The sequence below is a fragment of the Halomarina oriensis genome, from assembly GCF_009791395.1.
Taxonomy (GTDB): Archaea; Halobacteriota; Halobacteria; order Halobacteriales; family Haloarculaceae; genus Halomarina; species Halomarina oriensis.
Genome location: NZ_WSZK01000038.1, coordinates 1 through 55281, shown reverse-complemented (window position 1 = coordinate 55281; position 55281 = coordinate 1). Strand labels below are relative to the sequence as shown.

At 65.9% G+C, this 55281-nt stretch carries 59 protein-coding genes and 1 pseudogene (1 of these 60 only partly in view); 28 read left to right on the top strand and 32 right to left on the bottom strand.

Translation table 11 applies throughout. The features are described 5' to 3' along the window. Nucleotides 1-987: the 3' portion of a hypothetical protein gene (locus GQS65_RS19680; RefSeq protein WP_233265211.1), read on the top strand. Its footprint begins 966 nt before the window's first position; 987 of the gene's 1953 nt are visible here — the last part of the coding sequence; its start codon lies off the left edge, out of view; it ends in the stop codon at nt 985-987. A gap of 366 nt (nt 988-1353) precedes the next feature. After that, nucleotides 1354-1980, top strand: a complete 627-nt coding sequence (locus GQS65_RS19675; protein WP_368280373.1) for a phospholipase D-like domain-containing protein — start codon at nt 1354-1356, stop codon at nt 1978-1980. Here GQS65_RS19675 and GQS65_RS19670 read toward each other — a convergent pair. Next, entirely contained in the window at nt 1977-2756 is a 780-nt protein-coding gene (locus tag GQS65_RS19670; protein WP_158206327.1) for a hypothetical protein, read from the bottom strand. The genes GQS65_RS19675 and GQS65_RS19670 overlap by 4 nt on opposite strands. 249 nt (nt 2757-3005) lie before the next feature. On the opposite strand from GQS65_RS19670, the gene GQS65_RS19665 reads away from it, so the two are divergent. Beyond that, nucleotides 3006-5177: a DNA cytosine methyltransferase gene (locus GQS65_RS19665; RefSeq protein WP_158206326.1), complete on the top strand. Its 2172-nt coding sequence runs from the start codon at nt 3006-3008 to the stop codon at nt 5175-5177. A gap of 545 nt (nt 5178-5722) precedes the next feature. After that, nucleotides 5723-6244, top strand: coding sequence for a hypothetical protein (locus tag GQS65_RS19660; protein ID WP_158206325.1), 522 nt, complete (start codon nt 5723-5725; stop codon nt 6242-6244). Between the two features lie 41 nt (nt 6245-6285). Here the strand turns inward: GQS65_RS19660 and GQS65_RS19655 are convergent, their stop codons facing one another. The 6 genes from GQS65_RS19655 to GQS65_RS19630 all read right to left on the bottom strand — a co-directional run bounded on the left by GQS65_RS19655 (nt 6286) and on the right by GQS65_RS19630 (nt 12483). Continuing rightward, nucleotides 6286-6966, bottom strand: coding sequence for a hypothetical protein (locus GQS65_RS19655; RefSeq protein WP_158206324.1), 681 nt, complete (start codon nt 6964-6966; stop codon nt 6286-6288). Continuing rightward, nucleotides 6963-8030, bottom strand: a complete 1068-nt coding sequence (locus GQS65_RS19650; protein WP_158206323.1) for a hypothetical protein — start codon at nt 8028-8030, stop codon at nt 6963-6965. Before GQS65_RS19650 ends, GQS65_RS19655 begins: the two co-directional genes overlap by 4 nt. Before the next feature lie 83 nt (nt 8031-8113). Beyond that, on the bottom strand, nt 8114-9136 hold the full coding sequence (locus tag GQS65_RS19645; protein WP_158206322.1) for a tyrosine-type recombinase/integrase: 1023 nt from the start codon (nt 9134-9136) through the stop codon (nt 8114-8116). A 230-nt stretch (nt 9137-9366) separates the two neighbouring features. Continuing rightward, complete coding sequence (locus GQS65_RS19640) at nt 9367-9924, bottom strand: metal-dependent hydrolase (RefSeq protein ID WP_158206321.1); 558 nt, start codon at nt 9922-9924, stop codon at nt 9367-9369. Nucleotides 9925-10066: 142 nt separating this feature from the next. Then, nucleotides 10067-10543 carry a hypothetical protein gene (locus GQS65_RS19635; RefSeq protein WP_158206320.1) on the bottom strand — a complete coding sequence of 159 codons (477 nt, stop codon included), beginning with the start codon at nt 10541-10543 and terminating at the stop codon, nt 10067-10069. A gap of 119 nt (nt 10544-10662) precedes the next feature. Further along, nucleotides 10663-12483: an SLC13 family permease gene (locus GQS65_RS19630; protein ID WP_158206351.1), complete on the bottom strand. Its 1821-nt coding sequence runs from the start codon at nt 12481-12483 to the stop codon at nt 10663-10665. A 333-nt stretch (nt 12484-12816) separates the two neighbouring features. Here GQS65_RS19630 and GQS65_RS19625 point away from each other — a divergent pair, with 333 nt between their 5' ends. Then, nucleotides 12817-13575: a hypothetical protein gene (locus GQS65_RS19625; protein WP_158206319.1), complete on the top strand. Its 759-nt coding sequence runs from the start codon at nt 12817-12819 to the stop codon at nt 13573-13575. A gap of 21 nt (nt 13576-13596) precedes the next feature. Here GQS65_RS19625 and GQS65_RS19620 read toward each other — a convergent pair whose 3' ends face one another. Further along, the gene (locus GQS65_RS19620; protein WP_158206318.1) at nt 13597-14334 is read right to left on the bottom strand and encodes a ferredoxin--NADP reductase; all 738 of its coding nucleotides are present in this window, start codon (nt 14332-14334) and stop codon (nt 13597-13599) included. 137 nt (nt 14335-14471) lie between these two features. Here GQS65_RS19620 and GQS65_RS19615 point away from each other — a divergent pair, with 137 nt between their 5' ends. After that, nucleotides 14472-15677, top strand: coding sequence for a metal-dependent hydrolase family protein (locus GQS65_RS19615; protein ID WP_368280372.1), 1206 nt, complete (start codon nt 14472-14474; stop codon nt 15675-15677). 4 nt (nt 15678-15681) lie between these two features. On the opposite strand, the gene GQS65_RS19610 is transcribed toward GQS65_RS19615, so the two are convergent. Then, nucleotides 15682-16077, bottom strand: a complete 396-nt coding sequence (locus GQS65_RS19610) for a hypothetical protein (RefSeq protein WP_158206317.1) — start codon at nt 16075-16077, stop codon at nt 15682-15684. Then, nucleotides 16064-16237: a hypothetical protein gene (locus GQS65_RS19605; RefSeq protein ID WP_158206316.1), complete on the bottom strand. Its 174-nt coding sequence runs from the start codon at nt 16235-16237 to the stop codon at nt 16064-16066. The genes GQS65_RS19610 and GQS65_RS19605 overlap by 14 nt, the downstream gene beginning before the upstream one ends. A 107-nt stretch (nt 16238-16344) precedes the next feature. Between GQS65_RS19605 and GQS65_RS19600 the strand changes: the two genes are divergently transcribed. Beyond that, nucleotides 16345-16782, top strand: coding sequence for a hypothetical protein (locus GQS65_RS19600; RefSeq protein ID WP_158206315.1), 438 nt, complete (start codon nt 16345-16347; stop codon nt 16780-16782). Between the two features lie 26 nt (nt 16783-16808). Here the strand turns inward: GQS65_RS19600 and GQS65_RS19595 are convergent, their stop codons facing one another. Next, on the bottom strand, nt 16809-17513 hold the full coding sequence (locus GQS65_RS19595) for an SDR family NAD(P)-dependent oxidoreductase (RefSeq protein WP_158206314.1): 705 nt from the start codon (nt 17511-17513) through the stop codon (nt 16809-16811). A gap of 76 nt (nt 17514-17589) precedes the next feature. On the opposite strand from GQS65_RS19595, the gene GQS65_RS19590 reads away from it, so the two are divergent. Continuing rightward, nucleotides 17590-18201, top strand: a complete 612-nt coding sequence (locus GQS65_RS19590; protein ID WP_158206313.1) for a hypothetical protein — start codon at nt 17590-17592, stop codon at nt 18199-18201. An 82-nt stretch (nt 18202-18283) separates the two neighbouring features. Here GQS65_RS19590 and GQS65_RS19585 read toward each other — a convergent pair whose 3' ends face one another. Then, entirely contained in the window at nt 18284-18808 is a 525-nt protein-coding gene (locus GQS65_RS19585; RefSeq protein WP_158206312.1) for a deoxyuridine 5'-triphosphate nucleotidohydrolase, read from the bottom strand. Nucleotides 18809-19055: 247 nt separating this feature from the next. Here GQS65_RS19585 and GQS65_RS19580 point away from each other — a divergent pair, with 247 nt between their 5' ends. From GQS65_RS19580 to rimI, 3 genes are all read left to right on the top strand, one after another. Then, nucleotides 19056-21032, top strand: coding sequence for an aconitate hydratase (locus GQS65_RS19580; protein ID WP_158206311.1), 1977 nt, complete (start codon nt 19056-19058; stop codon nt 21030-21032). Nucleotides 21033-21222: 190 nt separating this feature from the next. After that, complete coding sequence (locus tag GQS65_RS19575; RefSeq protein ID WP_158206310.1) at nt 21223-21642, top strand: hypothetical protein; 420 nt, start codon at nt 21223-21225, stop codon at nt 21640-21642. A gap of 42 nt (nt 21643-21684) precedes the next feature. Then, entirely contained in the window at nt 21685-22173 is a 489-nt protein-coding gene (gene rimI, locus GQS65_RS19570) for a ribosomal protein S18-alanine N-acetyltransferase (RefSeq protein WP_368280371.1), read from the top strand. Between the two features lie 24 nt (nt 22174-22197). Here rimI and GQS65_RS19565 read toward each other — a convergent pair whose 3' ends face one another. The 3 genes from GQS65_RS19565 to gdhB form a co-directional block, all read right to left on the bottom strand. Beyond that, complete coding sequence (locus GQS65_RS19565; RefSeq protein WP_158206309.1) at nt 22198-22965, bottom strand: class I SAM-dependent methyltransferase; 768 nt, start codon at nt 22963-22965, stop codon at nt 22198-22200. A gap of 198 nt (nt 22966-23163) precedes the next feature. Further along, the gene (locus GQS65_RS19560; RefSeq protein WP_158206308.1) at nt 23164-23340 is read right to left on the bottom strand and encodes a hypothetical protein; all 177 of its coding nucleotides are present in this window, start codon (nt 23338-23340) and stop codon (nt 23164-23166) included. A 164-nt stretch (nt 23341-23504) separates the two neighbouring features. Continuing rightward, nucleotides 23505-24791 (bottom strand): glutamate dehydrogenase GdhB, encoded by a 1287-nt coding sequence (gene gdhB, locus GQS65_RS19555; RefSeq protein ID WP_158206307.1) that lies wholly within the window; start codon nt 24789-24791, stop codon nt 23505-23507. A 252-nt stretch (nt 24792-25043) separates the two neighbouring features. On the opposite strand from gdhB, the gene GQS65_RS19550 reads away from it, so the two are divergent. The 7 genes from GQS65_RS19550 to GQS65_RS19520 are packed head-to-tail and all read left to right on the top strand — an operon-like array spanning nt 25044 to nt 29263. After that, on the top strand, nt 25044-25544 hold the full coding sequence (locus GQS65_RS19550) for a DUF5810 domain-containing protein (RefSeq protein WP_158206306.1): 501 nt from the start codon (nt 25044-25046) through the stop codon (nt 25542-25544). 58 nt (nt 25545-25602) lie between these two features. After that, nucleotides 25603-26043, top strand: a complete 441-nt coding sequence (locus GQS65_RS19545) for a DUF5809 family protein (RefSeq protein WP_158206305.1) — start codon at nt 25603-25605, stop codon at nt 26041-26043. Further along, a complete protein-coding gene (locus tag GQS65_RS19540; RefSeq protein WP_199268513.1) occupies nt 26040-26504 on the top strand; it encodes a hypothetical protein in 465 nt (154 codons plus the stop codon). Before GQS65_RS19545 ends, GQS65_RS19540 begins: the two co-directional genes overlap by 4 nt. Continuing rightward, complete coding sequence (locus GQS65_RS19535) at nt 26495-27079, top strand: NUDIX hydrolase (protein WP_394351466.1); 585 nt, start codon at nt 26495-26497, stop codon at nt 27077-27079. Before GQS65_RS19540 ends, GQS65_RS19535 begins: the two co-directional genes overlap by 10 nt. A 1-nt stretch (nt 27080) precedes the next feature. Continuing rightward, nucleotides 27081-28250 (top strand): MFS transporter, encoded by a 1170-nt coding sequence (locus tag GQS65_RS19530; RefSeq protein WP_158206303.1) that lies wholly within the window; start codon nt 27081-27083, stop codon nt 28248-28250. 40 nt (nt 28251-28290) lie between these two features. Next, nucleotides 28291-28842 carry an NUDIX hydrolase gene (locus tag GQS65_RS19525; RefSeq protein ID WP_158206302.1) on the top strand — a complete coding sequence of 184 codons (552 nt, stop codon included), beginning with the start codon at nt 28291-28293 and terminating at the stop codon, nt 28840-28842. Between the two features lie 43 nt (nt 28843-28885). Beyond that, entirely contained in the window at nt 28886-29263 is a 378-nt protein-coding gene (locus GQS65_RS19520) for a rhodanese-like domain-containing protein (protein ID WP_158206301.1), read from the top strand. An 85-nt stretch (nt 29264-29348) separates the two neighbouring features. Here the strand turns inward: GQS65_RS19520 and yciH are convergent, their stop codons facing one another. From yciH to GQS65_RS19495, 5 genes are all read right to left on the bottom strand, one after another. After that, nucleotides 29349-29642: a stress response translation initiation inhibitor YciH gene (gene yciH, locus GQS65_RS19515; RefSeq protein ID WP_158206300.1), complete on the bottom strand. Its 294-nt coding sequence runs from the start codon at nt 29640-29642 to the stop codon at nt 29349-29351. Nucleotides 29643-29798: 156 nt separating this feature from the next. Then, nucleotides 29799-31994 (bottom strand): DUF3488 and transglutaminase-like domain-containing protein, encoded by a 2196-nt coding sequence (locus GQS65_RS19510; RefSeq protein WP_158206299.1) that lies wholly within the window; start codon nt 31992-31994, stop codon nt 29799-29801. Beyond that, nucleotides 31991-32965, bottom strand: a complete 975-nt coding sequence (locus tag GQS65_RS19505; protein ID WP_158206298.1) for a DUF58 domain-containing protein — start codon at nt 32963-32965, stop codon at nt 31991-31993. Before GQS65_RS19505 ends, GQS65_RS19510 begins: the two co-directional genes overlap by 4 nt. Further along, complete coding sequence (locus GQS65_RS19500; protein WP_158206297.1) at nt 32962-33918, bottom strand: AAA family ATPase; 957 nt, start codon at nt 33916-33918, stop codon at nt 32962-32964. The genes GQS65_RS19505 and GQS65_RS19500 overlap by 4 nt, the downstream gene beginning before the upstream one ends. Nucleotides 33919-34066: 148 nt before the next feature. Continuing rightward, nucleotides 34067-34378, bottom strand: coding sequence for a DUF7573 domain-containing protein (locus tag GQS65_RS19495; protein ID WP_158206296.1), 312 nt, complete (start codon nt 34376-34378; stop codon nt 34067-34069). Between the two features lie 75 nt (nt 34379-34453). Between GQS65_RS19495 and GQS65_RS19490 the strand changes: the two genes are divergently transcribed. Further along, nucleotides 34454-34708 carry a hypothetical protein gene (locus tag GQS65_RS19490; RefSeq protein WP_158206295.1) on the top strand — a complete coding sequence of 85 codons (255 nt, stop codon included), beginning with the start codon at nt 34454-34456 and terminating at the stop codon, nt 34706-34708. A 116-nt stretch (nt 34709-34824) separates the two neighbouring features. On the opposite strand, the gene GQS65_RS19485 is transcribed toward GQS65_RS19490, so the two are convergent. From GQS65_RS19485 to GQS65_RS19475, 3 genes are all read right to left on the bottom strand, one after another. After that, nucleotides 34825-36216, bottom strand: a complete 1392-nt coding sequence (locus GQS65_RS19485; protein WP_158206294.1) for an FAD-binding oxidoreductase — start codon at nt 36214-36216, stop codon at nt 34825-34827. Nucleotides 36217-36380: 164 nt separating this feature from the next. Continuing rightward, a complete protein-coding gene (locus tag GQS65_RS19480; protein ID WP_158206293.1) occupies nt 36381-37373 on the bottom strand; it encodes a 5,10-methylenetetrahydromethanopterin reductase in 993 nt (330 codons plus the stop codon). After that, the gene (locus GQS65_RS19475) at nt 37370-38122 is read right to left on the bottom strand and encodes a coenzyme F420-0:L-glutamate ligase (protein ID WP_158206292.1); all 753 of its coding nucleotides are present in this window, start codon (nt 38120-38122) and stop codon (nt 37370-37372) included. Before GQS65_RS19475 ends, GQS65_RS19480 begins: the two co-directional genes overlap by 4 nt. 148 nt (nt 38123-38270) lie before the next feature. On the opposite strand from GQS65_RS19475, the gene GQS65_RS19470 reads away from it, so the two are divergent. Next, a complete protein-coding gene (locus GQS65_RS19470; RefSeq protein ID WP_158206291.1) occupies nt 38271-38909 on the top strand; it encodes a rhomboid family intramembrane serine protease in 639 nt (212 codons plus the stop codon). A 27-nt stretch (nt 38910-38936) separates the two neighbouring features. On the opposite strand, the gene GQS65_RS19465 is transcribed toward GQS65_RS19470, so the two are convergent. Then, nucleotides 38937-39482 (bottom strand): metallophosphoesterase family protein, encoded by a 546-nt coding sequence (locus tag GQS65_RS19465; protein WP_158206290.1) that lies wholly within the window; start codon nt 39480-39482, stop codon nt 38937-38939. A gap of 29 nt (nt 39483-39511) precedes the next feature. On the opposite strand from GQS65_RS19465, the gene GQS65_RS19460 reads away from it, so the two are divergent. Next, nucleotides 39512-39703 (top strand): hypothetical protein, encoded by a 192-nt coding sequence (locus GQS65_RS19460; protein WP_158206289.1) that lies wholly within the window; start codon nt 39512-39514, stop codon nt 39701-39703. Between the two features lie 154 nt (nt 39704-39857). On the opposite strand, the gene GQS65_RS19455 is transcribed toward GQS65_RS19460, so the two are convergent. Beyond that, on the bottom strand, nt 39858-40247 hold the full coding sequence (locus GQS65_RS19455) for a CopG family ribbon-helix-helix protein (RefSeq protein ID WP_158206288.1): 390 nt from the start codon (nt 40245-40247) through the stop codon (nt 39858-39860). Nucleotides 40248-40352: 105 nt separating this feature from the next. Between GQS65_RS19455 and GQS65_RS19450 the strand changes: the two genes are divergently transcribed. Both GQS65_RS19450 and ddh read left to right on the top strand, forming a co-directional pair. Further along, on the top strand, nt 40353-41243 hold the full coding sequence (locus GQS65_RS19450) for a hypothetical protein (RefSeq protein ID WP_158206287.1): 891 nt from the start codon (nt 40353-40355) through the stop codon (nt 41241-41243). 458 nt (nt 41244-41701) lie between these two features. Then, on the top strand, nt 41702-42610 hold the full coding sequence (gene ddh, locus GQS65_RS19440; protein ID WP_158206286.1) for a D-2-hydroxyacid dehydrogenase: 909 nt from the start codon (nt 41702-41704) through the stop codon (nt 42608-42610). Nucleotides 42611-42622: 12 nt separating this feature from the next. On the opposite strand, the gene GQS65_RS19435 is transcribed toward ddh, so the two are convergent. Further along, nucleotides 42623-42811: a hypothetical protein gene (locus tag GQS65_RS19435; protein ID WP_158206285.1), complete on the bottom strand. Its 189-nt coding sequence runs from the start codon at nt 42809-42811 to the stop codon at nt 42623-42625. A 59-nt stretch (nt 42812-42870) separates the two neighbouring features. Beyond that, on the bottom strand, nt 42871-44058 hold the full coding sequence (locus GQS65_RS19430; RefSeq protein ID WP_158206350.1) for a threonine synthase: 1188 nt from the start codon (nt 44056-44058) through the stop codon (nt 42871-42873). Between the two features lie 99 nt (nt 44059-44157). On the opposite strand from GQS65_RS19430, the gene GQS65_RS19425 reads away from it, so the two are divergent. Then, nucleotides 44158-44556, top strand: a complete 399-nt coding sequence (locus tag GQS65_RS19425; protein WP_158206284.1) for a RidA family protein — start codon at nt 44158-44160, stop codon at nt 44554-44556. Nucleotides 44557-44574: 18 nt separating this feature from the next. Here GQS65_RS19425 and GQS65_RS19420 read toward each other — a convergent pair whose 3' ends face one another. After that, nucleotides 44575-45438: a winged helix-turn-helix domain-containing protein gene (locus GQS65_RS19420; protein ID WP_158206283.1), complete on the bottom strand. Its 864-nt coding sequence runs from the start codon at nt 45436-45438 to the stop codon at nt 44575-44577. A 113-nt stretch (nt 45439-45551) separates the two neighbouring features. Here GQS65_RS19420 and GQS65_RS19415 point away from each other — a divergent pair, with 113 nt between their 5' ends. The 3 genes from GQS65_RS19415 (at nt 45552) to GQS65_RS19405 (ending at nt 49144) form a co-directional block, all read left to right on the top strand. Beyond that, complete coding sequence (locus GQS65_RS19415; RefSeq protein WP_158206282.1) at nt 45552-46199, top strand: HAD family hydrolase; 648 nt, start codon at nt 45552-45554, stop codon at nt 46197-46199. A 190-nt stretch (nt 46200-46389) separates the two neighbouring features. Next, nucleotides 46390-48537, top strand: a complete 2148-nt coding sequence (katG, locus tag GQS65_RS19410) for a catalase/peroxidase HPI (RefSeq protein ID WP_158206281.1) — start codon at nt 46390-46392, stop codon at nt 48535-48537. Between the two features lie 184 nt (nt 48538-48721). Beyond that, nucleotides 48722-49144 carry a hypothetical protein gene (locus tag GQS65_RS19405; RefSeq protein WP_158206280.1) on the top strand — a complete coding sequence of 141 codons (423 nt, stop codon included), beginning with the start codon at nt 48722-48724 and terminating at the stop codon, nt 49142-49144. Nucleotides 49145-49384: 240 nt separating this feature from the next. Here the strand turns inward: GQS65_RS19405 and GQS65_RS19400 are convergent, their stop codons facing one another. The 4 genes from GQS65_RS19400 to GQS65_RS19385 all read right to left on the bottom strand — a co-directional run bounded on the left by GQS65_RS19400 (nt 49385) and on the right by GQS65_RS19385 (nt 54088). Further along, nucleotides 49385-50893 (bottom strand): carboxypeptidase M32, encoded by a 1509-nt coding sequence (locus GQS65_RS19400; RefSeq protein ID WP_158206279.1) that lies wholly within the window; start codon nt 50891-50893, stop codon nt 49385-49387. An 86-nt stretch (nt 50894-50979) separates the two neighbouring features. Next, nucleotides 50980-51936 (bottom strand): hypothetical protein, encoded by a 957-nt coding sequence (locus tag GQS65_RS19395; protein ID WP_158206278.1) that lies wholly within the window; start codon nt 51934-51936, stop codon nt 50980-50982. A 160-nt stretch (nt 51937-52096) separates the two neighbouring features. After that, nucleotides 52097-53593 carry a carboxypeptidase M32 gene (locus GQS65_RS19390; RefSeq protein ID WP_158206277.1) on the bottom strand — a complete coding sequence of 499 codons (1497 nt, stop codon included), beginning with the start codon at nt 53591-53593 and terminating at the stop codon, nt 52097-52099. A 51-nt stretch (nt 53594-53644) separates the two neighbouring features. Continuing rightward, a complete protein-coding gene (locus tag GQS65_RS19385; RefSeq protein WP_158206276.1) occupies nt 53645-54088 on the bottom strand; it encodes a putative quinol monooxygenase in 444 nt (147 codons plus the stop codon). Between the two features lie 110 nt (nt 54089-54198). On the opposite strand from GQS65_RS19385, the pseudogene GQS65_RS19380 reads away from it, so the two are divergent. After that, nucleotides 54199-55281, top strand: a pseudogene (locus GQS65_RS19380) (class I tRNA ligase family protein); the annotation flags it as partial.

Genomic DNA, 55281 nt, shown 5'->3' with positions numbered 1-55281 from the left:
GAGCTTACAGAGGCCGGTGACGAGATTCTTCAGTACGTCCTCAGCCGGGAGTCCCTGACCACCGAGACGCTTCCCGAACTCGAATCGGCAGCGCGTGGGCGTGGCTTCAGCGACAAGGCCGACCGGATTAGCAGCTACCGCGACGACCTCGACCATCTCGGTTTCGACGATGTCCGGGTCATCGAGGATTTCCCCGTTCAGACGTTCGTGTATGGGTACACGCGTGGTGGGCGGGAGGAGGACGAGGCTCAGATCACTGCGTTCTCACAGAGCGCCAGCGATGGGGACGGGACACCCATCTTCGTCGATACCTCCGAGACCGAGGCTGTGCAGTTCGATCTCGACCCGGCGCGTGTGCTCCTCTGGCTGGCACTCAACATTCCGGAGACCAGCGATCTAGGCGCGGTCAACGGTGACATCACGTTGCCCGAGATTACGGGTCGTGACGATGCAGCAATCGACTATGCACGCTCCGAGATCGACGCACTCACCACCGAGGAACAGTGGGCATTCCTGCTCAACCACCTCGCGCCCGTCGAACGGTACGGGCGCTTCCAGACGGACCTCGACGACTCCGTCGAAGAACTGGTGACCGAGTACGTATTCAAACTCGTCCACACTCTGAGTCACATCCTGCTGAAGCAGGCCAGCACAATCAGCGGGTTCGACCGGACGAACCTCAGTGAGTTCCTCTTTCCGCGAGCGCTCTCGGTCGTCATCTACGCGAACAACCGCGAGGAGTTCAACATCGGCGGGATGCACACGATGGTCGAACAGCAACTCGACAACCTCCTCGGGCAGGCCGAGTCGCACGGGAACGAGTGTGTCTACGACCCGGTGTGCTCACAGCGGGGTGGTGCCTGCCTCTCGTGCCTCCACGTGAGCGAGATCAGTTGCTCGTTCTTCAACCAGGTCCTGTCCCGGGACTACCTCTTCGGAAGTCGTCCGAACACCGACAAGGATATCGACGGATACTGGACGCTATAGTGCGTCAGTACCTTCCGTTCCCAAAATCCCCATAACGCTCTCCGAACCATGTCTCACGACGAATCTAACCCATCCTGGCCGCCTCTCGCAATCGCCGAATACGTTGACCGTGACGAGCAGCTGCTATCGCAACTCGAGGGACGGCTCGTACTGGCAGGGGGTCGTAACGACCTCGTGACACCAGCGGGGGTGGCTCGTGACACCGATTTATCTGTAGAGACCGCGAGCGACCTGTTTCGTCAGCTTACGGAGGCGGGGGCAATCGAACGAGACACGTTCAATACTGGCATCAATGACAGCACCTTTCGAGTCGATGTCTCTCGCTGTCGCCAGACACTCGAGCAGGCGCGGTACGCGGCCCAGAGTGTGAGAGCGTTCCAGGACCGCCAGCCCCCTGCAACGACGGCTACACCGCTCGTGACGTTTCCTGCCGATCCCGCTTTCAGTGATGTTGACCCTACATCGTTCGGGATGTCGTGGCTGATGCCCGCGCTCACACGGGAGATCAAACAGGCTGAGAACTCCATCACGCTCCTTGTCCCGTTCTTCGAGGCGGATGGGTTCTCCCATCTCGAAGACGTCCTCCTCGCTGCACTGGAGCGTGGTGTCGAGGTGACGTTCGTGTCTCGGTATCTGATGGATTCTGACTCCTACAATCGTACCGTGCTGAAGTCGTTCGCCGAACGAGCGGAGGATCGAGATGTCGAGCCAGCCCTCCTCAGGTTTGTAGATTACACGCAATGGGACGCTGACGTCCCTCAGCAACAACGTCGTCAGAGTGGTGCAACTCCCGCGTTCACCCTCCATTCGAAAGTAATCGTCTTCGATAACTCGAAGGCATACGTCGGGAGTGCCAATGTCACCGACTACGGGTTCGAACACTACCTCGAGACAGGGATTTTGCTGGAAGGGCCACCTGTCGATAGCTTCCGTGACCTAGTGTGGTTCCTGTTCGAATCGGACGCAGCGTCCTCTGTCTCGTTGCTGGATTAGACGTCTCCCGTTTGTGCGTACTCACATCCCTCTGCAAGCGGACACGCCGGGCAGTTCGGATTCTCACTGGTACAGACCAGTGCTCCCAGATCGAGCAGCGCTAGATTGAAAGCCCGCGCCAGCGCAGGGTTGTCAGGTGCGAGCGCATCGAGCAGTCGCTGGACACGTGTACTCTTGTGCGGTTGTTCGGGTAGCGGGTAATCGAATACTCTGCCCACGATTCGAGCCGTGTTCGTGTCCACAAGGGCCATCGGCTGGTCGAACGCGAACAGCAGACAGGCTCGGGCCGTATACGGACCCACTCGCCAGGGTTGCTGAAGGGCTTCGAGATCAGCAGGTACCTCGTCCTGAACTTCTGCGCAGAGTTCTGCCGCTTCTCGTAGTGTCCGAACCCGGTGATTGACGAATCCAAGTGGGTGAACGATGCTGCGGAGGTCTTCCTCATCGGCCTCGAGGAGACACCGGGCGGAGGGGAACTGTGCGAAGAACTCCGGGTAGATGTCTGCGACGGCATCACTCCGTGTCCGCTGGAGAAGGATCTCGCTGGCGTAGATCTGCCATGGATCGCTCGCTCGTCGCCACGGGTAGTCCCGGCCGTGCTCATCGAGCCACGCGAGCAGTGTGGGCATCTGATCGAGAAATCCTTCTACGGCCTTGTCTGGTTTCGCCACGCCAATGGAATTGAGCACTCGCTTTGCATCAGTGACATCGACACACCCGTGAAGTTCGTCGAGCGTTGTGGTAGTTCGGCCAAATGGGTGATCCGTCGAAGTCATACATTCAAGTCACAACCTGCTCATCCTTGCGAGTCCGGTCGGCGGAAGCGATTGCCCTGTTTCTAACTCGAATAGCGACCTTAGAAACACCGGCAGGCAGCCGTAGTCTAGCAATCGATGACTCTCATTGGCTGAGTGACCAGGGAGTTTAAATTACTAGCCGCTAAAGGGGGGACCATGCCTGAATCGGTCACGTCGTGCGGTTCTCTTCTGGCGCGGGTTGAACCCGTGCCCCCCGCCGAGCGTGAGATGCACGAGCAACTCCTCCTCGACAACACGGAATTTCTCATCGATACCCTGACTGCGGAACACCTTCGTCGCCAGCGCTTGCCACCAGGGGGCTGCCCCCTGGCAACTCCTGCGCAACTTGCACGGAACCGGTCGGGTGACTGTGATGCCTGCCGATACGACACGGTGCACGGGCGTACCGGGAAGTCGTCGGGAGAGGCGTGCCACTGTGGTGACCCGCTGATTGGAAGCGACGACCCCCTCGATACAGTCGCTGCTGTCGTACTGGGCAGCGATGGGCTGACGCCTGCCGAGCGGTTCTTCGATCGTCCCCCGCGCAAGACAGTTGCCTCACTCCGTGACCAGGTCGGCACCTGGAAGGAGATTGCCGTGATGGAGCACGACGCGCTGCGAACCGCACTGGAAGCGGCAACCCCCCGAAAGGGGGTGAGTGACGAGCGAATCTCCCGAATCACCAAATTACTCGAACGGGTCGAAGAGACACACTACACGGATGGGGTCACTCTCTGCGGGTTCTCCAACGTACAGTATGGGACGTACGTCAAGTTCCTTCTCACTATCCCGGGTATCGATACGGATGACGCCTGGTGGCTCGTTCAGACTGCATTCGACAAACCAGTCTGGCCTACGGACCCCGATGTCGATAGACTGCTTTGCGAACTTGGCCTGCTCACTCCAGACGCTCTGGAGGACGAGAGCGGTCGCCGAACTGACCTAGAAGACAAGCTCATCGACCGTCAGGTACCAGCACTGTTTCGGGCTCTTTCCACACACACTGTCTCCTCAGAGGACGTTCTCTGTAGCGATACCTGCGATCTGCGAAAGTTCCTCCTGAGCTATCGTCTGCGCCAGCAAGAGACTGAACACACTGGACCGACTGTCGTCGATCTGTTTGCGGGTGCAGGAGGTCTATCAACCGGTCTCTCCCGTGCTGGGTACGACATCCGCTGGGCGATTGATATCGATCCTGATGCAGTCGCCACGTACCGACTGAACCACCCGGAAATTCCTCATAGCAACATCGTCCAGGGAGATGTCCGCGAGATTGACCTCGTCAACCAGATTCGAGATACAGTCACCGACCCGGATCTGGTTGTAGGAGGGCCACCCTGCCAATCTTTGTCGAAGGCTGGATATCGATCCAGGCGAGCCAAAGACGACGACTACTCGGTGCTCGATGACGAGCGGACGACGCTCTACACGCAGTACGTCGAGGTGGTCGATGCGCTTCGACCGAAGGCGATCGTGATGGAGAACGTCGAGGGGATGATCAACGAGGTAGGCGACACGGGCGAGCGTGTCATCGACTGGGTCATGAACGACCTCGAGGCTCTCGGTGCGAACGGCTCAGGCTACCAAGTTGACTTCCGGCTCAAGGACATGACCGAATTCGGTGTTCCCCAAGAGCGCAGTCGCGTCCTGCTCGTTGGTATTCGAGATGATCTGGTAGACACGCCGGATGACGTCAGTACGCTCCTAGATGGACTGCCACAGGCGGACTCGGTGCGTTCGCTCCAGCAGGGCCTTGCTGGACTCCCTCGTCTGCGACGGGGCGAGGGCGGGAGGGTGCTGGCAGAACGAGGTCTCGGCTCGAAAAGTCAGTTTGTGACGGAAAACGGACTCCACGAGGGAACGGACCTCTGCTACAACCATCAGGCCCGGGAACATCCCATGGCGAAGGATCAGATTCTCTTCGACGAGGCACTCGAGCCAGGTGAGACGAGCTGGGACGTCGTGTTTGGCTCGGATGGAGAGTACGCGGAGTACGTCGAGTACGATGTTGGTACCGAGGACAACCCCCGGTTCGGAGACAAGTACCGCAAACTCGTCTGGTCAGAGCCCTCGCCGACGATTGTGGCCCACCTTGCCAAGGACGCGAACGGGTACATCCTGCCAGACTTCTACGAACATGCCCGTCCGTCCCCTGAACAAGCCGACCCTGAGCGAAACCGGGGAATTACCCCACGGGAGGCGGCACGGTTGCAATCCTTCCCTGATGACTACATCTTCCTCGGACCATTCACCAGCTGGTTCCGCCAGATTGGGAACGCCGTCCCACCGCTCGCCGGAACGGTTCTAGGGAAGGCGCTTCTTCCTGTGATGGGCATCGCAGCAACACAGGAGTTAGCGCCTAGGGACCGGACTGCTACTGGCATCGTATCAGATGACTGATATGAGTGATTGTCTGTGACTTGATGGGTGATTCTTGCATTGATTGCTCACATCTACAATGGGGTGAGATCATAGTAGCTGAGTACTCTATACTGATGGGCCACAGTAGCCAGTTGATTGAAGCCCGAGCAGGTTTCGCCAATCTGGGAATTCAAAAGTTGTAGTCCACCTCTCGCGGTTACAATAGGCTAGGTCGCTAAAGTGATGTGATACCCACCACAACCTGAACATACATGGGTCCTCATTAACGAACCCGTTTAAGCGACTGGTAGACTGAATCAGTTACTTTCTGTAGCGAGGAGGAATCGATATTTGCCACTCGCCACCGACTGTGTGTTGGCCTTCCATAGAACAGGCGTCATTCCCTGATTGCATCACCCCATGGTTCATCTGTTCAACGATTTCCCCTCGGTGGTGACTTCGCTCGTGAAGCATCTGCTTTTCCGGTCGCGTTGCCACGATTGAAGACTGATTGGTCTATTGTGAACCGAAAGAAAATTGGCTATGATGTGATGTTATTACGCAGACCGCACAACCATGACGAAATGGCAGGGCCTGACCTAGTCACGGTTCTTGTATCAGCAGGCGTCTCAGCCATACTCTCGTTCGGGATTGCACTCTGGAAAACAAATAGGGCCCGGTCCCAAGAACGAGAAGACATTCTGGAAGATTGGTACGGGCAAACACTTGCCCTTTGTACCCTGATAGGGTGGGAGTTGATGCGGGTTGACAATGAGATTGAGATAAGTTCTAGACGGGGTAACACATCGTTCACAGATCTCAATATAGACGATGATGATACATCTCATGAACTCCAACTGGTTGATCAGCTTGTATTTGAACTCTTCCGGCATGCAGGCAGTGCTCCCCACGAAATTCAACCAGCTTACATAGGCCAGCAGGAGAACACTCCTGTTGACGACATCAGAGATTTCGTTTCGAAATATTTACAAATAGAGGTTGATGCTGCTGTTCTTGACCCCACTGTCGGAGATGTCGTAAATGAATGGTGTGAAGAACTAGAAGATCTCCGATCGATCTGCCTCACACAATTGGAAAGAGACTAACTCAACGCCCCGCTAATTATCAAATTCTACCCTGATGGAGGTCACACGGTCTGTAGTTCCAAGCTCCGGGGGGATTCAGTCCGTCCATTCAAATAATCATCTATCGATGTTTCGTTTTCTCTTATCGGTGACCGAGCACCAACAACTACCGGCACAGCGTGCGGGCGGGGGCTCCACCAACCAGCAGCATCCGCGCAGACTGCACCAATTATCTCCGAGCCAGTTCTGTCAAGAAGCTCCTCGTAGATCTGTTCGACACGCTCGGTGTTCGGATTGTCGACTCGATCTCTGAGGTAATCCATGACGGTCGTGTTTCGGGCCTGAATCATGTCCCTGAGATTCGCTACGACCCGAAATGGGTCCTTATCCGTATGATTTTCCATGAGTTCCGCTTGGAGAGTTTCAACACCATGCTCGAGTCCCGCCGGAACCTCCCCGCTTAACCCTGCCTCTATCACATCGATTGTTATTGTTGATTCAATGACTCTTGAAACATCTTCCGGGTCGCTAGAATCATATTCTGCCTCAGATAGTGCTTCGCATAGTGAACGGTATGCTGCATCACGTTTGGTGAGGAGATCCTCAGCGATTTGCTTGACTGAATCGGAAGTTACTTTTTGATTTTCACGGTCACGTAGGTACTCAAGTGCAGCTTCTTGCAAACTCGTACCCTCTACTTTAGCCGCGTCTGTGGCTAGCGAGGCACAGAGAAATGCAGTCATTCAGTCGAGATTTGTCCAGTGGTATCCAAAATCGCCGCATCAATTTGGGTGACTGCATCGCCGTTGAGATCTACCGTATTATTGGTGGCTTCAGCCCCTATGATCTCTTGTTGCCGAAGCTGGTCCCGAAAGTTTCGGAGTTCTTCCTCCCAAGTGTTTTTCTTCACATCAATCGAGTCTCTCGTATAGGTTCGGAAGGCTTCTCCAGCAGGCTTCTCCCCATCGTTTGTTTCATATGACATCCAATGGGCAGGCCAAGTCCACACATTTGCTTGATACGTAGACCAGAGTCGGTTAATTGGAGCAACGCTACTGGGATCAAGGAAGTCTTGGCCCTTCAGCCACTCCAGTACCATCTTGACAAGATGCATGAAGCTGAGAACATGGTCAGCAGCCGCCTCAGAGATACGTTCTGCTCTGTACAATGCTGACCTGAACCGGTTGTGTACCTCCTCAAAATTTTCCCAGTATTGATTCACCCGCTCGTCTGTCATCGGGGTCGCCTCTGTTATCGACTTCAAATCTGCCAATAACTGCTGAGTTTTTACGTTCAATTCGTACAACGATCGGAACGCAGTAGGCGCATCACTATGATATAAGTCCAGCAAAAACTCAGTCAGAGAGATCTCGCTGCTGAAATATGAATCCTGCCTGATTAAATTTCTAAAGAAATGCATGAACTCGTATGGGCTGAACATGGAATGCTCACGGCTCTCATACTCATCTCTAGCGTACCGTCCGAGTGTTTTTGGAGTAATATTACTCGTCAGGAATGCTGGAATGGGTACTGATGGCCCGTAACGAAACCAGGTATACAATACCGGGAGTTCGCTGTTGTTGGGCATTTCCCTAGTTGCTCGGTAAACTGCCTTGTTCACCCAGAGCAGCCCCGGGTCCACGCCAATGACCCTATCATCATCCTGGACCGTGTCTTCGAATGAAACTTCCTCCTCACCCAATGCAAGCTCAAGCCCGTCGTGCATGTCTCTCACCGTGTTTATTCCAGGCTCGCTCGCACATTCGAAATAGGAGAAGGACATCTTACTTGTGGTGTGGTAGTTCAATGTCGTCTCATAATAAAACTGTGGTACGCTAAAAATACCGATAATTCGTTACATTCTTATTTGTCGAAGTCATGCCTCTGCCCCTACATTCGAGTCCTGTCAAGGTAGTCTCTCCGTTGTTCCATTTTCGTGCGCTCGTCTCGTCGATCATAGTGCTTGTCGAGGATGCCCTGACTCACGTTGGCCCGGTCACTGATGACCTTATCTGGGGTACCCTCTTCCAGCGAGTGGGTAATCGACCCTCGCCGCATGGCGTGGGGAGAGACACTGCTGGGACATTTCGATGCCAGATCAACATCTGTACCGTCACAGGACTCGATGTCGCGGTCATGTGGGCAGCCGTCAGTGTAGATGCAAGGACGAGTGGCTCGATACGCGTATGTAGTGATTGTACTCGCGCCAAGACGACCACGCAGTGTCGCCAACAACGGTTGACGTCCGTGCTCGTCTTCAACACTGGGACGCTGGTCGGCGACCCAGTCGTCCAGTAGCGTACACATCTGCTCAGAGAGTGCGACCAGACGCTCGCCATCAGCCTTGTTCTTCAGGGGCGTGCCTGTGTCGGGCCGGTGAACAACCTCGAGATACCTCTCATCGGTGTGGTAGTCCTCGACGTCGAGCGCGCGAGCAGACCCCCGGCGCATCATGGTGTGCCACAGGAGTGCGAGGGTAACGTGTTCGAGTGACGCGTAGTGGTACTTCTCGTGGTATGAGAGTACCGCGGTCGCTCGGTCGGCGCTGAGCATCACATCACGAGAGTCGTCAGATGTAGCGAGGCTGGGTGACTGGACCTTCGTCGAGAGGTCGGCATCAACGGCCTCGATCGACTCACACCACCGGATGAAGACGCGAAGGGTCTGCATCTGCGTCTTCTCACTGACGCGATTGAGATCGCCATCGTTCCGCCGCCAGATGCGGAACTCGTGGAGCTTGCGCCCCGTCAGATCGTTCATATTGCCGATTTCCTCCAGTTCGCACCAGCGCAGGAACGCGCGCAGGCGGGAGCGATGGGTCTGGAGTGTACTGGCGGCGACCTCGGTCTCACGTTGTCCGAGGTACAGTTCGACGGCGCGGTACGGTTCGATCGGTTCGAGTGTCGTGGTCATGGCTGGTCCACGAACCGACGACGGCACGAGGAGTTCGTCATGGAGCCGGACGGGGTGCGTCGGCTTCGCCATCGACGCGAACCAGTCCCCTCCGTGCTCGTTGTTCGCTCCTCACGTCCGTTCCTCGCTGTTCTGCTCCGAGCGTTCACGCGAGGAGCGAAGCGGCTACGACGGAACCGAACGGGTGAGTGAGCGCGGTTCGAACCCCTTCGGAGGGGTCTCCGTGGCGTTCAGGCGGTGTCGGTCATCGCCCGCCGACTCGGCCGGCCGTGTGCGAGATACCAGAAGGCGAGGTTCCCGACGATACCGGCGACGAACAGGCCGATGGTCGCCCAGAACGACTTGTAGTAGAGGACGTCCATGTAGACGATCGGTCCCTCGACGAGCGGCCAGAGCGGTTCGATACGGGTCGAGGTGTCCGGTGCCGAGAGCATGTCGGCGAAGACGTGGGCGACGCTCGCCACGAAGACGCCGACGACGCCGAGTCCGATGGCGTGGTCGGTCGCCTGCTGTGAGAACCAGTCGGTGCCGCCGAACAGTCGGCGCATCGCCAGTCCCAGCAGTGGGCCGACCAGCGCCGCGCCGGCGGCGGCGAACAGGAGGGTGTGGAAGACGCCGTGGTGGTGGATGCCGTCGAACCCCTGTAACACCAGGTCGACGTCGGGGAGCATCCCGAACCAGAACGCCGACCCGAGGAACGCCAGGCCGGTTCGCTGGTCGTCGATGAACAGCCAAGCAGGTGAGAGCCAGAGTAACGCCATCCCGAGGTGACCGAGTACGTCGACCATGGCATCGCCAACGACGGCCCGACGGATAGTCTCTCGCCCCGCGAACGGTGTCTGTCGGGCGTGACCGCTCGTGGAGCGAGGTCGTCTCGGACGGTGGTGTCGAAAGAAGCGGTGATCGTGGTCGGTGTTCGCGGTTCGCAGTCTACCGCTCGTCGAGGTCGCTGGCTTCGGTGTCGGTGATCTCGAGACCGTCGTCGTCCCGACGCGAGCGACGGACGGCCGAGATGGCGACGGCGGCGATGCCGACGAGGAGCGCGACGGTGCCGACGCGGCGACCGGTACGCCGGGCGTCGGCGAGACGGGCCGACAGCGCCGTTCGGCGGCGGTGTTCGACGGTTGCGACCAACTGCTGGCCGTCCTCCGTCTCGACCGTCGAGAGGTCGGTGATGGTCTCGCCTTTGTGTGCGTCGATGTCGAACGACTCGGCGAGCGTGCCCGTCGCGTCGCCGAACGAGATGGCGCGCTCGCCCTCGAACGGTTCGTCGTTCTCGTCCTCGCTGGCGACGTCCTCCTCGACGTCCGCGGTGACGCCGGGGTCGACCGATTCGGCGTCGACGTCGTCGTCCAGTTCCTGTTCGTCGCCTTCGCTTTCGATTTCGATGTCTACCGTGTCGGACATACCCGCAGGGAGTACCGACGTACGCAAAAGCCTGATGGCAGCCTGTGCCGTCCGTTCACGGCGGGGTGACAGTCTCTGACGACGAACGTGGGGTCGACTCCACCACCCTCCGGACCCGGTCAGACGGTGAGGCCGCGGAACACGACGATACCGACGACGGTGACCACCGAGAGAACGAGTTGGAGCAGGCCGCCGACGCGTGCGTAGTCGGTGAACCGGTAGCCCCCCGGCCCGTAGATGAACAGGTTCGTCTGGTAGCCGACGGGGCTGAGGAAGGCCGTCGAGGCGGCGAACGTCACCGCGAGGACGAACGCGAACGGACTCGCGCCGACGCGGACCGCGGCGTCGACGGCGACCGGTATCATCAACACGACGCTGGCGTTGTTCGAGATGACGTTCGTGATGAGGCTCGTCGCCACGTAGAACACCCACAGCACGCCGATGGCGGGGAGGTAGTTCCCGGTCAGCGCGACGAGCGCGCCGAGCAGTTGTGCGCCGCCGGTGTTCTGGAGGGCGATACCGAGGGGGATGACGCCCGCGAGGAGGAAGACGACGTTCCACTCGACGGACTCGTAGACCTCGTTGGGGCGGATGACGCCCGTGACGAGCATGGCGACGACGCCCGCGAGCGCGCTGACGACGATGTCGAGGAGTCCGAGGGCGGCGACGCCGACGACGGCGAGGACGATGCCGACGGCGAGCGGAATCTTCTCGGTCCGGTAGCTGGGCTGTTCGGGTTCGCGGGCGACGATGAAGTCGCGGTTCTCCGCGAGGCGGTCGAGGCTGTCGGGGGTGGTCTGGACGAGGAGCGTGTCGCCGACCTGGATGGTGATGTCCTCCAGTCGGTTGCGGATGAGTTCCCCCCGCGAGCGGAAGGCGAGGACGTTCGCGTCGTAGCGCTGGCGGAACGTCGAACTGGCGAGTGTCTCGCCGACGAGGAACGAGCCACGGGGGACGACCACCTCGACGAGCGCCGGGTCGATTCCCTCGTCGGTCTCGGTCAACTCGGCGTCGGTGCGGGGTCCACCGAGCAGACTGAGGCCGTCGGCGAGCATGAACCGCCGGAGGGTGTTCCGGTCGGCCCGGATCCGGAGGGTGTCGCCGGGTTGGATCTCCTTTTTCCCGAGTGGTTCGGAGAAGCGTTCGCCCCCGCGTTCGAGTTGCAGGATGTCGGCGTCGAACAGACGTTCGTCGACGGCCCGCGAGACGGGCATCCCCGTCAGCGGCGAGTCGGCGTCGACGACCACGTCGGTCAGGAACCCCTCTATCTCGTACTCCTCGACGTAGCCCTCCTCGGGCGGGACGCGTTCGGGTGTCAGGCGGTAGCCGATGGTCATCAGGTAGACCGACCCGACGGCGAGGACGAGCAGGCCGATGTCGGTGAACTCGAACACCGTGAACGCTCGGAGGCCGAGGCCGGCGTACTCCTCCTGCTGGCCGAGCGAGGCGACGGTCGAACTGGCGAGGATGTTCGTCGAGGTGCCGATGAGCGTCAGCATCCCGCCGAGCATGGAGGCGAACGACAGCGGCATCAGCAGTTTCGACGGGGAGGTCTTCCCCTTGTGCGCGATGTCGGAGACGACGGGGACGAGGATGGCGACGACGGGCGTGTTGTTGATGAACCCCGAGGAGATGCTCGTCACGCCGATGGTCGCCGCCAACTGGCGACGGCGGTCGGTCCCCGCGAACCGTGCCATCCGGCGGCCGAGTATCTGGACCGCGCCCGTCTTCGAGACGCCCGCCGAGAGGATGAGCATCGCCAAGACGGTGATGGTCGCGGGGTTCGAGAACCCCGACAGCCCCTCCTGGACGGTGATGTCCGTCAGCGGCCCGAGGACCATCAGCACCACCGCGACGAGCAGCGCCGTCACGTCGATGGGGAGCAGTTCCGTGGCGAAGAGGACGAGTGCGAGCACCACGACGCCGAACACGACGAGCATGCCCGTCGTGACCGGCGGTATCGCTACGGACGACTGTGTGAGTGGTGCCGCGTTCACGACCCGTATCTCGCGCGGGTCTCACGTTAAAACTCCCCTCTCCGGACTGGACTGTCGCCGTGACATCTCTCGCCGGCGACCTATCGTCGCCGAGCACTGTCCTCGGTAATATACATAGCCCGACTCACAGTTCTGAGTTCCGCTATGTAGCGGTGACGCCGATGGAGGCGTGGTCGTGAGTCTGTGATACGTCCGGAAACGGACCAGCCCGGAAACGGGCGTTGGCACACACATCATGGCACACGAACTGGCACGCGAACCGGGTGAGAGACGGCGATGGGGCTGACCCGTCGCTCGTTTTTCCTCTCCGTCGCAGCGCTGGGTTCCGCGAGCGTGACCGGCACGACGCGCCGCGAACCCGAGACGGAGGTGAACGTCAAGATCTGGTTCACCGAGCAGGCAGCGAACTACGACGTCTGGGAGACGCTCCGCGGACACGTCGAGCGAGCGTTCGACCCGGCCCGTGAGGGCGTCGTCGTCGAACACGGCGGCACCGTCGACGCGTCGAGCGAGAACGCATACGAACTGGTCACGGGCGGCGAGTGGCCCACGATGCTCGCCCAGGGTTCGGTCGGCGGCCCGACGGCCCCGGCCGACGACGTCAACCTCCTCGTCACCGCGCGGTCGATGCACGAGTTCCCGACCGGGGCGGGAATTCCCCACGTCGCCGCGGTCGGCGGGGCCGAGGCGCTGGCGGACCTCCCGCCCGTCGAGGACTGTCCCGAGGTGACCGGCTGGTCGAACTCCGCGTACGCCCTGCAGGTCCTCCTCCACGAGTGCGGGCACGCGCTCGGTCTCGACCACGAGGACGGCTACATGGAACCGGTGGGCGAGCATCTCGTCGTCAGTCCGATGGTCAGCGGCTACCCCTGGGAGTCCAAGGACGTCCGCGAGGAGCAGTTCGACACCGACCGGGGCACCTGTGGCTGTCAGTTCGTCCGCCCCGACGGCCGCGACCCGCGGTTGATGCTCACGTTCGCGGAGTGCGAACGCGAACGGATAGCGGCGTACGACGGCGGTTACGCACCCTGGTGAGGGGGTCCGACTCGGACCTCGCTACTCCTCGACGACGCCGTCCTCCCAGCCCTCGGTGAACACCCGGTCGTCGGGTGCGCCGAGGTCCGCGAGTTCCTCTTTGGTCTCGACGACCATCTCCGGGACGCCACAGACGTAGACGTCACGCCCGTCGACCGACTCGAACACGTCGTCGAGGTGGTCCTGGACGTGACCGATACGGCCGTCCCAGTCGTAGTCCGAGTCGGAGAGCACGAGCGTGTAGTCGAGGTTCGCGTGCTCGCTCGCCAACTGTTCGAGCGTCTCGCGGTAGATGACGTGCTCCTCGTCTTTCTCACCGTAGAGGAACTGAACGTGCCCCTCGCCGACGTCGAGGTACCGCTTGAGCATCGCCATCATGGGGGTGATGCCCGTCCCCGTCGAGACGAACGCGACGTCCTCGTCGGGGTCCTCGACGGAGAGGTTCCCCTCGAACTCGCCGACGGTGACCGTGTCGCCGACCCGGCGCTGGTGCATGTACGCCGAGGCGAGGCCGTCGTCGTAGCGCTTGACGGCGAGCGTCACCTGGTCGCCGCCGGGCGTGTTGGTCGCGGTGTAGGGCCGGACGACGGTGTCGCCCGGGTCGGCCGCCCCCTCGGTGCCCTCGCCGTCGAACTCGAACTGGACGGTGGTGTGCTGGCCGGGGTCGAACTCGAACTCGTGGTCCGGTACCCGCAGGCGGAACTGCTTGACTGTCGGCGTCAGGTGGTGCGCCGCGACGATTTCGGCCTCGTGAGACATGGAGGAGAAGCTACACGCGGCCGCCGTGTAAGACTGTGGCCGGACGCTGCGGATTGCCGGCGACGGGCCAGCGAACCGACTCGGGAACGGACGACTCCGGTAGGTTCATGCGCTCTCCGGTCGGCCCGTGACAACACGTGACAACTATCGACTGCGGGACGCTCGTCGACGGGATCGCCGACGAGCCACGACACGACGTTCGCCTCCGACTCGCCGACGGGCGCATCGACGCCGTCGGTTCGCCCGACGACGTCGACGCCGACGACGAGCACTACGACCACGACGTGGTGATTCCGGGACTCATCGACGCCCACGTCCACCTCGCGGGCCTGCGCTCGCTAGCTCCGATGGCGTGGGTCACCGAGGACGTGGCGACACTGACCGCCCGCGCGACGGCCGACTGCCGGAAACTCCTCGCGGCGGGGTTCACGAGCGTCCGCGACGTGGGGAGCGCCACCGGTCTCGGTCTCAAGCAGGCCATCGCCGAGGGGGAGATTCCCGGCCCACGAGTCTACACCAGCGGCAAGAGCATCTCCCAGACCGCCGGTCACGGCGACACCCACTCCCTCCCGCTGGAGTGGGTCGCCGACAACTCCGGGCTGGCGACGCTCGCCGACGGCGAGGACGAGTGCCGGAAGGTCGCTCGCCAGCGCATCCGCCAGGGTGTCGACTGCCTGAAGATCATGACCACGGGCGGCGTCCTCTCGGAACTGGACGCCCCGGACCACAGCCAGTTCACGGACGCCGAGATTCGTGCGTTCACCGAGGAGGCGGGTCGCGTCGGCATCCCCGTCGCCTCCCACGCCCAGGGGACGCCGGGTGTCGTCAGCGCCCTGGAGAACGGCGTCGACACCATCGAACACGGCTTCTACCTCGACGACAACGCGCTGACCCTCTTTCACGACCACGACGCGACGTTCGTCCCGACGCTCGCCATCATGCACCGCATCGTCGAACACGGTGCGGACCACGAGATGCCCGAGTGGGGCCTCCGGAAGGCCCGCGAGGCCTACGAGGCGCACGTCGACTCGGTCCGGCGTGCCTACGAGGCCGACGTCCCCATCGCCCTCGGGACGGACTTCATCGGCCCCGCGCTCGTCCCTCACGGCGAGAACGCGCTGGAAGCGGAGTTGCTCGTGGACGAAATCGGCCTGAGCGAGATGGAGGCCATCGAGGCGGGGACGAGCGTCGCCGCTCGGACCGTCCCGGACGACGATATCGGGCGAATCGAGGCGGGCGCGAGGGCGGATCTCGTCGCACTCGGCGGGAATCCGCTCGACGACATCGCCGCGCTCCGGGACGTCGAGACGGTCTACACCGACGGCGAGCGGGCGGCGCTGTAGTTCGCTATCGGTCGGGGAGCGTCTTCGTCCACGTGTTCGCCGGACCGTCGAACGGGCGCTCGGTGAGGCGCACCGCCTCGATGGGCACCTCGTCGAGTCCCACGACGAGTTCGTACTCCCTGTCGTCGATGTCGTCCGTACACGTCGGCCCGGCCGACGCCTTCGACGTCGCGCCGACGACCACCCGAAGCTCGTTCTCGGCGGTCAGTTCGACCGTTTCGAGCGCGATGCGGTCGCAGGTGCTCGACCCGTACCGTATCCTGCTCGTGACGCTGAGGTACTCCGACTCCCCGCGAGAGCGAGCGAACGTCGGTGCCTCTCGCGGGGGTCGTCTCCCCCACCCGCTCGGGTCCCGCGTGAGAACGCAGTACGGGACCGCGTGGTCGTCACCCGTGTTCACGGTCGGCGGACAGTTCGGTGCGCCGGGTGGGTAGCGACGTCTCGTCGGTGGTGGTCGACGGTGGCGTCTCGTCGGTCCCCAGGGAGTCGGGCATCCCGAGACAGCCAGCGAGACCACACCCGCCGACGGCGAGCGCGGAGAGGAGGGCACGGCGGTTCATACCGAGCGGATCCTGCTGTTTGGTAAGTACTTTCGGGTGTGTAAACCGCCAGCCAGTGAACGTCCGGAACACGAACAACTACGTCGGTCACCCACGTGACGTGCCGTATGAGACGCCGTCTCGGACGCTGGGGCAAGAACAATCCGCGAATCGGAGCATCGGTCGGGTTACTCCTGGGTGTCGCACTCCTCGTCGCCGAGACACCGGTCGTACTCTGGTGGTTCCCGCTCGGATTCGGTCTCTCTGTGACGGCAGGTCTCGTGGCTCGACGGGCGCTGGGGTGGGGCGGTTCTGGCGACGACCCGCTCACCGGTCGTGGCGGTGGGATCACCATCGTACTGTTCACGCTGGCGATGGTCGTCGAGATGCTACTGCTGGACGTCCCGCTGGACCCGCTCGCGACCGTCGAGTCCGGAACCGACACGATGCCGGTCGGGTTCCTCTGGCTGTGTCTGCTCGTCATGTTCGTCGTCGGTCTGCTCCGGTTCGTCGACACGGAGGTCCCGTTCCTCACGACGAACCCGCTCCGAGACGACTCCCGGTGACGCGCCGGCCGAGCGCGCGCTTCGGGTCAGAACTCCTCGACGTGTGGTCGCACGTCGAGTTCGAGCGTCCACGCCGAACGGTCCTGTTCGACGAGATGCCAGTAGCTCTCGGCGATGGCGTCCGGGTCGAGATACCCCTCCTCGTCGGTGTCCTCGCCCCCGACGCTCGGGGTGCCGATTCCCCCGTCGATGACCACGTGCGCGACGTGGACTCCCTGCGGTCCCAGCTCCCGCGCCATCGACTCGGCCATCCCGCGACAGGCGAACTTCGCGGCCGAGAAGCCGACTGCGCCCTTCCGACCGCGCGTCGAGGTGGTCGCGCCGGTGAAGACGACGGTGCCTCCCACTCCCCCTTCGTCGTCGAGCATGTCCGCGACGGCCTCCTGTGAACAGTAGAGCGCCGCCTTCGGTCCGGTGTCGAGCGCTCGCTCGAACGACTCGTGTGTGACGTCGAGGGTGCCGTCCCAGCTCGCCGCGCTGGCGTGGTTGACGAGCACGTCGACGGGGCCGAACGCCTCCCGGACGCGCTCGAACCCCTCCCGAACCTGCTCGGGGTCGGTGATGTCGGCCGGCACCGCGAGCGCGTCCGAGCCCAGTTCGTCGGCGAGGTCGGTCAGGAACCCCTCGGAGCGAGCGAACAGGCCGACCTGACAGCCTTCCGTGACGAACCGACGAGCGAGCGCCGCACCGAGGCCGGGGCCGACGCCGGCGACGACTGCTGTGCGTGACATGCCGTCTTCTGTGTGCGCCAGGATGATGAGTTTCACCGACGACTATTTGTACACGAAAATGTGACAGTCTCACGAGATGGAAACGACCACAGTCGCCCTGCTCGGTGGTGCGGTGGTACTCGTCGCGGTCGTCGCCGGCCTCCTCTGGCGTCGGCGGTCGAGCGGCGCGTCCGCGCCGGCACGCAGACCACGAACTGACACGGCGGTATCGACGCGCGAGTCGAACGTGACGCCCGAACCGACGACGGCGTCGGCCGACGAGGACGCACCCCCGACGACCCGGCCGTCCGACCGGGACGAGCGTCCCACCGGCCTCGCGGCCGACGTGGAGAAACAGCTCTCGGAACCGGTCGGCCGGTCGGCGACCACGTCGACGGCCGACGACCCGGGTGAGTCGGGGAGTCTCGACGACCTCTGGGCCGAGTCGACCACGCTCGGAGAGGAGGGCGACGGCCTCGACGTCTCCGAAGCGCTCCTCTCGGAGGGGACCGACCTCGACGACTGGGAGGACGACGGTACCGAGGGAACCGCGGTAGGCAGCCAGAACGCGCCGCGTTCTGGCGACGACGGGACGACCGCCGGCGCGGACGGCCTGTTCGAGTCCTCCGGCGAGGCCGACAGCTACCGGGTCTCGACGCCCGACGACGACGCCGCGCCCGACGACGACCTGGACTCCCTCTTCTCGTAGAGGGGTCGGCCACGCCGACGGAACCGACGCGACTGTGTCGGCCTGCTCCTCGCAGTGCTCGCTCCCGTCGTCCCCCCGACACTCACTCGACGTTCTCGCCCTGGTAGTCGCCGTCGTAGGTTCCCTCGTGGTCCGCACGTGCGAACACCAGTTGTGCGATACGTACGCCGGCCTCCAGTTCGAGTTCGTGTCCGACCTGGAGCAGTCCCTCCCCGCGGCCCTCGTAGCCGGCGTCCCAGACGGCGGTGTTGAGCATCGCCGAGTTGCGCAGGAGCGACGACCGGGGGTAGACGAACCCGACGTGCTCTTCCGGGACACGGATGGTCTGCTCGTAGCGGACGACGTACGTGCCCGGCGAGAGTCGGTAGAGGCTCTCGTCGGGGCCGTGGTCGCCGTCGCTCCTCGGTTCCGACTCGCTTTCCTCGTCGAGACCGTCCAGCGCCGCCACGCGCCGTCTGTCGCCGATTCGCTTGCCGCCACGTTCGATTCGGCCCGGTTCGGTCTGCTCGAACACGGCGTCGAGGGTCAGGTCGAGGCCGTTCGGCTGAATCTGGGAGGGACGAACGGGGTCACACTGCTCGGCGACGAACGCGCCGCTTCGGAACATGCGCCACCTGACGAGGGCGCTCACAAGACGGTGCTGGTTCGCCCGCCGAGACGACCTCCGGACACGGCCCTCCCTATCGCGCCTCCGTCCGTCGATGGCGTTCACGGGTCAACCTCCGGAACGTTCGTGGAGAATCGCCGTTCTCGGCGGAGCGCAACCGACGAATTCGGTGGTTTTAGGCCGTCCTAACGCAAGCGTGGCCGGACACGGGTGATTTATATTCGTGGCCGGGCGACGTTCGGGTGATATGGGACAGACGCTTACCGAGAAAATCCTCGACGACCACCTCGTCGAGGGCGAACTCGAGACCGGTGAGGAGATCGGTATCGAGATCGACCAGGTGCTCACACAGGACACGACCGGGACGCTCGTCTGGCTCCAGTTCGAGGCGCTCGGACTGGACGAGGTCCAGACGGAACTGGCCGCCCAGTACTGTGACCACCAGACCTACCAGTTCGACTTCAAGAACACGGACGACCACCGCTTCCTCCGTTCGGCCGCGGGCACCTTCGGCGCTCACTTCTCTCGCCCCGGCAACGGTATCTGCCACAACGTCCACAAGGAGAACTTCGCCGCGCCCGGCAAGACGCTCCTCGGTTCGGACTCCCACACCCCGACGCCCGGCGGCCTCGGCGAACTCGCCATCGGGTCGGGCGGTCTGGACGTCGCCGTCGCCATGGGTGGCGGCCCGTACTACATCGAGATGCCCGAGGTCGTCAACGTGCGACTCGAAGGCGAACTCCCCGAGTGGTCCACCGCGAAGGACGTCATCCTCGAGATGCTCCGACGCCTCTCCGTGAAGGGCGGTGTCGGCAAGATCTTCGAGTACACCGGTCCCGGTGCGGACTCGCTGTCGGTGCCCGAGCGCACCACCATCACGAACATGGGGACGGAACTCGGCGCGACCTCCTCGCTGTTCGGGACGGACGAGAAGACCAAGGACTACCTCTCCCGACAGGGCCGTGAGGACGAGTACGTCGAACTCACGCCCGACGACGACGCGGCGTACGACGACGAGATCGTCATCGACCTCTCGGACCTCGAACCGCTCATCGCGTGTCCGTCGATGCCCGACAACGTCGTGCCCGTCGGCGAGGTCGCTGGCGAGACCGTCGAACAGGTCATCGTCGGCTCCTGTACGAACGGCGGCTACGAGGACATCCTCCCGGCCGCGAAGATGCTCGAAGGCCGCGAGATCAACAAGAAGACCGAGATGATCGTCGCGCCCGGTTCGAAGCAGGCCTCGGAGATTCTCGCGCGCGAAGGCTGGACGGCCGAGATGATGGCCGCCGGCGTCAACTTCTCCGAGGCGACGTGTGGGGCCTGCATCGGTATCGGCCACGTCCCCGCCTCCGACTCCGTCTCGCTGCGTACCTTCAACCGCAACTTCGAGGGTCGCTCCGGTATCGAGGACGACAACGTCTACCTCTGTTCGCCCGAGGTCGCCGCCGCTGCGGCGCTCAAAGGCGAAATCGTCGACCCGCGTGACCTCGCGGACGAACTCGGTGACCTGGAGGACCCCGGCTTCGAGATGCCCGACCAGTACGACGGCTCGAAGGCCGACCTCATCGCGCCCGACGAGGCCGTCGACGACGGGCTCATCAAGGGGCCGAACATCGGCGACGTCCCACTGAAGGACCCGCTCGACGCCCACCTCGAGGGCGAGGTCCACCTCAAGATGGACGACAACATCACGACCGACCACATCATCCCGGCGACCCAGGACATCCTGATGTACCGGTCGAACATCCCGAAGCTCTCGGAGTTCACGCTCTCGCGCGTCGACGACACGTTCGCCGAGCGCGCACTGGAGGGCGACGGCGGCTTCCTCGTCGCCGGCGAGAACTACGGCCAGGGCTCCTCGCGTGAGCACGCCGCGCTCTGTCCGATGTACCTCGGTATCGAGGGCGTCCTCGCACAGAGCTTCGCCCGCATCCACAAGGCGAACCTGTTCAACTTCGGTCTGCTCCCGCTGACCATCGACGAGGAGACCTACGGGAAGATCGAGCAGGGCGACGACATCGAGATCGTCGACGACGTGAGCGAGGCCGTCGACTCCGGTCAGGAGGAGTTCACCATCCGCGTGAACGACGACTGGGAGGCGACGGGCCACCTCGACGCCTCCGAGCGCGAACGCCGCATCCTCTCGGCAGGCGGCAAGCTGTCGCTGACCCGTCAGCAGTACAAGGACGAGGGAACCGGCGCGACGCCCGCCGACGACTAACCACGTTTTTCTTCGTCGGGTGCGCGGAGCGCACCCCTCCTCGAAAAACCTGGACGAGAAAGCCCGGACGCTCGCTTCACTCGCGTCCGGCGAATCGCGGCACACGGCGCCGCGAACTCTCTTTCATCTTTCTCCCCTCGGCGAGCCACGCGACCGAACCACCCAACTACCGACCGTCCAAACACCGAGCGTGAACGAGCAGCGACTCCGGAGATTCGCCGTCGGCGTCGGCGTCCTCCTCCTGCTGGAGGGGCTGGCGCTCGCCGTCGGGGTTCGACTGACCGACCCGTCGAACCCGTGGGTCTCGCCGAAGAACGACCTGCTGCTGTCGCTGGACCTGCTCGTCGGCGCCGTGCTGTGCTGGTTCGGGCGGCGAAGCGAGGTGGGCGAGTGGCCGAGCACCCTCGGGAGCATCCTGCTCGTCGCCGTCGTCGTCCACGGGTTCCGCGTCTGGGAGGTCGTCGCCGGTCGGTCCGACGCGTTCGTCACGAGCACGCCGCTGGTCGCCGTGACGCTCGTGAAACTGGTCGGTGTGGGCGTGGTGTTCGTCGCGTTCGCCCGGTATCGCGCCGACCGGAGGACCGCCGAGCGACTGGCTCGCGGCGAGTGAGGCGTCCCGACAACTCAAGCCCGTCCGGTCCGTGTGTCGGGTGTGACCACCACGCCGCCCGACGAGAGGGAGGCGGACCCGACCGTTCGGCAGGTCGAGCGGGCGGACCTCCTCGACGTCTACCGCATCGAGCAGTCGGTGTTCCCCCAGCCCTGGCCGTTCGAGGCGTTCGAGCGGTTCTGCGACGAACCGGGGTTCTTGGTCGCGGAACTCCGGACGGCGGACGGCCCGACCATCGCGGGCTACGTCGTGGCGGACCTCACGCCGAACTTCGGCCGGGACATCGGCCACGTGAAGGACCTCGCCGTCCGCGAGGAGTGTCGCGGCCGTGGACTGGGGCGACTCCTCCTCCGACACGCGCTCGCCTCGCTGGAGGCACGAGGTGCGACGGTGACTCGACTCGAAGTCCGAGCGAGCAACGACGGTGCCATCGCGCTCTACCGCGACCACGGGTTCCAGCACCGCCGGACGGTGCCCCGGTACTACGCCGACGGGGAGAACGCGCTCGTGATGGTCCGTGAACGGGGTTGAGACCGGCGGACCCGGACTCGCGTCTCACGTCTTGCCGAGCAGTGCCTTGTAGTAGCCGTCGCGGTGAGTGATCTCGGCGACGTGCCACGGGGTGCCGACGCAGGCGTCACGGAGTCGGTCCGGGGAGAACAGGACGAACGAGAGCGTCGGTCCGACGAGTCGTTCGTACCCGTCGTCCACTCCCCGGTCGTACTCGACGTGGAACGTCCGGCCGCAGACGCCCGCACGAGGGTCCGGCCGGTAGCCGCCGAACTCGTCGGCGGTCTCCTCGTCGATTCGGCTCGGGTCGTAGCTGTCGAGGAGCGCGACGGCGTCGTCGGTCGTGACCCGCCCGAAGTCGGCGAGGAGCGAGGAGACGCCGGCGAGCGACCCCGCGAGTCCGAGCTGCGTCCCGTTGCAGAGCACCGACGCGAACCGACTCGTCTCGAACGCCTCGGTCAGGTCGAACATGTCCTGCACGCGGGCGTCCTCGACGCCACGCTCGCGGGCCGCACGTACCGCGTTCGGCGAGACGTCGAACGCGACGGTCTCGAACCGTCGCTGGAACCCCAGCGCGTGGTGGCCAGCACCACAGCCGACGTCGAGCAGCGGCCCCTCGAACGAGTCGTACAGCGACCGCCAGCGCTCGTCGACGGTGTCGAGGTCGAGACCGGCACCCTCGTTCCCGAAGTAGTTCTCCTCGACGAACGCGGGCCACGTCTCCGCGCCGTCGCGGTGGATGGCCCCGCCCCGCAACCCACCACGCTGGAAGTCGAGCATCGCCGTCCCGAGTGCGTCCTCCGCGGACTCCATACCGTGAGTGCGTGTACCAACTGTAATAACTCTGTAACGAAACACGGTACCGACCCACGAACCGTGACCGTCCGCGGCGACCGGACGTCCGGTCTCGACGGAGCGGTACGACGTGGGGGGCCGGTGAGGGAAGTTACGCGGCTCACCACGAGAGCGGCCTCGACCGGGCAGTATCTCACCGCCGGCTGTCGGTTTCCCTCACTCGTTGGCTTCGGGGACCGCCGACTCGGCCTCGGGTCCGTCAGTCTCGCCGTCGGCCCAGTCGGCGTGGTCGGACAGGTCGTTCAGGTCGTCGGCGTCGACCTCCTCGAACTCGGTGCTGCTACACTCCTGACACGACTCGTGGGGCGTGACCAGTCCCCCCTCGGACCTCATCGCCGCCACTTCGTTGCCGCAGTCGACACACCGTGCGAACGTTCTCTCCGTTGTTCCGGTGAGCTCGTCGCTCATAGCTCGTCGAACGGTCGTGAGTACTCTCCAGAAGTAAGTGTTTCCGTCCCTTTCTCGCCGATAACCGACGAGTGTGGCGAAACGTCGACCTACGGCCAGAGGCCGCGGGCGTTGTGCGCGTCGACGACGCGCTGGAGGCCGACGACGTAGGCGGCGTCGCGCCACGAGAGGTCCTCGTCCGTGTCGAACGTCGAGCGGACGTCGTGCCACGCGTCGAGCATCTCCGTCTCCAGTTCCTCGTTGACGCGTTCGAGCGACCACGCACGGCGGTTGATGTCCTGCAACCACTCGAAGTACGAGACGGTGACGCCGCCCGCGTTGGCGAGGATGTCGGGGATGACCTGCACGCCGCGGCGCTCGAAGATGGCGTCGGCCCCGGTGGTCGTCGGGCCGTTCGCGCCCTCGACGACGATATCGGCTTTCACGTCGTTGGCGTTGTCCGCGGTGAGGACGTTCCCGATGGCAGCGGGGATGAGGACGTCCACGTCGAGTTCGAGCAGGTCCTCGTTCGTTCGGGTCTCGGGGGCGTCGTAGCCCGCGACCATGCCGGGCCGTTCGTCGTGGCCCATCACGTCACGCGTGTCGAGGCCGTCGGGGTCGTAGATGGCTCCGTTGACGTCGCTGACGGCCACCACGTCCGCGCCCCAGTCGTCGAGCAGTCGGGCGGCGTTCGCCCCGACGCTGCCGAACCCCTGGACGGCGACGGTGGTGTCGTCCATCTCCATGTCGTAGTACTCACACGCCTCGCGGGTGATGATGGCCACCGAGCGACCGGGGGCCTCCTCGCGGCCGTAGCTCCCGCCGATGACGGGGGGCTTGCCGGTGACGACGCCGGGGACCGTCTCGCCCTCCTGCATCGAGTAGGCGTCCATGAACCAGCCCATCGTCTCGGGGTCGGTGCCCATGTCGGGCGCGGGGATGTCTTTCGTCGGCCCGACGACGTCGCGCAGTTCCTGTGCGAACCGCCGGGTGAGGCGTTCCTTCTCGCCCTTCGAGAGGGTGCGTTCGTCGACGACGACGCCGCCTTTCGCGCCGCCGAAGGGGATGTCCATCACGGCGCACTTCCAGGTCATCCACATGGCGAGGCCGATGCACTCCTCCTCGCTGACGTGGGGGTTGTAGCGCAGGCCGCCCTTGTAGGGGCCACGGACGCAGTCGTGTTGCGCGCGGTAGCCGGTGAACACCTCGATGTCGCCCGAGTCGCGTTCGACGGGGACGGCGACACGCTCGACCTTTCGGGGGTGTTTCAGGCGCTCGACGACGTTCGCGTCGATGTCGAGGTGGGCCGCCGCCGCCTCCAACTGGCGGCGTGCGGTCGTCAGCGGCGATTCGGACTCCGATTCGACCTCCTCGGGGACCTCTTCGGTCGTCGCCATCTCAGCGCCCCTCCGGTCGTGGCGTGGTGCGTGCAGGTCGACTCCCGTGCGTCCGGATGGCAACCGCCGCGTTGGCGGTGTTTCCATCGTTCATGCACTCCGCTATCTCGTTGATACATATAATATTAATCCATATATGCTATATTAACACAGTTCCGTGGTCACCGTTGCCGTGTCACGGACGAACGTGATGGATTCGGGTCGGCGCTCGCCGGACGCCACGGCTTTCCCGTTCGGCCCGCAAACGGTGGTATGGGATACGCCTGTCCGGTCTGCGAGACGCCACAGGCCGACGCACGCCACCTCGCCAACCACCTCGCGTTCACCGCGATGGTCCGCGGCGGCGACCACGGGGAGTGGCTGGACGAGCACCTGCCGGGGTGGGGGGAGGCGGGCGAGGCCGAACTCGCCGAGCGGGTGGTCGAGTTCGCCGAGGAGGAAGACTACCCGCAGCTGTTCGAGGATACGGTCCACCCCGACGGCGAACACCAGCACGACGACGAGCGGTCGGGGAGACTGTTCGAGGAGGGCGCGAGCCACGGCCGCGAAGGCGCGGGCCACGACCACGCACACGGTAGTGCGCACGACGACGCCATCCCTTACGAGACGAACCGGCCGCCACAGCGCCCCCGCGACGAGGAGACGAAGGCCATCTACGAGGAGGCCCGCGAGTTGACCGAGGCGATGCTGGCCGACGACGGTGACGACAGCGAAACGGACGACACCGAGACCGACGCCGGCGACGAGGAGTGACCTCGACCGGTGTCTCGCTTTCACGACACCTAACTATCGCGCTCTCGTAGTCCCGGCCATGGATACGGAGGGGTTGTTGGCCCCCGAGACGGCCGACGCGGCCCACGACCGGTACGCCGACCTCGCGAGGACGGCGTCGACGGTCGTCAAGGAGGCGGCAAAACGGATGGAGTTCGACCGCGCGGAGTTCGACGAGCGCCTGACGCCGGACGTCTACGCGACGGCTCACGACGCGCTGTTCGCCTCGCTGTTGGCCGTCCACGTCGGTACGGTCGAGGAGTTCGAGCAGTGGTGTGACGACCACCCCGACTACGAGCGCCACGTCGAGGGGAGCGACTCGGTCGACCACGTCGTCTGGCACCCCGTCCCGTTCGCGGAGACGGTCGTCGCGGCGACCTACCAGCACGAACGGGACGCCGCGGTCGGGACGCTCCGGCGGATCGCGTTCGGCCGCGTCTACCGCGAGGAACTGACCCGGACCGGCGCGAGGGTCGAATGAGGACGATAACGCGGAACTTCGTCCTCGGTCTGCTCGTTGTCCTCGTCCTCCTGCTCGCACTGGGTGCGCTCCCGAGCCTCCTCGGCTCCGGGGACCCCTACTACCTCGTCGCCGAACCGGTCACGAACGACAGCGTCGACCCCGACGCGACGGTCAACGCGACGGGGCTCTCCGAGCAACGGTTCCCGTACACCACCGCCGCGCTCGACTCGGGCCGCAGCGAGGCGTACTACGACGGGGCGTTCGGGTTCAAGGAGGCGTTCACCCACTCGCCGTTCGACGAGATAGACGAGTTCGAGGCGCGCAACCGCGACGCCGTCGAGAACCGCACGGCGTTCGTCACACGCGGGAACCAGACCTACCGGCTGGACCTGGTTCGCGGCCCCGGTGGAGCGGACGGTCCGCCGGTGCCGACACCGAACGCGACGGGGACGCCCGCCGCCACGGAGGTGTGGCGATGATTCCCGACGACTGGACGTTCGTCGAGTCCGTCCCGGAGTACGAGACCGGCTGGTACACGGGCGGCTACGACCGGTATCGCCAGCCGGACGGCACCGAGAAGGACTACTACTGGGCGGAGTTGCCCCCGGCCGTCGTCGTCGTCGCCCGCGAGGGAGCGGAGGTAGTGATGGTCGAGCAGTTCCGACCGGCCATCGAACGCTACTGTCTGGAGCTACCGGCGGGAATCGTCGAGGACGTCGATTCGCCGAGCGGGTCGCTCGCGGGCGGTGAAGACATCGCGCCCGAGGCCTACGAGTCCGCGGCGGCCCGTGAACTCGCCGAGGAGACCGGCTACCACCCCGAGGAGACGCTGTTCCTCGACTCGTTCTGGACCTCGACGGGCGTCCTTCGCCACCGTCGGGGTATCGTCTTCGCCACGGACCTGACCGAGACCGACCGCGCACTCGACACGAACGAGTTCATCACCGTTCGTCGGGTCCCTCTCGACGGGTTGCTCGCTCGCGTCCGTGAGGACCCGGCGAACGACGCGACCATCGAGGGCGTCCTGCTCGCCCGCGCCGACGGCCTGCTCTGACGTGCCCCGACTCACCGACGACGGGAAGGGCACCATCCTCGGTACCGTCGCTGCCGGGTGGTTCGTCGTCCTCGGGATGCGCTTCGTCGTCCCCGCACTCCTCCCGTTCGTCCGCGAGGAGTTCACGTTCAGCGGTACCGTCGCGGGCGTCGTCGTCAGCGTCGTCTGGCTCACCTACGCGCTGATGCAGTTCCCCGCCGGTGCGATGGTCGACCGAATCGGCGAGCGGCCGCTCATCGCCGGCAGCCTCCTGCTCGGCGGGGTGAGCATGCTCGTCTTCTACGTCGCTCCCAGCGTCGGCGTCTTCGTGCTGGCGTGTGCGCTGTTCGGGTTCGGGACGGGGCTGTTCGGCTCGCCACGGGCGACCATCCTCACCCGGACGTTCCGCGAGAACGACGGCGTCGCGTTCGGCGTCGTCCTCGCCGCCGGGTCGCTCGGCGCGGCGGGCCTCCCCATCGTCACGACGTGGGTCACCGAGGCGTGGGGCTGGCGGAGCGCGTTCGGTCTCGTCGCCCCGCTGTTTCTCGTCCTCGGCGTCGTCTCGTGGCTCACGCTCCCCGAGGACGGGGCGAGCGGGGCCGTGGACGTCTCCGTCGGTGCGGTCCGTGACGCCGTCGCCAACCGGGCCGTCGTCCTCGCCGTCGTCGCTATCACCGCCCTCCTGTTCGCGTTGCAGGGGCTGACGGCGTTCCTCCCGACGTACCTCGTCGAGCAGAAAGGAGTGAGCGAACGGACGGCGGCCACCGTCTACGCGCTGTTGTTCGTCAGCGGCGGGCTCTCCCAGTGGCTCGCCGGCAGCGCCGCCGACCGGTTCGGCCACCACCGCGTGTTGCTCGTCGTCTCGGCCGTCTCCGTCCTCCCGCTGGTGGCTCTGCCGTTCGTCGACGGCCTCCTCGCGCTGTCGGCCGTCGCCCTCGCTCTCGGCGTCCGACTCGCTACGGGGCCGGTGTCGAACGGCTACATCGTCCGCCTGCTCGCCGAGGAGGTCCAGGGCACCGCGTGGGGCCTGCTCCGGACGACGTTCTTCGTCGTCGGGTCGCTCGGCTCGGTGGTCGTCGGGGCGATGGCCGACGCCCAGTTGTTCGACGCCGCCTTCCTCCTGCTCGCGGCGCTGACCGGGTTCGCGGCCGTCGTCTACGTCTTCTTGCCGAGACGCTCACAGGCGCTCTGAGCGACGAAAGCTACTCGGCGCTCGTCGTCGGACTCCGTGCATGGCCGAGGACGCCCCGGCGTGGCCCGTCGTCGACTCCCGTGTCGAGTACGAGACCCCGTACTTCGCCGTCCGGCGCGAACGGGTCGAACAGCACGATGGGACGACGGGCGAGTTCTACCACCTCGACATGCCCGACGACGTCGCAGTCGTGGCACTCGACCGGACCGACGACGGGTCCGAGGAACTCGTCCTCGTCGAGCAGTACCGTCCCCGCCTCCGCGCGACGACACTGGAGTGTCCGGCCGGCGGGACCGACGGCGAGACGCCACTGGCGGCGGCCGCCACCGAACTCCGGGAGGAGACGGGCTACCGTGCCGGCCACCTCGAACACGTCGGCTCGACGTACGTCTCGGGCTGGCAACGGAACCGCCTGCACGTCGTGTTCGCCACCGACCTCACACCGGGCGACCCGGAACGCCACTCCGGGGAGACGGACATCACCGTCCACCGTCGCACCGTCGCCGAGGCGTTCGACCACGTCCGGACGACGCAGAGCGTCTCGTGGCTGTCGCTCCCGCTGTTTCTCGCCCGCGAAGCGGGTCACCTCTGATGGCTCTCCGGGAGCTTAAGCCGTCGGCCCTCCGTGTACGGGTATGGACGGCGAGATTCACGCCGAGGAGCTGCGTGACCTCATCGACGCAGACGCCGACGTTCGTATCGTGGACATCCGCTCGCCGGGCGCGTTCGCCCAGGGCCACATCCCCGGTAGCGAGAACATCCCGTTCGCGGAGCTTCCCCAGCGCGTCGAGGCGCTCGACGGGGCGAATCGGGTCGTGACGGTCTGTCCTATCGGCCAGTCGTCCATTCAGGCCGCCCGCCTCATCGGGTCGTACGAGGGGGCGAACGGCGCGACCGTCGAGAGCCTCGCGGGCGGCATCGACGGCTGGGAGTACGGCTTCGAGGCGGACGACGGCGGGAGCGACGACACGGACGAGGGGCCGGCGAACGAAGGTCCCGAAGCCCCGTTCTGACGCCGTCGCCGAGGGCCGCTCGGACCGACGCCGTCGCTGTGGTGTGTGAAGAACTGAGAACCGCGTTGAGTGGTCGGAAGGTCGGTCAGGCCACGTTGAAGCCCTTCTCGCGCAGGAAGTCCTCGACCCGGCCGGTGTGGTTCCCCTGGAGTTCGATGGAATCGTCTTCGACGGTTCCACCGCAGGCGAACTTCGACTTCAGGTCGGAGGACAGGCTGTCCATGTCCACGTCACGCGGGTCGAACCCCGTGATGACCGTTACCTCCTTTCCGTATCGGCGCTCGTCGATGTGGATGTTGATCTCCTGGGACTCCTTGGCGACGTCCTCGCAGACGCAGAGTTCCTGGGGCAACCCACACGTCGAGCAGACTTCCGACATTACGAGTCGGGACTACTCGATGGCTCTATTAAAGACTGTCGGGAGGCGCGACGAAACGAACGGTCGAAACCACGCGGAACACCGGTCCAGTGGCACGAATCGTCGGGTCTGCACAGTAGTGTACGGACGTGGGGAAACCGGTGGCGACGGGTCGCGTCAGAACCGCCGGTACTTCCCGACCAGGTCGTCGACACGCTCGACGGCTTCGTCGGCCCCCGACCGGTCCGCCCGACCGGCGTACACCGCTCGTTCGTACAGTTCGCCGACGCGCATCGCGTCGCGGTCACCGAGCGACCGGAGGTAGCGCCGGGAGGTCTCGCCGGTGTTACGCGGTCTTCGTTCGCGTTCGAGCAGGTACTCCATCCGCTCGTAGGCCCGCTCGATGTCGTGGACGGGGTCGTCGGTCCGTGGCTGGCGGCGGAGCCAGACCGCGCGGTACGCCCGGCCGGTAGCCCCCGACCGGCGAACGGCCGCGGCGAATCCGAGGAAGACGACGGTCCCGAGTGCGACCTCCTCGCGCGAGGGGGAGGGGAGCGCGAACCCGCCCTCACCCGCAGAACTGTTGTTCGTGGCGACGTCACCACCGCCGACGAGGCCGTCGTCCAGTGCCCCGGCCCCGCCGGGTGGCGTCGGCGTCTGGAACGCACCACCGGGGAGTTCACCCGGGTCGCTGGCACCGCTGTCGTTCCCGTCCGGTGCCTCCGTCGGCGTCGGTGTCGGCGTCGGCGTCGGTGTCGGGGTGGACCCCGGCACGTCGACGTTGCCGCTCCCGCTCTCACGGGCCTGGTTCAGGCTGTCCTGTTCGACGCTCTCGCGGGGACCGGACGGGGTCGGGTCGAACTGCTGCCAGCCGTAGCCGGGGAAGTAGACCTCGACCCACGCGTGGGCGTTCAACCCGCGGACGACGTACTCGTCGTCGACCTCCTGACCGGGCGTGTAGCCCGTCACGAACCGTGCGGGGATGCCCTGCGAGCGGAGCATGGCGACCATCGTCGTCGCGTAGTACGTACAGTAGCCGGCCTCCATCTCGGTGAGGAACGAGTAGGCGACGTCACCGTTCGGTCGCTCGACGTCCAGCGAGTACGGCTTCTCTTCGAGGTGGGTCTCGATGATACGGGCCGTGTCGTAGGGGTTGTCCGCGTTCGACGTCAGCGTCGTCGTGTACTCGGTCAGTTCCTGTGGCGTGCTCTCGGGCAGCCGAGTGTACTGCTCGGCGTCGACGGCCGCCGCCGAGTAGTTCGTCCCGGCGTTCCGGAGCTGGTCGGGACCGGCCGTCGAGACGCGACTGACGACCTCGTACCGCTCCTGAGCGGCCAGCGTCTCGCCCTCGGGGGCCTGTAACCCACCGAACCCGGTGACGTCGGCGGAGACGCCCCTGAGCGTCGTCGGCTTCCACGCCGCGGGGACGACTCCGAGTTCCGTCTCGGTGGTCACGGTCTGTTCGACCTGCCGTGTCGGGCCGGGCGGACCGGCCTGTGACCCGTCGAACTCGTCGCTCGCGGCCGTTCGGACCCAGCCCTCGCCGGTGTAGCGGTCGTAGGAGGCGACCTTCCAGTACCGCCGTTCGTCGGCGTCGACCCGGAAGCGCACCTCGGGGCTGAGGCTGATGGGGCCCTGGATGACGACGTCGCCGTCGGTCCGAGTGAGACTCGACTCGATGGTGTCGCCGCTCCCGCCGGTGCCACGCAGGATGGGCTGGGTCGCTCCGCCGGGGACGAGCGAGACGGAGACGGTCAGGACGACCATCGCGGCGACGACCATCGCCACGCCGTCGGCGTCCGCGAGGCGGCCCCCGCGCAGGTCGACGTCACCGACGCCGACCGCGGTGGCGGCCGCGAGCACGCCGAACAGCGCGAGGATGACGCCGGCGTCCCCCGTCAGGACGAGGAAGACGAGCGCGGAGAGGCCGACGACTGCCGCCAGCGTGTAGCGCCGTCGCCCGACGAGGAACCACGAGAGGAACACCGGTACGGGGGCGAACGCCGTCGCCCACACGCCGGCGTTGATGATCTTGAGGATGCTCAGCCCCGTCAGCAACGCGACGATGTCCTCGAGGATGAGGTCGGCACGCGTGAACAGGAGCGTCCCGTCCGGAACGCTCGGGACGTACAACAGTGCCCCGCCGACGGCGACGACCAGCGCGAGGGGTAGCGCCAGCGCGTCGGGGAGGAACCGCCCGAGGACGAGGCCGCTGGCGAACGCACCCGCGACCACGAGGACGAACAGCGTGAGGTTCCCGGCGACGTTGACGGCCTCGTAGAGTTCCGTGAGGTACGCCCCGGTCAACACGAGCATGGCGAACACCGCCACGACTCGTGGTCCGAAGCGACCCACGCCCCCGAGGCGTCTCACGCCGCCACCTCCCGACCGCCGACGAGGTCGGTGTACTCGACGCCGATACCGCGGACGTCGACGTTCGTCTCGCCGTCGGCGAGGACGTGGACGTCGGCGCGGGCGACGGCCTCGTCGCTCACCCGACCCGGCGGCGTCCGCGCCAGCAGGTCGAGGGCGGCCTGTCGGTGGGTGTCGCCCAGCCCCGCCTCCAACTCGCCGCCGGGGACGACCAGTTCCACCTCGATACCCATGTCGAGGAGGAAGACGACGAGGCTGGCGACGGCCCCCGCCATCGCGTCGGCGTTCTCGCCGGTCCCGTCGGCGGTGGCCTCGCCGACGACGCTGACCGCACCCTGGTCCTCGGCGGCGAACTCCGTGACGACCATGTCGCCGTACTTCGCCGTCGTCTTCCAGTTGACGTCCCGCAGTGAGTCACCGGGGGCGTACTCGCGCAGGCGGTCGAACGCCTGTCGGTCCGGCATCCCGGCCTGGTCGACGAGTCTCGCCAGCGGCGTCCCGTCGGTGATGGGCGTCACCGTCGGGTAGACGAGGACGTGCTTGTCGCTCTCGTAGCGGTAGGTCTCGGCGATGAGTCCCAGCGGGTCGGTGATTCGGAGGGAGAGGGGACCGATGTCGTGTGCGCCGCGGCGGGCGTACTCCATCTCGTACTCGACGTGTCCGGCCCCCGTGATGGCGGCGGCGTACGTCCGCGGTCTGAGCCCGTTCGGCAGTCGGTCTTCGAGTTCGACGCGGCCGCCGGCGTCGACGTTGAACCGCATCTGTCGGGTCTCGCCGGGGTGGCCGGGCGGCGGGACCAGTCGTTCGACCCCCGGTCGGTCGGCCCGCCAGACGGCGACGAGCGCGTACCCCAGCGCGACCAGTGCGGGGGCGGCGACGGCGTTGAGCGCCCGTGCACCGAAGGTCGCCCCGGCGACGAACGCCCCCAGCGTCGCGAGCCCGGCGACGACGCCTCGCCGCGTCGGTCTCATACGTCGACGCGTTCCAGCGCCTGTTCGACGAGCTCGCGGGCGGTACGGTCGCTGTCGGGCGCTGGCCGGATGCGGTGGGCGAACGTGACGACGGCTTCGCGCTGGACGTCGTCGGGGATGACGTAGTCCCGGTCGTTGAGTGCTGCTCGTGCCTGCCCCGCCCGGAGGAGGGCGATAGAGGCGCGTGGGCTGACGCCGAGCGTGGCGTGCTCGCGGGTGAACCGCGCGAGACGGGTGACGTACTCGCGGACGGCCTGTTCGACGGTGACGTTGGCGACCGTCCGGCGGGCCGAGACCACCTCCTCGACGGTGGCGACCGGCGTGAGCGTGTCGATGGGGTGTTCGCCGACGACGCGGGCGAGCACCTCCGACTCGTCGCTCTCGTCGGGGTAGCCGAGGTGGAGTTTCTTCATGAACCGGTCGAGTTCCGCCGCCGGGAGTTCGTAGGTCCGGTCGCGTTCGACGGAGTTCTGCGTGGCGATGACGACGAACGGGTCGGGGACGGTACGGGTGGTCCCGTCGACGGTCACCTGGTTCTCCTCCATCGCTTCGAGCAGTGCCGACTGCGTCTTCGGCGGGGCGCGGTTGATCTCGTCGCCCAGCACGACGTTGGCGAAGATGGGGCCGGCGTGGAACTCGAACTCGCGGGTCTTCTCGTTGAAGACGTTCACGCCGGTCACGTCCGTCGGGAGCAGGTCGGGGGTGAACTGCACGCGCTTGAACGAACAGTCGACCGACCGGGCGACCGCGCGTGCGAGCATCGTCTTGCCGACGCCCGGTACGTCTTCGAGCAGGACGTGGCCCCGCGCGAACAGCGCCGTCACGAGGTGCTCGACGACGTCGTGGTGCCCGACGATGACCTCCTCGACGTTCGCAGTGACCCGTCTGGCGAGGTCGCCGACGGCCTCGATGTCGGCCGCATCGGCCGTGTCGGCGGCGAGATTGTCACTCATCGTAGACGAGTGTCTCGGAACTGGAGTAAGGCTCTTGTGTAGCTCATGTCGTGGGGGAGGATGTCTTACAGACCCGAATCGAACCGAAGACAGGTAACTCTGCTGGGTTCGTGCGACAGACGAGAACAGTAGTCATTCGGGGGTGTGGTCACCACTGTTTGCAGTCGAGACAGACGAGTCGTCCGTCGTCACGCCAGCGGCGTTCGACAGTCGCCTCGCAGGCCGCACAGGCCGCCCCGTCGGGCGTCCAGTCCATCGTCGACTCGGCCGCCCGGACCGTGAGCGACGGCTCCTCACCGTCGTCGGTCGGGTCCGTCTCCCCCGCGTCGGCGGCAGCGTCCGCCGGTGTCTCCTCGCCTCCCGCCGGGCCGCCGTCCGCTGGTGCGTCGTCGTCCGTCTCCGCGTCGGTCGTCCCCTCGTCGGTGTCGGGCGTGGCGAACTCGTCGAGCGACCGGTCCATACCCGTGGTCGCGGACCCATCGGCTTAGCCGTGGCGGACGGACACACACAAGTACTCACGCTCGGTAGGTCGCGTATGCAGAACGCACTCGTCGAGTTGTTCGAGAGCATCCCGGAGATGGTTCGGCAGTTCACCGACATCGCCCTCGGTGCGGGCGGGTTCGACCCGTTCCAGTTCACGATGCTGCTGTCGGGCACGGTGTTCGTCACCATCTCCGTCGTCTTCTTCGGCTACCTCGTCGTCGGCGCGCTGTTCCGTCCGCTGGGAGGCTTCCCGACGCCCGGCCGCGGCCACCGTGACCGGCGCGAAGACGAGTTCCGCGGGAACTGATTCGCTCGTTTCACTCGCTCTTCGTTCCCACTCGCTTCGTTCGCGGGAACTGACTCGCTCCACGGCCTTCGGGCACTCCGCTCGCTCACTTCGCCACGAAAGAACCGACGACCCGCCTACGCCGCCGGTTCGACGTTGTGGTTGACGTGGAACAGGTTGTCGGGGTCGTACTGGGCTTTGACCCGCTGGAGTCGCTCGTAGTTGTCGCCGTACGTCGCGCGAACCCGCTCGTCGCCCTCTTCCATCATGAAGTTGACGTACGCCCCCTCGGCGTCGTGGGGGTGGACCGCCTCCCAGTAGTTCCGCGCCCAGTCGGTGATGACGCCCTCGTTGGCCGGGTCGGCGTCGACGCCCGCGATGACCATCGACCACGTCGCGTCGCGGTAGTTCCAGGCCGTCGCGTCGTCGGCCACGTCGTGGACCGCGCCGTCGATGGGGTAGAGATGCATCGTCGACTTCGGCGTCGGCACCTCGGCGTGGCGGCCGTGGGCCGCGATGGCCTCGTCGGTGAGGTCGTAGACGAAGTCTCCCTTCCAGTACCACTGGTCGCCCGCCGGGTAGAGGTCGTCGAACAGCGACTGGAGTGCCGGGTACGGCATCGCGCCGACGTGTTCGAACATCGGCTCGGCGGCGGCGCGTGCCTGTCGGAGGTGTTCTTCCGCGAGCTCTTCGTCGCCGCTGGGGACACACCACAGCAGGCCACAGAACTTCTCGCCGTGGATGTCGGGCGGGAACGGGTCCCCCGGGACCTCCCCGACGGCGTAGAACGCGTAGACGTCCCGTGGAGCCTCGGCGAGCCAGTCGCGGTACCAACGCATCGTCGTCTCGAGGTCGTCGAGCGGCCAGAACAGCGGCCCGGCGACGACGGTGTCGACGTCGTGACACTGGAACTCGAAGGACGTGACGACGCCGAAGTTTCCCCCACCGCCGCGAACCGCCCAGAACAGCTCCGAGTGCTCGTCCTCGTCGGCGTGGACGAGACTGCCGTCGGCCAGGACCACGTCAACACCGAGCAGGTTGTCGATGGTCAGGCCGTACTGACGGGTCAGATAGCCGTGACCACCACCCAGCGTCAACCCACCGACGCCCGTGGTGGAGATGATGCCACTGACCGTCGCCATCCCGAACGCGTGGGTCGCGTGGTCGACGTCGCCCCACGTACACCCCGGTTCGACCCGGACGGTCTTCGCCTCGGGGTCGACGTGGACTCCCGTCATCGGCGAGAGGTCGACGACCAGACCGTCGTCGACGAGCGAGAGGCCCGGCCCGTTGTGGCCGCCGCTCCGAACGGCGATTTCGAGTTCCTGCCCGCGACCGAAGTTCACCGCCGCGACTACGTCCCCCGCGTCGACACACTGCGCGATGAGCGCCGGCCGTCTGTCTATCATCGCGTTGTAGATGGCGCGTGCCTCGTCGTACCCCTCGTCCGATACCTCGATGAGTGTGCCGCGGAACGTCTCTCGCAGGTCGTCGACTGCGTCGTCTAACGGTGTAGCGTGTGTTGCCATAACGAGTTGATGTGTTGGCTGTCTGAGGACAAATAGCTAGTTCTCGGCTTCCAGCCAGTAACTCCATTGGTTCGAGTGGGGTTCGGGGAGAACCGTCGCCCGACGACCATCCGGTCGGAGACGCTGTCTGTCGGCGGTTCGGAGCGGTGTGTCCGGTGGCCCGTTCAGTCGGCCGCCTCGATGAGTGCCCGTCCCGCCAACTCGACGGCACGGTCGAGGTCCGGGCCGAGCGGCGACCCGACGACGACGCCGTCGGCGTGGTCGAGGATGGCGGCGAACCGCTCGGTGACCGTCTCGGGGTCGCCCGCCACCGCGAACGCGTCGAGCATCGCGGGCGTGACGCGCTCGAACGCCTCGGTGAACTCGCCGGCCGAGATGTGCTCACCGATGGTCTCGGCAGTCCCGTCGTCGACACCGTGGCGCTCTAGCACCGGGGAGGCCGCCCCCGAGGCGATGAACGCGACGGGCGGCCGGGCGGCCTCGCGTGCGGCGTCGGCGTCCTCGCTCACCGACACCGCGGCGAACGCCGCGAGGTCGAACTCACTGCCCCCTGTCTCCTCCTCTCGCTGGTCGAGTCCTTCCTCCACGCGTTCGCGTGCCCACGCGAGGTCCTCGGGGTGTGAGCCGTTGAACAGGAGACCGTCGGCGCGCTTGCCGGCCATCCGGCACATGTGTGGCCCCTCGCCGCCGACGTAGACCGGAATCGACGCGCCCTGTGGTGGTTCGAAGTTCAGTCCCGCCGACGTCGCCTCGAAGGTGCCGTCGTGGTCGATGCGCTCGCCCGCCCACAGGTCACGGGCCACCTCGAACGCTTCGAGGACGGGCCGTAGCCCCCGTTCGTCGGCCGCACCCAGGTTGTGGAGCGTCGAGGGGTCGCCCGGTCCGACGCCGAACACCGCGCGGCCACCGGAGCATTCGTCGAGCGTTGCGATCTGTCCCGCCAGCCTGACCGGGTGAGTCTCGAAGGGGTTGGCGACGCCCGGTCCGAGGCGGACCGACTCCGTCGCATCCGCCACCCGCGTCAGCGCGGCGACCGGGTCGCGGTTGTTGTAGTGACAGCTCGTGAACACGGTGTCGAAGCCCGCGCCCTCGGCGCTCGCCGCGAGTTCGGCGACCCGCTCGACCGGGTGTTCCGGGGTGAGTTCGACGCCGTTCATCCGGGGAACTCCCACTCCTGTAGGGCCTGTCGAATCAGGTCGTCGTCGTACTCGCGGAACAGGTTGTCGGAGCCACCGTGCTCGCCGAACTCGAAGCCGCGGACGACGACGAACGGCGTCCCACCGTCACCCTCGCCGGTGAGGAGGTTCGCGGCCGCGGCGAGTTCGTCGACGACGGACTCGACGGTCACCCCGAGTTCACGGCCGTCGCGGTCCGTCTCGCCGCGCCAGTCCCGCGAGGCGGGCATCCCGGCCCAGCCGATGGTGACCCCACGCTGGCCGTGGCGGAACGGCCGGCCGCAGGTGTCGGTGACGACGACGGGGACGCCCAGTTCCTCGTGGAGTCGTCGGGCGCTCCCCGAGGGGTCCTCCGGCAGGAGCAGGAGGTCGGCTTCGGGGACGTTCGAGCGGTCGATGCCCGCGTTGACGGTGACGTGGCCGAAGTGGGTCTGGCTCAGGATGAACGGGGCCTCCATCACCAGGTCGGCGGACTCGTCGAGGACGACCTGTGCGAAGCGGGGGTCCTTCGCGTCGCCGGTGACGCGTTCGAGTCGGTCGGCGATGGCTCGCGCCCGGTCGCCGGCGGTCACGTCGTCGAGGTCCACGGTTCGGCCCTCGGCCTTCGAGACGACCGTGCTGGCGACACAGAGCACGTCGTCGGCACGTAACTCGACGCGCTCGTCGACGAGGGCCGCGAGGTCGTCGCCCGCGCGTATCTCGGGGACGTCGGGGGGCGCGAACAGTTCCATACCACCGCGTCGGGAGCGGCCGGCTTAAACGACCGCGATACCGGAGAGGATTCGGGGCACTCGGCGGCCTCGATGCCGAGGCACGACCGACCGCCGAGGAGGACCCCACCGTGCGTACGCTTTTGTAACAGGAGCGACCAGTTATCGTATGGGTCGGATTTCAGGCAGTCCGACGGTCCAGACGCTCGCCCTCATGCTCGTCGTGAGCCTGCTCTACTGGAGCGCACAGGCCGTCTTCGCGGTGTTCCCGCTCGTCAACCCCGCCGCGGTGTTCGCCCTCGGACCGACGTTCACCGCGACGCCGTGGACGCTCGTCACCAGTGTCTACGCCCACGCGGACCCGTACCACCTCCTCGGCAACGCCGTCACGCTCCTGTTCGTCGGCCTGCTGCTCGAACGGTCGACGACGAACACGCGCTTCCACCTCTTCGTCCTCGTGACGGGCATCCTCGCGGGCCTCGCACAGGTGTTCGGCGGGTCGCTGCTCGGTCAGTCGGGGTTCGTCCTCGGCACCAGCGGGGCCATCTTCGCGCTCATCGGCTACGTCGTCACCGCCAACCCCGTCTCGGAGGTGGCGTTCTCGCGGCTTCGGCTCACTCGCGGCGTCCAGTTCCTGATATTCGCCGTCCTCGCCGTCGCGGTGACCGTCCTGACGGGTGCGCCGGGCGTCGCACTCGTCGCCCACTTCGCCGGCCTCTTGCTCGGCCTGGTCGCCGGTCGCCTCCACGTCCTCGAACCGTCGACACCGCGTGGCGAGCGCTCTTCGGCCGAACGGTCCCGTATCTGAACCGGACGAGAGGGTGACTGCGACCGTTCAGCGTTCGACCAGTCGCACGTCCACCGCGCCGTCCTCGACGTCCAGCACCAGCATCGTCGTCCGCGTCGCGGGGTCGGCCCCCGTCGCGCTCCCCGGGTTGAGCAGTCGGACGCCGTCGGCGAACGGCGTCTGGCGCTCGGTGTCCGGCCCCGTCGCCGGGACCGTCTCGTCCAGCACTTGGTGGGTGTGCCCCGAGACGCCGACGACCGACAGTTCGGTCTCGCCGGCCGCCTCCTCGACGATGCCGGCGACCCGTTCGCGGTAGTCTTCGGCCGGACCGGTCCCGTGGGTGACGACGAACAGGACGCCGTCGAGTTCGACGGTCGCCGTCTCGGGGAGGTCGGCGTCGAACTCGGAGTCCATGTTCCCCCGAACGGCGGTCAACTCGGGGGCGAGGTCGGCCACCTCGTCGTACGCCTCCGGGGAGTCGAAGTCCCCCGCGTGGACGACGTGGTCGGCGCTCCGAAGCTCCTCTCTGACCCACTCGGGGATGCCGTCGGCACGGGACGGAACGTGTGTGTCGGCGCAGACTGCGATGCGCATGGCACATCCCTCGCAGGGTGATGGTATAAGTGCGGACCCCACCGGGACGTCGGCCGGCGGGAGTCGGGTTCTTCTACGTCCGGGCCTCCGCTGGAGTCTTCGAGGGCCTCGGCGCGGACGTCGAGACCCGGTTCTACGACGGCCTCGGCCACGCCATCACGACCGACGAACTGGTGCGAATCGACGAACTGGTCGGTGCGGTCGCCGGCGGGTCGGGATAGCGCAGCGCGACGGTCGGAGAGAGCGACTCGGCTCCCCGCCGAGCGGATTCGGAACGGGGTAGCTACCGACGGAGTCGCGCCGAACCGACTCGAAACCGACCGACTCCGTCGTCGGCCCGTATCGGTCGACGGAGAGCGCTGGGCTCTCGGGGCGTCACTCGGTCGGGATGAGCATCACCCGGACACGTCCCACGCCGTCGAAGTCCCGAAGCCGGTAGGTCAACTCCCGGATTCGGCCGACGTCGCCGTGACAGAACACCGACTCCAGACACCACTCGCCCTGGTGGGTGTGGCTCGTGCTCTGGATGACGTCCTGATACTCGTGTTGGACGTCGTGTAGCTCGTGGATGACCTCGTCGTGCTGGTAGTCGAACCCGAGGAGCGCGACCACGGTACCGCTCGTCTCCTCCAGTCGCGTGTGCGCTTCGACGTACTCCAACATCGCCTCGCGTACGGCCCGCGAGCGCGACTCCAGCCCCTGTTCCTGCCAGACCCGGTCGAACTCGGCGACGACGTCGTCGGGGATACTGAAACTCGTCCGCATACGAAGTCACTGCGCCACGCGTCCTAAACGGCTGTCGTATGACGATCCCCCCGGTTCGGTAGTAACAACCGATAAACCTGGTCTCGACCGACTATTTCGTACTGAATGCTACAAGACGTCTCGCTCGGGCTGTTTGCCGGAGCTATCATCCTCGGGGCGATTCACGGTATCGAACCGGGTCACGGCTGGCCGGTCGCCGCCTCCTACGCGCTCGACCAGTCGAACAAGTGGCTCTACGGGTTCGCCGCCAGCTTCATCCTCGGGCTTGGCCACCTCGTCAGCAGCATCGCCATGGTCGGGGTGTTCTTCTACGCGAAGGCGTACTTCAATCTCACACAGGTCAACGAACCTCTCGAACTGTTCAGCGGTGTCTATATCGGTGGCCCCGTGAGTCTCGTCGCCGGCGTGCTCCTCGTCGTCCTGGGTATCCGTGAGTACACGCACGGCCACTCACACAGTCACGGCGGGCACGACTACGCTCCCGACGAGGGTCATTCGCACGACCACGGCCACGCTCACGAGAGCGACCACGACGCGAGCGAGTACGTGACGAGCGTCCACGCCACACCGCCCGAGAACCGGTCGCACGACCACGGGGGCGACCACTCACACGGAAGCCGGACTGCCTCGGACGGCGGCTGGCTGGCGCGACTGAAGCGAGCACTCCCGTTCGTCGGTGGCCACTCACACGGCAGTATGGAGGAGGCGACCGACCGGGGACTGCTCGGTATCGCGTGGTTCGCGTTCCTGCTCGGTTTCGCCCACGAGGAGGAGTTCGAGATTATCGCGCTGTGTGCGGGATCGAACTACTGCCTCGAACTGATGAGTGCGTACGCCATCACCGTCGTCGTCGGTATCGTCGGGTTGACGATGCTCCTCATCGCGGGCTACCAGCACTACGAGGAGGAAGTCGAGAAGTACACGCCGTACCTCCCCGCGTTCTCGGCCGCAGTGCTCATCGTCATGGGAATGGGCTTCGTTCTCGGACTCTTCTGAACGGCCTCGAACGCTGCACCGTCGTCGCCACGATGGCTGTTCGACGCTCTCGCTGGACACCCTCTCGGGCGTCGACGTGCGTGACTGGGACCCCGGCGACCCACACGGGCAGAGACGTAGAGCGCGTCCGCGAGATTCGTGACGACGTCGAGCGTCGTGTCGTGGCCGTCGTCGACGAACTGGCGGGGGAGTGATTCTCCGTGGTCGGTGGATTCTTGGGCAGCCGTGACGAACCGGGTCCGTACGGCGATGATGACGGTTACCCCCTCCGAGCCCCTTGTGACGAGGAACTTCACCTGAGCCGCTACACCTCTCTCTGGGTGGGCGCTGCCCCGTGAAGCACTCGGCAGACGCTGTGGCACCCCACGGAGCCCTCTGTGAGGCGGAGGTTCACCGGGCCGCTTCCGACCGACGAGACCGGTGTGACTGTTAATACCCGTCCCCGAGGAGCGACTGCCATGCGACTGCTCGTCCACGACTCCGTCTCGCCCGTCTTCGCCCCGGCCCTGCTCGTCGATTACCTCACGAGCGAGGGCGTCGACGCGACGACCGACTGCCACCCGACGGACGCCGACGGCGTCGTCGCGTTCGCCCACGACGACGCGCTGTTGGACGCGCCGTGGGTCCACGCCATCACCGCCGGCTACGACGACTACCCGGTCGAGGAGTACCACGAGGCGGGCCTGACGTTCACGAACTCGACGGGCATCCACGGGACGAGCGTCGGCGAGAGCGTCGTCGGACACTGTCTCACCTTCGCGCGGCGACTCCACCGCTACCGTGACCGCCAGCACGACCGGCAGTGGGAACACGAGCCCTACGAGGCGGCGTTCACGCTCAGCGGTGAACGTGCCTGTGTCGTCGGCCTCGGGACGCTCGGACAGGGGGTCGCCGTCCGCCTCGACGCGCTGGGGATGGACGTGGTCGGTGTCCGCCGCACGCCGGCGCTCGTCCCCGGCGTCTCGGAGGTGGTCACCCCGGACGACCTCCACGACGCCGTCTCGGACGCTCGGTTCGTCGTGCTCACCGTCCCGTTGACCGACGAGACCACGGGACTCGTCGACGCCGGCGTGTTCGCCACGATGCGCGAAGACGCCTACCTGGTCAACGTGGCCCGCGGCGAGGTGGTCGACCAGGACGCGCTCGTCACGGCTCTCGAATCCGGAGCCATCGCCGGGGCGGCGCTCGACGCTCTCGACCCGGAACCGCTCCCGGCCGAGTCGCCGCTGTGGGGGTTCGAGGAGGTCCTGATAACCCCACACTGCGCGGCGCTGACCAACGACTACCACGAGGCGGTCGGTGACCTCGTCGTCACGAACGCCCGACGCATCGGCCGAGGTGCCGACCCGGTCAACCGCGTCGTCTGAGGCCGACGCGACTCAGCCGATCCGACGCGAGAGTGCCATCGCTCCCGCCGAGACGAGCGTCACGCCGAGGACGCCGACGCCGAACGAGAGCGTCGAGAACTGGCCGGTGGCTCGGAGGAGCACCGCGAGGACGCCGACGGCGAGAACGCCCGCGACGGTGAGGAGGTATCGCGGGTCGCGCCACGAGACGGGAAACGCCATACGGCTCTCTACTCCGGCCGACCGGAAAGGCGCTGGGCCGTCGCCTGCCGCCCGCTCGTTCAGACCGTCCCGAGGTGCCCGCGGAGCACGTCGTCGTCCTTGCTCCCCGCGCCGGTGTTGAGCAGGACGACCGTGTCGTCGGCGTCGAACTCGCCACGCTCCGCGAGTTCGAACGCGCCCGCAGCGGCGGCCGCACAGGTCGCCCCCATCTCGATGCCCGTCTCGCGGGCGACGGCGATAGCCGCGTCCAGAATCGCGTCGTCGCTGGCGGCCACCGCACCGCCGTCGCTCTCTTCGAGCGCGTCGAGAATCAGCGGACTCGCGCCGGGGTTCGGGATGGCGATACCGCCGAAGACGGTGTCGACGTCCGCCCACGTCTCGTGGTGCTCTGCTCCCGACTCCCACGCCTCGACGATGGGCGCACAACCGCTCGCCTGTGCGGCGTACATCGGCGGCAGGTCGTCGGTCAGACCGAGGTCACGGAACTCGCGGGCGGCCTTGTGCATCCCGACGAGACCCACCCCGCCGCCGGTGGGGTAGACGACGGCGTCGGGCACCTCCCAGTCCAACTGCTCGACCGTCTCGTACAGCATCGTCTTCTTGCCCTCGTGGCGATACGGCGTGACGAACGTCTTCGTCGAGTACCAGTCGTCTTCGTGGTCGGCCATCGCGTCGGCGTAGGCCGCGCCGGCGTCACCGATTTCGCCGGGGACGACCGTCAAATCAGCGCCGTGGACGAGCGTCATCGACTTCTGGGTGAACCCGGCGCGGTCGGGGAGGAAGACGTGGGCGTCCAGTCCCGCTTCGGCGGCGTACGCCGAGGCGGACTGCCCGGCGTTCCCGGCGGAGTTGAGCGCGATGTCCGTCGCACCGTGGAGGGTCGCGGCGGTCATCGCCACCGTCTGCCCCCGGTCCTTGAACGTCCCCGTCGGGTTGCGCCCCTCGTCTTTGACGACGACGCGTTCGACGCCCATCCGGTCGGCCAGCGCTGGTGCCTCGACGAGCGCCGTCGCGCCCTCGTCCATCGTCACCGCCGTGTCGCGGGCGAACGGTAACAGTTCCTCGTAGCGCCACATCGTGTCGAACCGGCGGGACTCGAACGTCTCGCGCGTGAGGTCCAGTCGGTCGTAGTCGTACGTCGGGTCGAGGATGCCCCCACAGTCGGGACAGCGGTGACTCGTCTCGGCGTCGAAGCTCTCGCCACAGTCGACGCAGGTCAGGCCGACGAACGCCTCGGTCGTCTCCAGTTCGGTGGTGGCCATGCCCGACACTCTCGGTGAGCGAGCAAAGGCGTGGTGCCACCGGCGAGCGCACGGGTTCTTGTCGTTCGACGACGACGTCCGGCCATGCGACGACAGCGAGTCCAGAGCGGAACGGAGTGGGAGAAACGCGTCGGCTACTCGCGGGCGGTCCGCGTCGGCCGCCGGGTGTTCGTCGCCGGCACGACGGCCACCGACGACTCGGGAGCCGTCCTCGACGGCGACGCCTACGAGCAGACCGCACGGGTCCTCCGGAACGTCGAACGCGCGCTGACGGAGGCGGGCGCGAGCCTCGACGACGTGGTTCGAACGCGGATGTTCGTCACCGACGCCGACGACTGGGAACAGGTCGGGAAGGCCCACGAGGAGGCGTTCGGCGACGTTCGGCCGGCCGCGACGATGGTCGAGGTGTCACGACTCGTCGACCCGGCGATGTGTGTCGAAATCGAGGTGGACGCCGTGGTCGACGGCCCCGAAGACGAGTAGCACACACCGTGCGGTCGCTCACTCGACGACCGTCGGGTGACCGTCGGCGTCGAACGCGAAGACGAGTTCCTCACCCTCACACGGCACCCGGATGTGCGCACACAGCGGGTCCGTCTCGGTTTCGACGTAGTCTTCGTCGAAGCAGAAGGGGAGTTCCCAGCACGGTGTCGCCGCCAGGTCGACGCCGTGGTCGTAGAACAGCGTGACCGTCGCGGGGTGTCGAAGGACCCGTTCACCGAGCGTCTCTCGGGGGTGGAAGGTGCAGTGGCGACACTCGTAGCGCACGTGCGTCGGGTAGTCGTGGTAGTGGCCGACTGGAATCAGGTCGGCGGTCATCCGCCCGCCACAGGCGGGACAGATGCCGTCGGCCGCGAGGCGAAGTCGTGCTCGCTCCCACCGGTCGTGGGCCACGGCCAACTCCTCGTTGGTCCGCCCGTCGACACCCGCCGGTGGGAAGGCGTGTTCGTTCCAGAGTCGCCCACAGTCCACACAGAACACGTTCGCCATGTCGTCGACGTAGCGGAAGGCGAGGGTACCACCGCAGTCGCCACACGCACCGTCGAGGGTGGTCCGTTCACGTTCCGCGTGGTCGGTGAACGTCCCAGCGTGAATCGCCTGGATGACGTGGAGTCCGGCCTGTCTGAGCGTGTACCCCTCCTCGCCGACCCGCCGGATGAAGTGGTCGGTGAGTTCTCCACGGTGGTAGTTGAGTCGGCCGTTGTCCTCGACGCCGACCCGGTCACGTATCTCCGAGAACGTCGCCGTGCCGTCGGGTGCCGTCCAGATGGCCCAGAGGATTTCGAGTCGTAGCTCGTGACCGAGCAGCGAGAACGCGGCCTCCGGCGCGAGTCGACCGTCCGTCCCGTCGGGCAGCGAACTCATTGCCGGACGAACCGTGCCGACCGGTAAAAGCAGTTCGACGCGCTGACGTGTCGAACGGCGAGTAGAAACACAGTTCGCAGAACGGCTTTGGATCCGCTGGTCACAGTTCGGGTATGCACGACGCGGTCTGTTTCGACATGGACGGGGTCATCGTGAACTCTGAACACCACTGGGTCCCCCTCGAGAACGAGCGCATCCTCCCCGAGGCCGCCCCCGACGGCGACGTGACGGCGAGCGACGTCATCGGGATGCACGTCGGAGACATCTACGACTTCCTCGTCGCCGAACACGGCACGACGATGGACCGGGAGGCGTTCCTCACACTGTACGACGACGCGGCCGAGGAACTGTACACCGAGCGTGCCGACCTGCTGCCGGGGTTCGAGGCGCTCTGTTCGGCCCTGCGCGAACGTGACGCGTCGCTCGCGCTCGTCTCCTCGTCGTCACACCGCTGGATTCGGTTCGTCACCGACCGGTTCGGCCTCGACGCGTTCGACGCCGTCGTCAGCGCCGACGACGTCGAGGGGCCGAGCAAACCCGACCCGTTCGTCTACGAGTACGCCGCGAGCGAACTCGACGTGCCGGCCGACGCCTGTGTGGCCGTCGAGGACTCCACCCACGGTGTCGCCGCGGCCAACGCCGCCGCGATGTCCAGCGTCGGCTTCCGGTGGGACGACGACCACACACAGGACCTCTCGGCGGCCGACGTGGTGACGACCGGTCCCGAAGAGTTGCGACGAGCGTTGCTCGACCGCGTGTGAGTCCGCTCGCTCGTGAGTCGTTCGGCGGGCGACGGTTCGGTCCGCTCGACGCGCTCGGTCGGTGGCTGCTCCAGAAATCCTGTCGAATAGAGAGTGTGAGTTCATCCATCCGGTAGATTACTTGGGCTGGACCGAAACATCGTTACCCAAGTAGACAATCTTAACTGGCGAACGCGGCAACTGGCCTAACATGGACAGGTCCAACAAGGACTGGTGGCCCGAGCAGTTGAACGTCGACATCCTCAAGCAGAACGTCCACGCGAACGACCCGATGGACGACGACTTCGACTACGCCGAGGCGTTCGAGTCCCTCGACCTCGACGCGGTCAAGGCGGACATCGAGGACGTGATGACGACCTCTCAGGAGTGGTGGCCCGCCGACTACGGTCACTACGGGCCGCTGATGATTCGGATGGCGTGGCACAGCGCCGGGACGTACCGCACGAGTGACGGCCGCGGTGGCGCGTCGCGTGGCGGGCAGCGGTTCGCACCGCTCAACAGTTGGCCGGACAACGCGAACCTCGACAAGGCACGACGACTCCTCTGGCCGGTCAAACAGAAGTACGGCCGCAGTCTCTCGTGGGCCGACCTGCTCGTCCTCTCGGGCAACGTCGCCCTCGAATCGATGGGCTTCGAGACGTTCGGCTTCGGCGGTGGCCGCGAGGACACCTACGAACCCGACGAGGCCGTCTACTGGGGGCCGGAAGACGAGATGGAGACGACGTCCGAAGCGCGCTTCGACGAGGAGGGTGACCTCAAAGCGCCGCTGGGCAACTCCGTCATGGGGCTCATCTACGTCAACCCCGAGGGACCGAACGGCGAACCCGACCTCGAAGGCTCGGCCCACAACATCCGCCAGACGTTCAGCAACATGGCGATGAACGACGAGGAGACGGTCGCACTCATCGCCGGCGGCCACACCTTCGGGAAGGTCCACGGTGCGGACGACCCGGACGCCCACGTCGGCTTCGAACCCGAGGCCGCACCCATGCAGGCACAGGGCTTCGGCTGGGAGAGCGACTTCGAGTCCGGCCGCGGTGCCGACACCATCACCAGCGGTATCGAGGGGCCGTGGACGGACGCGCCCATCAAGTGGGACATGGGCTACCTCGACAACCTGCTCGACCACGAGTGGGAACCGCACACGGGTCCCGGCGGCGCGTGGCAGTGGCGACCGGTCGACGCCGACGCCGTCGCGGACGCACCGGACGCCCACGACGAGTCCAAGACCCAGCCGCCGATGATGCTCACGACGGACGTCGCGCTGAAGGAGGACCCCGAGTACCGCGAGGTGCTCGAGCGCTTCCAGGACGACCCCAAAGCGTTCCAGGAGGCGTTCGCCAAGGCGTGGTACAAGCTCATCCACCGCGACATGGGTCCCCCGACCCGGTTCCTCGGTCCGGAGGTGCCCGACGAGGAGATGCTCTGGCAGGACCCCGTCCCCGACGTCGACTACGAACTCGTCGGCGAGGCGGCGGTCGAGGAGCTCGAAGGGGCGATTCTCGACTCGGAGCTCACGGTCCCACAGCTCGTCCGGACCGCGTGGGCGGCCGCTTCGACGTACCGCGACAGCGACAAGCGCGGCGGCGCGAACGGCGCACGTATCCGCCTTCGTCCACAGCGTGACTGGGAGGTCAACAACCCCGAGGAACTGGGGATGGTCCTCGACACGCTCCAAGGCATCAGATCGGAGTTCAACGACTCCCGGAACGACGGCGTGCAGGTCTCGCTCGCCGACCTCGTCGTCCTCGGTGGCAACGTCGCCGTCGAGCAGGCAGCGGCCGACGCGGGCTACGACGTCGATATCCCGTTCGAGCCCGGTCGAACCGACGCCTCCCAGGAGCAGACCGACGTCGACTCCTTCGGGGCGCTGGAACCGGAGGCCGACGGGTTCCGCAACTACCTGGGTGGCGAGCACGACCGGCCGCTCGAGGAGATTCTCGTCGACCGCTCGGAACTGCTCACCCTGACCGCACCGGAGATGACGGTGCTCGTCGGCGGGATGCGCGCACTGGACGCGAACTACGACGGCTCCGACCGCGGCGTCCTCACCGACCGACCGGGGACGCTGACCAACGACTTCTTCGTGAACCTGCTCGACATGGACACGGAGTGGGAACCGGTCGACGACGCCGAACAGGTGTTCGAGGGGCGGTCCCGCGACACCGGTGTCGTCGAGTACGAGGCGACCCGCTTCGACCTCGTGTTCGGCTCGAACTCCCAGCTTCGCGCCATCGCGGAGGTCTACGGCGGGGACGACGCCGAGGAGACGTTCGTCGAGGACTTCGTCGAGGCGTGGCACAAGGTGATGACGCTCGACCGATTCGACCTAGAGTAAGCGAAACCGGGGACCGCCGGGTCGGTGTCACGCTCTGACTGTCGGCGGCGTGCCGTGGCGGTTCCTCGCACGTCTCGATTCGTGTTTCTCTGCGCTTGCCGAGTTTGCCGGTATTGTTAGAGTTGTGCCGCGTGTGTATCATTCTTCGCAGAAGATATTTACCGCTTGTTGATTGATGCACCGTATGAAACGTCGTGCTCTCCTCGCCGTGATTGGGACAGCCGCTACTGCTGGTTGTTCAAGCGTGACTGGAGCGTTCGGGGATAACTCGGAGGAGGGGATGACGGTGAGTTCCGAATACACCTGCATCGAATTGCAGGACCCCCCGTGCATCGCGTCGGTGACGGTCGACAAGATGGGCAACGCTACTCAACTCATAGCAAAGGTACCCAATTCGTCTGGTACGACAGAACAACACGTAATCTCCACTGAAGGCGGCCAGTTGGAGATAGATGGATTACGCCCCGAGCAGGAAGTGGAGTTGTATGCGAAGCGGGATGACAAGACGATTCTGTTTCAGAAGGTCCCAACACCGGAACAGCGGAAGCGTGAGCTTCCCCTGAGCAACTCTTCGGACAGTTCCCACTCAACTACTCAGTCCCGATAGACTCACGCTCTCTGTCTAACAGTTGATTCAGCAGAAAACTGCTGGAACAAACAACTCAAGCGTCCGCGTGAGTGAAACGAGCGCGGTTCACCGAGTACGAGCCACGCGAGACGGCGAAGCCGTCTCGCCGGAAGCCAGCGGCACCGCCGCTGGCGACGAAGCGAGTACTCGGCCTTTTTAGTCCAGGTTTTTCGAGGAGCGGTGGCGCGAAGCGCCACCCGACGAAGAAAAAAAGTGGGTTTACAGCCCGTAGAGGTCGCCGAACTTCGACTTCGCGTACTCGACGAAGTAGTCGGCCGTCAGCGGTTCGCCCGTCGCGTGTTCGATCAGTTCGGGCGTCTCGTAGCGACAGCCCGGTTCGTGGACGCGTTCGTTCATCCACTCTCGGATGGGGTCGAACTCGCCGTCGCGGACCAGCGCGTCGACGTCGAGGTCCTCGCGGATGGCGGCGTTCAACTGGGCGGCTAACACGGAGCCGACGGTGTAGTTCTGGAACGACGCGAAGCCCGACGACCAGTGGATGTCCTGCAGACAGCCACGGGCGTCGTCCGGCGGCGTCACGCCGAGGTACTCCTCCATCTTCTCGTTCCACAGGGCGGGAATCTCCTCGACGCCGATGTCGCCCTCGACGAACGCGCGGTCGATCTCCGAACGGAGGATGATGTGGAAGTGGTAGGTGAGTTCGTCCGCTTCGACCCGGATGAGGTTGTCCGGGTAGATGCGGTTGACCGACTCGTACATCGTCTCGGCGTCGACGTCGGTGCCGAGGTGGTCGTTCGCGGTCGGGGCGAACGCCTCCCAGAACGGCTTCGTGCGGCCGACGTGGTTCTCCCAGAACCGGCTCTGGGACTCGTGGACGCCCGACGAGCGGGACTTCCCGAGCGGGGTGCCGTAGGCGTCCTGTCGAAGGCCGAGTTGGTAGGAGGCGTGGCCGTACTCGTGGGTCGTCGACATCACCGCCCCGAGTGGGTCGGACTCGTCGAACCGGGTCGTCACGCGGGCGTCGAACTGCGTCCCGACCATGAACGGGTGTGGCGCGGTGTCGAGGCGACCACGCGACCGGTCGTAGCCGAGGAAGTCCAGTGCGGCCTCACACAGCGCCATCTGGTCGTCGTCGGGGTACGTCCCGTCGAACGGGTCGGGTAGGTCGTCGCCCTGCTCGCGGATGTCCGCGATGAGCGGGACGAGTTCCTCGCGGAGGGTGTCGAAGATGTCCTCGACGGTGTCCAGTGGGAGGTACGGCGCGCCGTCCTCGTACATCGTGACGTACGGGGACTGAGCGGCGTCGATGTGGTCGGCGCGTTCGCGCTGGAGGTCACGCAGCCGTTCGAGTGTCGGCGCGAACGCGTCGAAGTCGCTCTCGGCTTTCGCGTTCTGCCACGTCTGCTGGGCGTTGGCCTGCGTCTCCGAGAGTTCACCGACGAGGTCGCCGGGGACGTCGACCGCACGCTCGTAGTCCCGTCGGAGTTCGCGGACGACGGCGGCCTGCTCGTCGCTCAGGTCCGCGTCGGCGAGGGCATCGAGGTACTCGCCGACGTCGGAGTCGGTCTGGAGGTCGTGGGTGACCGACGAGAGCGCCGAGAGCTGTTTCGAGCGGGCGGGCATCCCACCTTCGGGCATCATCACCTGGAGGTCCCAGTAGACGACGCCGGAGCCGTCTTCGAGATAGGTGAGCTGTCTCGTGTGGTCGAGGAGGTCCTCGTACGCGTCGGGGGCCTCGGACTCGCTGTCCGTGTCCGTCGTTGCCATACTCGTCACCGAGTCTCGGGGTGTGTTAACTGTAGGGGAAGTCCGTCGGGGACGCATCCCGACCGACCGGCGACGGCCGTGGTCGGTCAGTCGTCGGCCGCGATGGTTCGCGTCTCACCGCCGGCGTTCGTCGTCTCGTCGGGACGACCCAGGTTCTCACGCACGTCGACCATGTCGGGGTGGTCGAGGTGGCGACGTGCCCGGTCGCTCAGCTCCGCGACGCTCGTCGCCGCGCTCACCTCGTCGCGGAGTGCCTGCCACTGCTCGTGGCGGACGACGACACAGACCGGAATCTCGTGGAGACCGAAGTGCTGGGCCATCCAGAGGCGGTGCCGGCCGTTGTGTTGGATGACCTCGCCGTCCCGGCCGATGTCGACCTGGATGTCGGCCAGCCAGTCGAAGATGGTCACGTCGTCGGTGCTCTCGAAGAGCATCGACTCGTTGGTGACCGGTCGGAACCGGTCGCGGAGCGAGTCGTGAGTCGGGGCGGCGGCCGTCTCGAACGGGACGTCGAGGAGTTCGCGTGCGGAACGGTAGCCGTCGCGGCGGATGCTCGCGTAGACGGCGTCGAGACGCTCGACCCACTCCCAGACCTCTTCACCGGTAGCGAAGCGCCAGCGTTCCTCACCGTCGAGTACCTGCTGGACGAGGTCGACGTCCTCCCAGGCCGCGCCCTGCTCGTACCGGGCGTCGAGCGCCTCCCAGATGTAGTCGAACCGTTCGTCGAGGCGCTCGCAGTCGCGGTCCCAGTCACCACCGCGGACCGAGCCGAACTTGCGGAAGCAGAACAGCGTCTCGAAGGGACTCGTGTGGACGATGTCACGGGGGTCGACGTAGCGCAGTTGCCGCGGGTCGGCGGCCGCATCGACGCCGCGGCGGTTCCGCCAGACGGTGTACGTGTACCACTGACGGTCGGTGAGGAGCGCGCGTTCGAGGCCGAACGTCGCGTACTCGCGGCTGAACGCGAACTGATCCCGAGCTTTCGAGACCAGTCGAGACAGCCCTCCCTTCCTGTAGTGTGCCAGTGCACGGTCGAGGACCATGGTGGGTACCACTCGCTACGGACTGTTTGTTATGGGTATGCTGACCGCTATAGTATCCGATTATCAAACTGTAACGTGAGCTTCACTCGGTGGAAACAGTCGCTTAATTCGGGGAGAGAGCGTCCGTCGACCGGGGTTCGTGTTCGACGGTCGAGGCGACCTACAGGTCGTAGAGCCGTTCGTACTTCTCGGTGACGTAGTCAAGGAAGTGGTCGGCGGTGTACTCCTCGCCGGTCGCCTGCTCGACGAGTTCCGGCGTGGTGTACCGGGCACCGTGTCGGTGGACGTGCTCGTAGAGCCACTCCCGCAGCGGCTCGAACTCGCCGGCCCGGATCTGCGTCGAGAGGTCGAGGTCCTCGCGGACGGCGCTGTCGAGCTGGGCGGCGAGCACGCTCCCGAGCGAGTACGTCGGGAAGTACCCGAAGTTGGCGTGGCTCCAGTGGATGTCCTGGAGACAGCCCTCGGCGTCGGTCTCCGGGCGAACTCCGAGGTACTCTTCCATCTTGTCGTTCCACACCTGCGGGACCTCGCTGACGTCCAGGTCGCCCGCGATGAGGTCGCGCTCGATTTCGAAGCGGAGCACGATGTGCATGTGGTAGGTGAGTTCGTCCGCTTCCACCCGAATCAGGTTGTCCTCGTAGACCTGGTTGGCGGCCTCGTAGGCGTCACGCGGCGTGGCTTCGACGTCCGGGAAGTGGTCCGTGAACGTGGGGAGGAACAGTCCCCACCACTCCTCGGTGCGGCCGACGTGGTTCTCCCAGAGTCGGGACTGGGACTCGTGGACCGTCAGGTCGCGGTCGTCGCCCAGCGGCGTCCCGTAGTGGTCGTCGGGCAGGCCGAGCATGTACTGCGCGTGGCCGAACTCGTGGACGGTCGCCGTGAGCGCCCCGAGGGGGTCGGACTCGTCGAAGCGGGTCGTCACGCGAGCGTCGAACTGGTTCCCCGAGGTGAAGGGGTGCGAGGAGACGTCGAGGCGGCCCCGGTCCCAGTCGTAGCCGAGCGTGTCGAGGGCGTCACGGGAGGCGGCCTGCTGTCTCTCCGTGTCGAACTGTCCCGAGAAGGCGTCCACGGCGAGTTCGACGTCGCTCTCGCGGATGCGGTCGACGAGCGGGACGAGTTCCTCGCGTAGCCGTGTGAGGACGCGCTCTGCGGTGTCGAGGTCGAGGTACGGTTCGTAGTCGGCGAACAGCACCGCGTAGGGGTCGGCGTCGGGGTCGACGTGCTCCGCGTAGTCGCGTTTCAGCTGGATGAGCTCCTCCAGTTTGGGCGCGAACAGGTCGAAGTCGTCCTCGGCTTTCGCCTCCTCCCAGACGCCCAGTGCCTCGCTGGTCGCCCGCGAGGTGCGTTCCACGAGGTCGCTCGGGACTCGAACGGCACGGTCGTGCTGTCGGCGGACCTCCCGAACGACGGCCTGCTGTGGGTCGACGAGGCTGTCGTCGGCCTCCAGCGCGTCGAGGTCGGCGGCCATCTCGTCGTTCGTCAGCAGTTCGTGACCCATCGTCGAGAGCGTCGAGAGCTGTCGTGACCGGGCGGGGGTGCCACCCTCCGGCATCATCACCTGCTGGTCCCACGAGAGGACGCCGCTGGCCCCCTGGAGGTAGGTGAGCCGCTCCACTCGCTCGACGAACGCGTCGTAGCGCGTCTGGTCGGTTGCCATACCGAGCACGGACACCCCCGGAGTGCTTCAATCAGGTGGGTCCGCGGCCGGTCACTCGACCGACTCGGCGGCCTCCTCGGCGTCGAACCGGGCCGTCGCAGGCGGCTCGTCGAGCGCCATCTGGACCGTCTCGATTGTCCCGTCGACCAGGTCGGGCAGGCGCTCGACGAACGGGCGGTCGTCATCGGTCTCCAGATGGGCGCGTGTGGCCGCCCCAGCCTCGTCCTGCTCGAAGAGACGGACGGCGCTCGGGTCGAGGACGTCCCTGCTCGCGTGATAGCGGACGGTGCCCGCGTTCTCGCGCGACGCCGCGGCGACTTCGTCCACGATGGCGAGGGCGTCGCCGACACGGTCGGGGTCGAGCGGAATGCTGGTGTAGACGCTACCGTCTCGTGACCGGAGGTCGGTCAGCGAGCACTCGACGGTTCCCCGAACGAGTGTTCGACTCTCTGCCTGACAGGCGTCGCGCGGTGCCCCCGTCGCACGGCCACACACGAAGATTTATCCTACCGCTCCCGTTTCTATCGGGTATGTATCGGTCGCCCGTAGTACGTGTGTAGCCTCCTTCTCACAGCGCACCGCACAGCGACCGACCCCGACGAACCATGACAGACCTACCGGACGACTACGACCCGGACCGTATCGAGAGCAAGTGGCGCGAGGAGTGGCGAGACACCGACCTCTACACGTACCAGGACGACGACGGCGAGACGTCGAAGACGTCTCGGGCAGACGGCGAAGCCGTCGACGACGAGGACCGCCCGGACTACATCATCGACACCCCACCACCGTATCCGACGGGGAACTTCCACCTCGGCCACGGCCTCCAGTGGACCTACATCGACTTCGCCGCCCGCTACCACCGCCTGAAGGGCGAGGACGTGCTGTTCCCGCAGGGCTGGGACTGCCACGGCCTGCCGACGGAGGTCAAGGTCGAGGAGAACGAGGGCATCCACCGCACCGACGTCTCCCGCGAGGAGTTCCGCGACCTCTGTGTCGAGTTGACCGACGAGAACATCGACTCGATGAAGGGGACGATGGACGCCCTCGGCCTCTCGGTCGACTGGTCGGCGGAGTTCCGAACGATGGACGAGTCGTACTGGGGGAAGACCCAGCGCTCGTTCGTCGAGATGGAAGACGACGTCTACCGCGACGAACACCCCGTCAACTGGTGTCCGCGCTGTGAGACCGCCATCGCCGACGCCGAAGTCGAGAAGGAAGACCGGACGGGGACGCTGTACCAGGTCGCGTTCGACGGCGTCGAGAACGACCCCATCGAGATCGCCACGACCCGCCCCGAACTGCTCGCGGCGTGTGTCGCCGTCGCCGTCGACCCCGACGACGAGCGCTACGAGGGCCGCGTGGGCGACACCTTCGAGGTGCCGCTGTTCGGCCAGGAGGTCGACTCCTGGCCGACGAGGACGTCGTACGGCGAGTTCGGCACCGGCGCGGTGATGATCTGTACGTTCGGGGACAAACAGGACGTCGACTGGTGGAGTCGCCACAGACCTGGACCTCCGCTCGGTCCTCACCGAGGACGGCCACCTCAACGACCTCGCCGGGGAGTTCGAGGGCCAGACTATCGCGACGCGAAGGAGAACGTCGCCGACGCGCTGGACGACGCGGGCCACCTCGTCGACCACGAACGGACCGAGCAGGCCGTCGGCGTCTGCTGGCGCTGTGATACG

What these genes read in the sequence shown, in the direction of transcription:
- GQS65_RS19550 (WP_158206306.1), top strand. Translation starts at nt 25,044, where the DNA reads ATGGGATACGCCTGTCCGGTCTGCGAGACGCCACAGGCCGACGCACGC.
- gdhB (WP_158206307.1), bottom strand. Translation starts at nt 24,791, where the DNA reads ATGGCGACGACCGAAGAGGTCCCCGAGGAGGTCGAATCGGAGTCCGAA.
- GQS65_RS19560 (WP_158206308.1), bottom strand. Translation starts at nt 23,340, where the DNA reads ATGAGGTCCGAGGGGGGACTGGTCACGCCCCACGAGTCGTGTCAGGAG.
- GQS65_RS19485 (WP_158206294.1), bottom strand. Translation starts at nt 36,216, where the DNA reads ATGGCAACACACGCTACACCGTTAGACGACGCAGTCGACGACCTGCGA.
- GQS65_RS19600 (WP_158206315.1), top strand. Translation starts at nt 16,345, where the DNA reads ATGAGACGCCGTCTCGGACGCTGGGGCAAGAACAATCCGCGAATCGGA.
- GQS65_RS19490 (WP_158206295.1), top strand. Translation starts at nt 34,454, where the DNA reads ATGCAGAACGCACTCGTCGAGTTGTTCGAGAGCATCCCGGAGATGGTT.
- GQS65_RS19605 (WP_158206316.1), bottom strand. Translation starts at nt 16,237, where the DNA reads ATGAACCGCCGTGCCCTCCTCTCCGCGCTCGCCGTCGGCGGGTGTGGT.
- katG (WP_158206281.1), top strand. Translation starts at nt 46,390, where the DNA reads ATGGACAGGTCCAACAAGGACTGGTGGCCCGAGCAGTTGAACGTCGAC.
- GQS65_RS19480 (WP_158206293.1), bottom strand. Translation starts at nt 37,373, where the DNA reads ATGAACGGCGTCGAACTCACCCCGGAACACCCGGTCGAGCGGGTCGCC.
- GQS65_RS19455 (WP_158206288.1), bottom strand. Translation starts at nt 40,247, where the DNA reads ATGCGGACGAGTTTCAGTATCCCCGACGACGTCGTCGCCGAGTTCGAC.
- GQS65_RS19665 (WP_158206326.1), top strand. Translation starts at nt 3,006, where the DNA reads ATGCACGAGCAACTCCTCCTCGACAACACGGAATTTCTCATCGATACC.
- GQS65_RS19425 (WP_158206284.1), top strand. Translation starts at nt 44,158, where the DNA reads ATGCGACGACAGCGAGTCCAGAGCGGAACGGAGTGGGAGAAACGCGTC.
- GQS65_RS19630 (WP_158206351.1), bottom strand. Translation starts at nt 12,483, where the DNA reads ATGCTCGTCGTGTTCGGCGTCGTGGTGCTCGCACTCGTCCTCTTCGCC.
- GQS65_RS19415 (WP_158206282.1), top strand. Translation starts at nt 45,552, where the DNA reads ATGCACGACGCGGTCTGTTTCGACATGGACGGGGTCATCGTGAACTCT.
- GQS65_RS19450 (WP_158206287.1), top strand. Translation starts at nt 40,353, where the DNA reads ATGCTACAAGACGTCTCGCTCGGGCTGTTTGCCGGAGCTATCATCCTC.
- GQS65_RS19585 (WP_158206312.1), bottom strand. Translation starts at nt 18,808, where the DNA reads ATGTTCCGAAGCGGCGCGTTCGTCGCCGAGCAGTGTGACCCCGTTCGT.
- GQS65_RS19540 (WP_199268513.1), top strand. Translation starts at nt 26,040, where the DNA reads ATGAGGACGATAACGCGGAACTTCGTCCTCGGTCTGCTCGTTGTCCTC.
- GQS65_RS19640 (WP_158206321.1), bottom strand. Translation starts at nt 9,924, where the DNA reads ATGGTCGACGTACTCGGTCACCTCGGGATGGCGTTACTCTGGCTCTCA.
- GQS65_RS19465 (WP_158206290.1), bottom strand. Translation starts at nt 39,482, where the DNA reads ATGCGCATCGCAGTCTGCGCCGACACACACGTTCCGTCCCGTGCCGAC.
- GQS65_RS19525 (WP_158206302.1), top strand. Translation starts at nt 28,291, where the DNA reads ATGGCCGAGGACGCCCCGGCGTGGCCCGTCGTCGACTCCCGTGTCGAG.
- GQS65_RS19625 (WP_158206319.1), top strand. Translation starts at nt 12,817, where the DNA reads ATGGGGCTGACCCGTCGCTCGTTTTTCCTCTCCGTCGCAGCGCTGGGT.
- GQS65_RS19435 (WP_158206285.1), bottom strand. Translation starts at nt 42,811, where the DNA reads ATGGCGTTTCCCGTCTCGTGGCGCGACCCGCGATACCTCCTCACCGTC.
- GQS65_RS19635 (WP_158206320.1), bottom strand. Translation starts at nt 10,543, where the DNA reads ATGTCCGACACGGTAGACATCGAAATCGAAAGCGAAGGCGACGAACAG.
- GQS65_RS19655 (WP_158206324.1), bottom strand. Translation starts at nt 6,966, where the DNA reads ATGACTGCATTTCTCTGTGCCTCGCTAGCCACAGACGCGGCTAAAGTA.
- GQS65_RS19590 (WP_158206313.1), top strand. Translation starts at nt 17,590, where the DNA reads ATGGAAACGACCACAGTCGCCCTGCTCGGTGGTGCGGTGGTACTCGTC.
- GQS65_RS19645 (WP_158206322.1), bottom strand. Translation starts at nt 9,136, where the DNA reads ATGACCACGACACTCGAACCGATCGAACCGTACCGCGCCGTCGAACTG.
- GQS65_RS19670 (WP_158206327.1), bottom strand. Translation starts at nt 2,756, where the DNA reads ATGACTTCGACGGATCACCCATTTGGCCGAACTACCACAACGCTCGAC.
- GQS65_RS19405 (WP_158206280.1), top strand. Translation starts at nt 48,722, where the DNA reads ATGAAACGTCGTGCTCTCCTCGCCGTGATTGGGACAGCCGCTACTGCT.
- GQS65_RS19390 (WP_158206277.1), bottom strand. Translation starts at nt 53,593, where the DNA reads ATGGCAACCGACCAGACGCGCTACGACGCGTTCGTCGAGCGAGTGGAG.
- GQS65_RS19395 (WP_158206278.1), bottom strand. Translation starts at nt 51,936, where the DNA reads ATGGTCCTCGACCGTGCACTGGCACACTACAGGAAGGGAGGGCTGTCT.
- yciH (WP_158206300.1), bottom strand. Translation starts at nt 29,642, where the DNA reads ATGTCGGAAGTCTGCTCGACGTGTGGGTTGCCCCAGGAACTCTGCGTC.
- GQS65_RS19505 (WP_158206298.1), bottom strand. Translation starts at nt 32,965, where the DNA reads ATGAGACCGACGCGGCGAGGCGTCGTCGCCGGGCTCGCGACGCTGGGG.
- GQS65_RS19580 (WP_158206311.1), top strand. Translation starts at nt 19,056, where the DNA reads ATGGGACAGACGCTTACCGAGAAAATCCTCGACGACCACCTCGTCGAG.
- ddh (WP_158206286.1), top strand. Translation starts at nt 41,702, where the DNA reads ATGCGACTGCTCGTCCACGACTCCGTCTCGCCCGTCTTCGCCCCGGCC.
- GQS65_RS19400 (WP_158206279.1), bottom strand. Translation starts at nt 50,893, where the DNA reads ATGGCAACGACGGACACGGACAGCGAGTCCGAGGCCCCCGACGCGTAC.
- GQS65_RS19545 (WP_158206305.1), top strand. Translation starts at nt 25,603, where the DNA reads ATGGATACGGAGGGGTTGTTGGCCCCCGAGACGGCCGACGCGGCCCAC.
- GQS65_RS19565 (WP_158206309.1), bottom strand. Translation starts at nt 22,965, where the DNA reads ATGGAGTCCGCGGAGGACGCACTCGGGACGGCGATGCTCGACTTCCAG.
- GQS65_RS19595 (WP_158206314.1), bottom strand. Translation starts at nt 17,513, where the DNA reads ATGTCACGCACAGCAGTCGTCGCCGGCGTCGGCCCCGGCCTCGGTGCG.
- GQS65_RS19495 (WP_158206296.1), bottom strand. Translation starts at nt 34,378, where the DNA reads ATGGACCGGTCGCTCGACGAGTTCGCCACGCCCGACACCGACGAGGGG.
- GQS65_RS19470 (WP_158206291.1), top strand. Translation starts at nt 38,271, where the DNA reads ATGGGTCGGATTTCAGGCAGTCCGACGGTCCAGACGCTCGCCCTCATG.
- GQS65_RS19660 (WP_158206325.1), top strand. Translation starts at nt 5,723, where the DNA reads ATGGCAGGGCCTGACCTAGTCACGGTTCTTGTATCAGCAGGCGTCTCA.
- GQS65_RS19420 (WP_158206283.1), bottom strand. Translation starts at nt 45,438, where the DNA reads ATGAGTTCGCTGCCCGACGGGACGGACGGTCGACTCGCGCCGGAGGCC.
- GQS65_RS19620 (WP_158206318.1), bottom strand. Translation starts at nt 14,334, where the DNA reads ATGTCTCACGAGGCCGAAATCGTCGCGGCGCACCACCTGACGCCGACA.
- GQS65_RS19475 (WP_158206292.1), bottom strand. Translation starts at nt 38,122, where the DNA reads ATGGAACTGTTCGCGCCCCCCGACGTCCCCGAGATACGCGCGGGCGAC.
- GQS65_RS19500 (WP_158206297.1), bottom strand. Translation starts at nt 33,918, where the DNA reads ATGAGTGACAATCTCGCCGCCGACACGGCCGATGCGGCCGACATCGAG.
- GQS65_RS19520 (WP_158206301.1), top strand. Translation starts at nt 28,886, where the DNA reads ATGGACGGCGAGATTCACGCCGAGGAGCTGCGTGACCTCATCGACGCA.